The 56,931-nt window shown below is 73.7% G+C and carries 50 protein-coding genes, 1 pseudogene and 1 riboswitch (2 of these 52 running past the window's edge); of the genes and pseudogenes, 24 read left to right on the top strand and 27 right to left on the bottom strand.

Features of this window, described 5'->3' with window-relative positions:
- The 3 genes from ABZ807_RS03385 to ABZ807_RS03375 form a co-directional block, all read right to left on the bottom strand.
- Positions 1 to 33, bottom strand: partial view of a hypothetical protein gene (locus tag ABZ807_RS03385; protein WP_357152148.1) — the start only. Its footprint begins 606 nt before the window's first position; the window shows 33 of its 639 coding nt (coding positions 1-33); it begins with the start codon at positions 31 to 33; the stop codon falls past the left edge of the window.
- A gap of 160 nt (positions 34 to 193) precedes the next feature.
- Positions 194 to 871 (bottom strand): alpha/beta hydrolase, encoded by a 678-nt coding sequence (locus tag ABZ807_RS03380; RefSeq protein ID WP_357152146.1) that lies wholly within the window; start codon positions 869 to 871, stop codon positions 194 to 196.
- 117 nt (positions 872 to 988) lie between these two features.
- Positions 989 to 2,263: a globin domain-containing protein gene (locus ABZ807_RS03375; RefSeq protein WP_357152256.1), complete on the bottom strand. Its 1,275-nt coding sequence runs from the start codon at positions 2,261 to 2,263 to the stop codon at positions 989 to 991.
- A gap of 94 nt (positions 2,264 to 2,357) precedes the next feature.
- Here ABZ807_RS03375 and ABZ807_RS03370 point away from each other — a divergent pair, with 94 nt between their 5' ends.
- From ABZ807_RS03370 to ABZ807_RS03355, 4 genes are all read left to right on the top strand, one after another.
- Positions 2,358 to 2,795, top strand: a complete 438-nt coding sequence (locus tag ABZ807_RS03370) for an Rrf2 family transcriptional regulator (RefSeq protein WP_357152143.1) — start codon at positions 2,358 to 2,360, stop codon at positions 2,793 to 2,795.
- Positions 2,796 to 3,002: 207 nt separating this feature from the next.
- Positions 3,003 to 3,644, top strand: a complete 642-nt coding sequence (locus ABZ807_RS03365; RefSeq protein WP_357152140.1) for a methyltransferase domain-containing protein — start codon at positions 3,003 to 3,005, stop codon at positions 3,642 to 3,644.
- 270 nt (positions 3,645 to 3,914) lie between these two features.
- Positions 3,915 to 5,972 (top strand): DNA topoisomerase IV subunit B, encoded by a 2,058-nt coding sequence (locus tag ABZ807_RS03360; protein ID WP_357152254.1) that lies wholly within the window; start codon positions 3,915 to 3,917, stop codon positions 5,970 to 5,972.
- 35 nt (positions 5,973 to 6,007) lie between these two features.
- Positions 6,008 to 8,497: a DNA topoisomerase IV subunit A gene (locus ABZ807_RS03355; protein ID WP_357152137.1), complete on the top strand. Its 2,490-nt coding sequence runs from the start codon at positions 6,008 to 6,010 to the stop codon at positions 8,495 to 8,497.
- Positions 8,498 to 8,635: 138 nt separating this feature from the next.
- Here the strand turns inward: ABZ807_RS03355 and ABZ807_RS03350 are convergent, their stop codons facing one another.
- The 8 genes from ABZ807_RS03350 to pseB all read right to left on the bottom strand — a co-directional run bounded on the left by ABZ807_RS03350 (position 8,636) and on the right by pseB (position 17,382).
- Positions 8,636 to 9,973 carry a solute carrier family 23 protein gene (locus tag ABZ807_RS03350; protein ID WP_357152134.1) on the bottom strand — a complete coding sequence of 446 codons (1,338 nt, stop codon included), beginning with the start codon at positions 9,971 to 9,973 and terminating at the stop codon, positions 8,636 to 8,638.
- 92 nt (positions 9,974 to 10,065) lie between these two features.
- Entirely contained in the window at positions 10,066 to 10,701 is a 636-nt protein-coding gene (locus ABZ807_RS03345) for an alpha-ketoglutarate-dependent dioxygenase AlkB (protein ID WP_357152132.1), read from the bottom strand.
- Between the two features lie 12 nt (positions 10,702 to 10,713).
- A complete protein-coding gene (locus tag ABZ807_RS03340) occupies positions 10,714 to 11,784 on the bottom strand; it encodes a spore coat protein (RefSeq protein ID WP_357152129.1) in 1,071 nt (356 codons plus the stop codon).
- Entirely contained in the window at positions 11,781 to 12,509 is a 729-nt protein-coding gene (locus ABZ807_RS03335; RefSeq protein ID WP_357152252.1) for an NTP transferase domain-containing protein, read from the bottom strand. Before ABZ807_RS03335 ends, ABZ807_RS03340 begins: the two co-directional genes overlap by 4 nt.
- 35 nt (positions 12,510 to 12,544) lie before the next feature.
- Positions 12,545 to 14,401, bottom strand: a complete 1,857-nt coding sequence (locus tag ABZ807_RS03330; protein ID WP_357152127.1) for a class I SAM-dependent methyltransferase — start codon at positions 14,399 to 14,401, stop codon at positions 12,545 to 12,547.
- Positions 14,391 to 15,233, bottom strand: coding sequence for a hypothetical protein (locus ABZ807_RS03325; RefSeq protein ID WP_357152124.1), 843 nt, complete (start codon positions 15,231 to 15,233; stop codon positions 14,391 to 14,393). The genes ABZ807_RS03330 and ABZ807_RS03325 overlap by 11 nt, the downstream gene beginning before the upstream one ends.
- Positions 15,234 to 15,244: 11 nt before the next feature.
- Positions 15,245 to 16,402: a DegT/DnrJ/EryC1/StrS family aminotransferase gene (locus ABZ807_RS03320; RefSeq protein WP_357152121.1), complete on the bottom strand. Its 1,158-nt coding sequence runs from the start codon at positions 16,400 to 16,402 to the stop codon at positions 15,245 to 15,247.
- Positions 16,399 to 17,382 carry a UDP-N-acetylglucosamine 4,6-dehydratase (inverting) gene (pseB, locus tag ABZ807_RS03315; RefSeq protein ID WP_357152118.1) on the bottom strand — a complete coding sequence of 328 codons (984 nt, stop codon included), beginning with the start codon at positions 17,380 to 17,382 and terminating at the stop codon, positions 16,399 to 16,401. Before pseB ends, ABZ807_RS03320 begins: the two co-directional genes overlap by 4 nt.
- A 348-nt stretch (positions 17,383 to 17,730) precedes the next feature.
- On the opposite strand from pseB, the gene ABZ807_RS03310 reads away from it, so the two are divergent.
- Complete coding sequence (locus ABZ807_RS03310; RefSeq protein WP_357152115.1) at positions 17,731 to 19,458, top strand: hypothetical protein; 1,728 nt, start codon at positions 17,731 to 17,733, stop codon at positions 19,456 to 19,458.
- Positions 19,459 to 19,529: 71 nt separating this feature from the next.
- Here the strand turns inward: ABZ807_RS03310 and ABZ807_RS03305 are convergent, their stop codons facing one another.
- Positions 19,530 to 20,039 (bottom strand): GNAT family N-acetyltransferase, encoded by a 510-nt coding sequence (locus ABZ807_RS03305; protein WP_357152113.1) that lies wholly within the window; start codon positions 20,037 to 20,039, stop codon positions 19,530 to 19,532.
- A gap of 90 nt (positions 20,040 to 20,129) precedes the next feature.
- Between ABZ807_RS03305 and ABZ807_RS03300 the strand changes: the two genes are divergently transcribed.
- From ABZ807_RS03300 to ABZ807_RS03285, 4 genes are read left to right on the top strand one after another with little or no spacing between them, the layout of a single operon-like run.
- Entirely contained in the window at positions 20,130 to 20,381 is a 252-nt protein-coding gene (locus ABZ807_RS03300; protein ID WP_357152111.1) for an acyl carrier protein, read from the top strand.
- On the top strand, positions 20,378 to 21,616 hold the full coding sequence (locus tag ABZ807_RS03295) for an AMP-binding protein (RefSeq protein ID WP_357152108.1): 1,239 nt from the start codon (positions 20,378 to 20,380) through the stop codon (positions 21,614 to 21,616). The genes ABZ807_RS03300 and ABZ807_RS03295 overlap by 4 nt, the downstream gene beginning before the upstream one ends.
- Positions 21,609 to 22,355: an SDR family NAD(P)-dependent oxidoreductase gene (locus tag ABZ807_RS03290; protein ID WP_357152106.1), complete on the top strand. Its 747-nt coding sequence runs from the start codon at positions 21,609 to 21,611 to the stop codon at positions 22,353 to 22,355. Before ABZ807_RS03295 ends, ABZ807_RS03290 begins: the two co-directional genes overlap by 8 nt.
- Positions 22,339 to 22,773: a hypothetical protein gene (locus ABZ807_RS03285; protein ID WP_357152104.1), complete on the top strand. Its 435-nt coding sequence runs from the start codon at positions 22,339 to 22,341 to the stop codon at positions 22,771 to 22,773. The genes ABZ807_RS03290 and ABZ807_RS03285 overlap by 17 nt, the downstream gene beginning before the upstream one ends.
- 143 nt (positions 22,774 to 22,916) lie before the next feature.
- On the opposite strand, the gene pseI is transcribed toward ABZ807_RS03285, so the two are convergent.
- The 3 genes from pseI to ABZ807_RS03270 form a co-directional block, all read right to left on the bottom strand.
- Positions 22,917 to 23,969, bottom strand: coding sequence for a pseudaminic acid synthase (gene pseI / locus ABZ807_RS03280; protein ID WP_357152101.1), 1,053 nt, complete (start codon positions 23,967 to 23,969; stop codon positions 22,917 to 22,919).
- A gap of 142 nt (positions 23,970 to 24,111) precedes the next feature.
- Entirely contained in the window at positions 24,112 to 25,254 is a 1,143-nt protein-coding gene (locus ABZ807_RS03275; RefSeq protein WP_357152098.1) for a glycosyltransferase, read from the bottom strand.
- An 89-nt stretch (positions 25,255 to 25,343) separates the two neighbouring features.
- Positions 25,344 to 26,669, bottom strand: coding sequence for a polysaccharide pyruvyl transferase family protein (locus ABZ807_RS03270; RefSeq protein ID WP_357152096.1), 1,326 nt, complete (start codon positions 26,667 to 26,669; stop codon positions 25,344 to 25,346).
- A gap of 470 nt (positions 26,670 to 27,139) precedes the next feature.
- Here ABZ807_RS03270 and ABZ807_RS03265 point away from each other — a divergent pair, with 470 nt between their 5' ends.
- From ABZ807_RS03265 to ABZ807_RS03245, 5 genes are all read left to right on the top strand, one after another.
- Positions 27,140 to 27,337, top strand: coding sequence for a hypothetical protein (locus ABZ807_RS03265; RefSeq protein WP_357152093.1), 198 nt, complete (start codon positions 27,140 to 27,142; stop codon positions 27,335 to 27,337).
- 269 nt (positions 27,338 to 27,606) lie between these two features.
- Positions 27,607 to 28,080, top strand: a complete 474-nt coding sequence (locus ABZ807_RS03260) for a hypothetical protein (protein ID WP_357152091.1) — start codon at positions 27,607 to 27,609, stop codon at positions 28,078 to 28,080.
- A gap of 154 nt (positions 28,081 to 28,234) precedes the next feature.
- Positions 28,235 to 28,996 (top strand): hypothetical protein, encoded by a 762-nt coding sequence (locus ABZ807_RS03255; protein ID WP_357152088.1) that lies wholly within the window; start codon positions 28,235 to 28,237, stop codon positions 28,994 to 28,996.
- Between the two features lie 310 nt (positions 28,997 to 29,306).
- Positions 29,307 to 29,449: riboswitch (cyclic di-AMP (ydaO/yuaA leader) on the top strand.
- Between the two features lie 237 nt (positions 29,450 to 29,686).
- Positions 29,687 to 30,532 carry a C39 family peptidase gene (locus ABZ807_RS03250; protein ID WP_357152086.1) on the top strand — a complete coding sequence of 282 codons (846 nt, stop codon included), beginning with the start codon at positions 29,687 to 29,689 and terminating at the stop codon, positions 30,530 to 30,532.
- A gap of 106 nt (positions 30,533 to 30,638) precedes the next feature.
- The gene (locus ABZ807_RS03245; RefSeq protein WP_357152083.1) at positions 30,639 to 31,394 is read left to right on the top strand and encodes an alpha/beta fold hydrolase; all 756 of its coding nucleotides are present in this window, start codon (positions 30,639 to 30,641) and stop codon (positions 31,392 to 31,394) included.
- Between the two features lie 159 nt (positions 31,395 to 31,553).
- On the opposite strand, the gene ABZ807_RS03240 is transcribed toward ABZ807_RS03245, so the two are convergent.
- The 4 genes from ABZ807_RS03240 to ABZ807_RS03225 all read right to left on the bottom strand — a co-directional run bounded on the left by ABZ807_RS03240 (position 31,554) and on the right by ABZ807_RS03225 (position 36,660).
- Positions 31,554 to 33,269, bottom strand: a complete 1,716-nt coding sequence (locus tag ABZ807_RS03240) for a CDP-glycerol glycerophosphotransferase family protein (RefSeq protein WP_357152080.1) — start codon at positions 33,267 to 33,269, stop codon at positions 31,554 to 31,556.
- A 27-nt stretch (positions 33,270 to 33,296) separates the two neighbouring features.
- Positions 33,297 to 34,808 (bottom strand): bifunctional cytidylyltransferase/SDR family oxidoreductase, encoded by a 1,512-nt coding sequence (locus ABZ807_RS03235; RefSeq protein ID WP_357152078.1) that lies wholly within the window; start codon positions 34,806 to 34,808, stop codon positions 33,297 to 33,299.
- 147 nt (positions 34,809 to 34,955) lie between these two features.
- Complete coding sequence (locus ABZ807_RS03230; RefSeq protein WP_357152075.1) at positions 34,956 to 35,774, bottom strand: ABC transporter ATP-binding protein; 819 nt, start codon at positions 35,772 to 35,774, stop codon at positions 34,956 to 34,958.
- Positions 35,767 to 36,660, bottom strand: a complete 894-nt coding sequence (locus tag ABZ807_RS03225; protein ID WP_357152073.1) for an ABC transporter permease — start codon at positions 36,658 to 36,660, stop codon at positions 35,767 to 35,769. Before ABZ807_RS03225 ends, ABZ807_RS03230 begins: the two co-directional genes overlap by 8 nt.
- 177 nt (positions 36,661 to 36,837) lie before the next feature.
- Here ABZ807_RS03225 and ABZ807_RS03220 point away from each other — a divergent pair, with 177 nt between their 5' ends.
- The 3 genes from ABZ807_RS03220 (at position 36,838) to ABZ807_RS03210 (ending at position 41,718) form a co-directional block, all read left to right on the top strand.
- On the top strand, positions 36,838 to 37,476 hold the full coding sequence (locus ABZ807_RS03220) for a TetR/AcrR family transcriptional regulator (protein ID WP_357152071.1): 639 nt from the start codon (positions 36,838 to 36,840) through the stop codon (positions 37,474 to 37,476).
- Between the two features lie 173 nt (positions 37,477 to 37,649).
- On the top strand, positions 37,650 to 39,734 hold the full coding sequence (locus tag ABZ807_RS03215) for a DUF6077 domain-containing protein (RefSeq protein ID WP_357152069.1): 2,085 nt from the start codon (positions 37,650 to 37,652) through the stop codon (positions 39,732 to 39,734).
- Positions 39,735 to 39,960: 226 nt separating this feature from the next.
- The gene (locus tag ABZ807_RS03210) at positions 39,961 to 41,718 is read left to right on the top strand and encodes a CDP-glycerol glycerophosphotransferase family protein (protein WP_357152066.1); all 1,758 of its coding nucleotides are present in this window, start codon (positions 39,961 to 39,963) and stop codon (positions 41,716 to 41,718) included.
- A 58-nt stretch (positions 41,719 to 41,776) separates the two neighbouring features.
- Here ABZ807_RS03210 and ABZ807_RS03205 read toward each other — a convergent pair whose 3' ends face one another.
- Positions 41,777 to 42,115, bottom strand: a complete 339-nt coding sequence (locus tag ABZ807_RS03205) for a DUF952 domain-containing protein (protein WP_357152064.1) — start codon at positions 42,113 to 42,115, stop codon at positions 41,777 to 41,779.
- A gap of 133 nt (positions 42,116 to 42,248) precedes the next feature.
- On the opposite strand from ABZ807_RS03205, the gene ABZ807_RS03200 reads away from it, so the two are divergent.
- Complete coding sequence (locus tag ABZ807_RS03200; RefSeq protein WP_357152062.1) at positions 42,249 to 42,905, top strand: response regulator transcription factor; 657 nt, start codon at positions 42,249 to 42,251, stop codon at positions 42,903 to 42,905.
- A 10-nt stretch (positions 42,906 to 42,915) separates the two neighbouring features.
- Positions 42,916 to 44,274: pseudogene (locus ABZ807_RS03195) on the top strand (HAMP domain-containing sensor histidine kinase); the annotation flags it as partial.
- Positions 44,275 to 44,483: 209 nt separating this feature from the next.
- Here the strand turns inward: ABZ807_RS03195 and ABZ807_RS03190 are convergent.
- The 4 genes from ABZ807_RS03190 to ABZ807_RS03175 all read right to left on the bottom strand — a co-directional run bounded on the left by ABZ807_RS03190 (position 44,484) and on the right by ABZ807_RS03175 (position 48,702).
- Entirely contained in the window at positions 44,484 to 45,398 is a 915-nt protein-coding gene (locus ABZ807_RS03190; protein ID WP_357152250.1) for a TAXI family TRAP transporter solute-binding subunit, read from the bottom strand.
- 108 nt (positions 45,399 to 45,506) lie between these two features.
- A complete protein-coding gene (locus tag ABZ807_RS03185) occupies positions 45,507 to 46,160 on the bottom strand; it encodes a hypothetical protein (RefSeq protein WP_357152059.1) in 654 nt (217 codons plus the stop codon).
- A 99-nt stretch (positions 46,161 to 46,259) separates the two neighbouring features.
- Positions 46,260 to 47,057, bottom strand: a complete 798-nt coding sequence (gene yaaA / locus ABZ807_RS03180) for a peroxide stress protein YaaA (RefSeq protein WP_357152056.1) — start codon at positions 47,055 to 47,057, stop codon at positions 46,260 to 46,262.
- Positions 47,058 to 47,079: 22 nt separating this feature from the next.
- Positions 47,080 to 48,702, bottom strand: coding sequence for a hypothetical protein (locus ABZ807_RS03175; protein ID WP_357152053.1), 1,623 nt, complete (start codon positions 48,700 to 48,702; stop codon positions 47,080 to 47,082).
- Between the two features lie 119 nt (positions 48,703 to 48,821).
- Here ABZ807_RS03175 and ABZ807_RS03170 point away from each other — a divergent pair, with 119 nt between their 5' ends.
- The 3 genes from ABZ807_RS03170 to ABZ807_RS03160 all read left to right on the top strand — a co-directional run bounded on the left by ABZ807_RS03170 (position 48,822) and on the right by ABZ807_RS03160 (position 51,226).
- Positions 48,822 to 49,862, top strand: coding sequence for a phosphatase domain-containing protein (locus tag ABZ807_RS03170; protein WP_357152050.1), 1,041 nt, complete (start codon positions 48,822 to 48,824; stop codon positions 49,860 to 49,862).
- Between the two features lie 219 nt (positions 49,863 to 50,081).
- Positions 50,082 to 50,654 (top strand): DUF6346 domain-containing protein, encoded by a 573-nt coding sequence (locus ABZ807_RS03165; protein ID WP_357152048.1) that lies wholly within the window; start codon positions 50,082 to 50,084, stop codon positions 50,652 to 50,654.
- A gap of 344 nt (positions 50,655 to 50,998) precedes the next feature.
- Positions 50,999 to 51,226, top strand: a complete 228-nt coding sequence (locus tag ABZ807_RS03160) for a hypothetical protein (RefSeq protein WP_357152046.1) — start codon at positions 50,999 to 51,001, stop codon at positions 51,224 to 51,226.
- 12 nt (positions 51,227 to 51,238) lie between these two features.
- Here ABZ807_RS03160 and glgB read toward each other — a convergent pair whose 3' ends face one another.
- Positions 51,239 to 53,341, bottom strand: a complete 2,103-nt coding sequence (gene glgB, locus ABZ807_RS03155) for a 1,4-alpha-glucan branching protein GlgB (RefSeq protein ID WP_357152044.1) — start codon at positions 53,339 to 53,341, stop codon at positions 51,239 to 51,241.
- Positions 53,329 to 55,362: a maltotransferase domain-containing protein gene (locus ABZ807_RS03150; protein ID WP_357152042.1), complete on the bottom strand. Its 2,034-nt coding sequence runs from the start codon at positions 55,360 to 55,362 to the stop codon at positions 53,329 to 53,331. The genes glgB and ABZ807_RS03150 overlap by 13 nt, the downstream gene beginning before the upstream one ends.
- 157 nt (positions 55,363 to 55,519) lie before the next feature.
- On the opposite strand from ABZ807_RS03150, the gene ABZ807_RS03145 reads away from it, so the two are divergent.
- Together ABZ807_RS03145 and ABZ807_RS03140 are read left to right on the top strand one after the other, a co-directional pair.
- Positions 55,520 to 55,759, top strand: a complete 240-nt coding sequence (locus ABZ807_RS03145; RefSeq protein ID WP_357152040.1) for an AbrB/MazE/SpoVT family DNA-binding domain-containing protein — start codon at positions 55,520 to 55,522, stop codon at positions 55,757 to 55,759.
- Positions 55,749 to 56,204 carry a type II toxin-antitoxin system VapC family toxin gene (locus ABZ807_RS03140; RefSeq protein ID WP_357152038.1) on the top strand — a complete coding sequence of 152 codons (456 nt, stop codon included), beginning with the start codon at positions 55,749 to 55,751 and terminating at the stop codon, positions 56,202 to 56,204. Before ABZ807_RS03145 ends, ABZ807_RS03140 begins: the two co-directional genes overlap by 11 nt.
- Before the next feature lie 42 nt (positions 56,205 to 56,246).
- On the opposite strand, the gene glgA is transcribed toward ABZ807_RS03140, so the two are convergent.
- On the bottom strand, positions 56,247 to 56,931 hold the 3' portion of the coding sequence (glgA, locus tag ABZ807_RS03135) for a glycogen synthase (protein ID WP_357152036.1). Its footprint extends 518 nt past the window's final position; 685 of the gene's 1,203 nt are visible here — the last part of the coding sequence; its start codon lies off the right edge, out of view — the gene reads right to left on this strand; the stop codon is at positions 56,247 to 56,249.

Genomic DNA, 56,931 nt, shown 5'->3' with positions numbered 1-56,931 from the left:
CATCGAGCGCAGCGCGGTGTGCCGTTCGGACATCTGATCCCCCTCCACCGTATTCGGGCGCAGCGGAATACCCACCCATCGCGCGACTACGCACCCCGATCTCACGGGCGGCGGGGACGTCCCCTCCCGCGACGTTCGTCCCGGCGGAGACCGCCGCCACCAGGGGCGGGCGGTGGGGTGGACGGTCGGTCGCTCAGCGTCGCGGCAGGCCCGCCGCGAAGGCCGCCACCCGCGCGGCCAGCGGCCGCCCGGCGCGGACCCAGGTGAAGTGGTCCAGCGGGGCGCCGGCCTCGGCGACGGTGTACCGGTCGCGGGTGACCGGCGCCGCGGTGAGCTTGGCGCAGAGGTGATCCAGCGTGCCGTGCGGGGTGTACTGGTCGTCGTCGACGCTGACCGCCAGCACCGGCGTGCCGACCCGCCCCACCGCCGCCTCGGCGTCCACCCCGTCCAGCACCGGGAAGCGCCCGGTCCGCGCGGTGTACGCCCAGTCCCGGATCACCCCGCGCGCCTGCCGCCCGCCGAAGCCCCACCCCGGCCAGACCCCCAGCGCTGCCGCCGTCGCCGCGATGCCCTGGGTGTACGGCAGCACGCCGTACCGCCGGGCGCCGGGGTAGCTGCGCCAGTACGGCACGCCGACGGCGAGCAGGGCCAGCCCGTCGACCGCGTCGGCACCGTGCAGGGCGAGGTGCAGCAGGGCGGCCTGCCCGCCGAGGGAGTGCCCGAGCAGCAGCCGGGTGCGGCCGTCCAGCCGGGGCTTCAACGCGTCGAGGACCGCGCCGACGTCACCGGCCAGCTCGGGGTACACCTGCACCCCGTTGCGCGCCCCGTCGAGGTCGACGAACTCCTGGCTGTACTCGCTGTCCCCGCTCACGGTGCCAGCGTACGGCGGCAGGCTACCGGCGGGTAGCAACGGGTGCGCCCCTTTTCGGCGACGGCCGCGAACCCCCATCCTGGAGGTTCGCGGCCGGTCCGGGTCGCTGTGCCGCGGTCAGACGCCGCCGCGCAGCATCCCCGGCCCGAACACCTCGTACGCGATCTGCTCCACCGGCACGCCCCGGCGCAGCAGACCGCCCCGGATCTGGTTCATGAACGGCAGCGGCCCGCAGAGGTGCACGTGCGCGTCGGGGGAGAGCGGGATCAGTTCCGGGTCGATCCGGCCACTGGTCACCTCGGCGGTCAGCGCCTCCGGGTCGTCGCGGTCGCTGGTCTGCTCGTACCAGAGCTTGAGCCGCAGGTTGGGCAGCCGGGCGTGCAGCCGGGGCAGTTCGTCGCGGTGCGCGTGCGCGGCCCCGTCCCGGTCGGCGTGCACCAGCACCACCGGCCGCTCGGGCGCGGTGGCCGCCAGGTGCTCCAGCGCGGACATCGCCGGGGTGAGCCCGATGCCGGCGCTGACCAGCAGCAGCGGCCCGTCGCCGGCCACCGCGCTGACCTCGCCGAAGGGCGGGCTGAGCCGCAGCGTGTCGCCGGCTGCGGCCCGCTCGTGCAGGACGGTGGAGACCAGCCCGTCCGGCGCGCCGTTGACGCCGCGGACCCGCTTGACGGTGATCCGCCAGTGGTCGGCGCCGGGACGGCCGGAGAGGCTGTACTGCCGGATCTGCTGGCCGAGCCCGGCGTCGAGGTCGACGGCGACCGAGACGTACTGGCCGGGGACGAAGTCGGGGACCGGTCCGCCGTCGGCCGGTACGAGGGTCAGGGAGACGACGTCGGTGGCCTCCGCCGTCACGCCGGTGACCCGCCAGTCGCGCCAGACCGACCCGCCCTCGGCCACTCCGGCCGTCGTGTACAGGCGGGCCTCCCGGGCAATGAGTTCGCAGGCCATCAGCCAGTAGACCTCGTCCCAGGCGGCGGCGATCTCCGGGGTGACGGCCTCGCCCAGCACCTCGCCGATGGCGGCCATCAGGTGCCGGCCGACGACGGTGTACTGGGTGGCGGTGATGCCGAGCGAGGCGTGCTTGTGCGCGATCCGGTCCAGGATGGCACCCCACGCCGAGCTGTCGGCACCCGTCAGGTGTTCGGCGTACGCGACGACGGAGGCGGCCAGCGCGGCCTTCTGCTGACCGGTGGCCTGGTTGCCCCGGTTGAACAGGTTGAGCAGCTCGGGGTGCGCGGCGAACATCCGCGGGTAGAACCGGCCGGTGATCTCCTCCCCGTGCGCCTTTACGACGGGCAGGGTCGCGATCACCACGGCCTTGGACGATTCCGAGAGCACGGTGCTCCTCCTTCTGCGTTGCCTACGGGAGCCACTTAAACAGGAATTTGAGATGCCTCTTCAGGGCCGAAAGTCCCGGGTGGGGTGTTGCCGGCGTCACGGACTCCCGGCCCCGGTCCCGGCCGGGCGCGCTGGCTAGGGTCGGTACGTGAAGCTCAACCGGTCCACCGACATGGCGCTGCGGATCGCCATGCTGACCGCGCCGGCGTCGACCCGGACCACCGTCGACGAGCTGGCCGAGCGGCTGGACCTGCCCCGCAGTCACGTCGCCAAGGTGGTGCAGCGGCTGCAACGGCTCGGCGTGCTGGTCACCATCCGGGGGCGCTCCGGCGGCGTGGCCTTCGCCGCGGGCGCGGAGGAGCTCACCGTGGGCCAGGTCGTCCGGGCCTTCGAGGGCGAGGGTGAGGTCGTCGCCTGCGAGGAGTCGGGCTGCACGCTGCGCGCCGGCTGCCGGCTGCGCGTCCAACTCCGCCGCGCCCAGGCCGCCTTCCTCGCCGTCCTCGACGACGTACGCCTCGGCGACCTCGTCGACGCCCCCGCCGCCCCCCTCCTGCTCACCCTCACCACGCCCCCACCCAGCCCCTGACCCCGGCCCGCCTGCCCGCCTAACTTCGAGGGGCCGGGCCCGCAGGAACTTCTTGCTCAGCGCGGCGGGCCAGCGCCCCACGTGATCACCGAGGCGAGCGGTCGCGGGAGGCAGGCGGCGTTGTCTGCCTCGGTGGTTCCGGTGCGGGGTGGCGTTGCGGGTGGGCGGTAGCCTGCGGGAGCCGATCCACGTCGATGCGGAGCGCCGATGTCCTCTTCCCGGGTGTCCCACCCGCTGTTCGCCCGGGTGTTCGCGCGGGCGAGCGTGGCGATGGACCGGGCCGGTGCGGCCGAGCACCGGCGTCGGCTGGTCGCCGGCCTGCGCGGGCGGGTGGTCGAGGTGGGCGCCGGCAACGGCCGGATGTTCCCGCACTACCCGCCCGAGGTGGATGCGGTGCTCGCGATGGAGCCCGAGCCCTGGCTGCGTGCCGCCGCCCGCGCGGCCGCCGAGCGGGCGCAGGTGCCGGTCACGGTCACCGCCGGGCTGGCCGAGGCGCTGCCGGTCGCCGACGCCACCGTCGACGCCGTGGTGCTGTCGCTGGTGCTCTGTTCGGTCCCCGACCAGGCGGTCGCGCTGCGGGAGGCGTACCGGGTGCTGCGCCCCGGCGGGTCGCTGCGGTTCTACGAGCACGTCGCGGCGGGTACTCCCGGGCTGCGCCGGGCGCAGCGGGTGGCCGACGCGACCTGCTGGCCGCTGCTCTGCGGCGGCTGCCACACCGGCAGGGACACGGTGTCGGCGATCGTCGCCGCCGGGTTCAGCGTGGTCCGGCTGGACCGGTTCCGCTTCCCGCCCGGGCGGCTTTCGGGGCCGGCCTCGCCGCACGTGCTCGGCGCCGCGATCCGGCCCTGAGATCCGTCGCCGCCGACCGGGCGCACGACGGGGGCCGCCCGTGCGGGCCACCCGGGGCCCGGCGGCACCGGCCGGAGCGGCCCGGGGAACACCGCGGCGGGGGGCGGCGTTGCTGCCTGGTGGCTCACGACCGGCGGCCCCGGACGCGGCGGGTCCAGCGGGGCTGCGCGATTGTGTCGGGGCGTGCGGCTAGGCTCGCTGCGGCGCGCCGCGCGTGGAGATCGAGACGGTGAGCGGCACCACACCGCCAAGACCTGGGAGTACGACCAGTTGACCGCACAGCCTGAGACCCTCTACGGGGCCGACGACCTCACGCATCTCGAGGGCCTGGACGCCGTCCGCAAGCGTCCCGGTATGTACATCGGCTCCACCGACAGCCGTGGCGTGGGTCACCTCGTCAACGAGATCCTCGACAACTCCACCGACGAGGGTGTTGGTGGTCACGCCACCAAGGTCGAGGTGACGCTGCACGCCGACGGGTCGGTGCGGGTCGACGACGACGGTCGCGGCATCCCCACCGACGTGCACGCCAAGTCCGGCATCTCCGGGGTCGAGCTGGTGCTCACCCGGCTGCACGCCGGCGGCAAGTTCGGCGGCTCCGGCTACAAGACCTCCGGCGGGCTGCACGGCGTCGGCGCCTCGGCCGTCAACGCGCTCTCCCGCCGTTTCGACGTCACCGTGCGGCGCGGCGGCAAGGTGCACGCCATGTCGTTCCGGCACGGCGTACCGGGAATCTTCGACGGCGACGGCCCGGACGCCCCCTTCACCGCCGGCCCCGGGCTTCAGATCGTCGGCGCGATGAAGCGCGGCCAGCGCGCCGGCACCTTGATCCGTTACTGGCACGACGCCCGCTACTTCGAGACCGGCGCGGCGCTCGACGTCGACGCCGTCCGGATGAAGCTGCGCAACACCGCCTTCCTGGTGCCGGGGGTCGACTACCGGCTGCGCGACGAGACCGGTGAGCAGCCCACCGAGGAGCGCTTCCACTTCCCCAACGGCCTCACCGACATGGTCGAGTTCCTGGCCCCGGCCGGTGACCGGCCGGTCTCCGGCACCCTGCTGGTCACCGGCGAGGGGACCTACCGGGAGAACGCCGCCGACGCCAACGGCGTGATGCAGTCCAACGTGCAGCGCCGCGCCGAGGTCGAGGTGGCCTTCCGCTGGGGCACCGGCTACGAGCGCACCGTGGAGTGCTTCACCAACACCATCCGCAACGCCCACGGCGGCACCCACCGTAAGGGCTTCGAGCGGGCGTTGGCGCGGACCCTCGCCGACGCCGTCCGCAACACCCGTGGCCTGCTCAAGGCCAAGGAGGAACCACCCACCCTGGACGACGTCCTGGAGGGGATGACGGCCGTGGTGCACATGCGCATCCCGGAGCCGCAGTTCACCTCCCAGACCAAGGACGAGCTCTCCACGGCCGGCATCACCAAGGTGATCCAGTCCCTGGTCGAGCAGCACCTGAAGGCGTGGCTGGACGACCGGAAGACCAAGGCCGAGGCCCGCACAGTCCTGCAGAAGATCGTCGACGCGGCCCGGGTCCGGTTGACCCAGAAGCAGCAGAAGGACGCGGCTCGGCGCAAGACCGCCCTGGAGGGCGCGTCGATGCCGGCCAAGCTGGTCGACTGCCGCGCCGGAGGCATCGACCGGAGTGAGTTGTTCATTGTCGAGGGCGACAGCGCATTGGGGACGGGCCGACTTGCCCGATCTGCCGAATATCAGGCACTTCTCCCGATCCGCGGCAAGATCCTCAACGTGCAGAAGGCGAACCTCCAGCAGGTGCTGGACAACGCCGAGTGCGCGGCGATCGTGCAGGTACTCGGCGCCGGCTCGGGGCGTACCTTCGACCTGTCCGCGCTGCGGTACGGCCGGGTTCTGATCATGGCGGACGCCGACGTGGACGGCGCGCACATCCGTACCCTGCTGATCACGCTCTTCGCCCGGTACATGCGGCCGCTGATCGAGGCCGGCCGGCTCTTCGCCGCGATGCCGCCGCTGCACAAGATCACCACCAAGGGGCGCAACCCGCAGACCATTTACACCTACACCCAGGCCGAGATGGAGGCGACGGTCCGCAAGCTGGAGAAGGCCGGCAAGCAGATCGTCACCCCGATCCCGCGCTTCAAGGGCCTCGGCGAGATGGACGCCGACGAGCTGTGGGAGACCACGATGAACCCGGCCACCCGGGCGGTCCGCCGGATCACCCTCGACGACGTCGACGCCGCCGAGCGGATCCTCGAACTGCTGATGGGGGAGAAGGTCGAGCCGCGCCGCAACTGGCTCATCGACTCCTCCAGCCGGGTCGACCGCGAAGCGATCGATGCATGAGCACGCTGGCCGCCCGCCGAGAAGGAAGCTGAACGATGGCACGCCGTAGGGAAGACCGCGCCAAGGCGGACCTGTCCGCCTTCGACCAGGCCGGCGCGCGGGTCTTCGACAACCCGCTGGTCACCGAGGTCTCCGACTCCTACCTGGAGTACGCCTTCTCGGTCATTCACTCCCGCGCCCTGCCCGACGCCCGGGACGGCCTCAAGCCGGTGCACCGGCGCATCCTCTACGCGATGAATGAAGCGGGCTTCCGCCCCGACCGGGCGCACGTGAAGTCCGCTCGCGTGGTCGGCGACGTGATGGGCCGCTACCACCCGCACGGTGACACTGCCATCTACGACGCGATGGTCCGGATGGCCCAGGACTTCTCGCTCAACGTGCCACTCATCGACGGGCATGGAAATTTTGGAAGCCCGGACGATGGACCGGCCGCGGCGCGCTACACCGAAGCACGCATGTCCCGTGAGGCGATGCTGCTGGTCGGCGAGCTGGGCGAGGACACCGTCGACGTCGAGCCCAACTACGACGGCTCGCTGACCCAGCCCACCGTGCTGCCGGCCGCCTTCCCCAACCTGCTGGTCAACGGCGCGTCCGGGATCGCGGTCGGGATGGCGACCAACATGATCCCGCACAACCTCGGCGAGGTGGTCTCCGCCGCCCGGTGGCTGATCAACCACCCGGACGCCGACCTGGACAAGCTGATGGAGTTCGTTTCCGGCCCGGACCTGCCCACCGGCGGTCTGCTGCTCGGCCTGGACGAGGTGCGCCGGGCGTACGAGACCGGGCGCGGCGTGGTCCGGATGCGCGGCCGGGTCGAGATCGGCCCTCTCGAAGGCAGTCGGGGCCGGCAGGCGATCACCGTCGTCGAGTTGCCGTACGGTGTCGGCGCGGAGAAGGTCATCGCGGCGATCACCAACGAGGTCACCAAGACCAAGCGGCTGACCGGCATCGCCGACGTCAAGGACCTCACCGACCGCGAGAGCGGCACCCGCCTGGTCATCGAGTGCAAGGTCGGGGTCAACCCGCAGGCGCTGCTGGCCGACCTCTACCGGCTCACCCCGCTGGAGCAGTCGTTCGGCGTCAACAACCTGGTGCTGGTCGACGGCCAGCCGCGCACCCTCGGGCTGAAGGCGCTGCTGGAGGTCTTCCTGGGCCACCGGTACGAGGTGGTCACCCGGCGCAGCGCGTACCGCAGGCGCAAGCGCGAGGAACGGCTGCACCTGGTCGACGGTCTGCTGATCGCCCTGCTCGACATCGACAAGGTGGTCAAGCTGATCCGGGCCAGCGAGGACGCCCAGGCCGCCAAGGACGGGCTGATGCAGAAGTTCAAGCTCTCCGAGATCCAGGCCACCTACATCCTGGACACTCCGCTGCGCCGGCTGACGAAGTACGACCGGATCGAGCTGGAGGCGGAGCAGGAGAAGCTCCGCGGGGAGATCGCCGAGCTGTCGAAGATCCTCGACGACCCCAAGGTGCTCAAGAAGGTCGTCTCCGACGAGCTGGCCTCGGTGGTGAAGCAGTTCGCCGCGCCGCGCCGCACCACCCTGGTCGACGGCGACCTCAAGGAGGTGCTGGCGGCCTCGGTGCCGGCCGGTCCCCTGGAGGTGGCCGACGATCCCTGCCAGGTGATCCTCTCCGCGACCGGGCTGGTCGCCAGGACCGCGGCCGAGTCGGAGGAGGCCGCCGAGGGGCGCCGGCGCAACGGCCGGGTCAAGCACGACACCGTACGCGCCGTCGTGCACACCACGGCCCGGGGCCGGGTGCTCCTGGTGACCAGCGCCGGCCGGGCGTTCAAGATCGACGTGCTGCCGCTGCCCGTGCTGCCGGAGCAGGCCGGCACGGTCTCGCTGCGCGGGGGCATGTCCGCCGCCGAGCTGGTGCCGCTGGAGGCCGGCGAGATGGTGGTCGGCCTGGCCCCGCTCGGGGCGACCGCGCAGGGCTCGCCGGGCCTGGCACTCGGTACGCGGCAGGGCGTGGTCAAGGTCTGCGCGCCGGAGTGGCCGGTCCGCTCGGACGAGTTCGAGGTGATCGGCCTGCGCGAGGGCGACGAGGTGGTGGGGGCGACCTGGCTCACCGACGGCCAGGAGGCCCTGACCTTCATCACCTCGGAAGCGTCCCTGCTGCGCTTCGCCGTGACGCTGGTCCGCCCGCAGGGGCTCAAGGGCGGCGGCATGGCCGGCGTCAACCTGCCCGACGGGGCGCGGGTGGTCTACTTCGGCGCGGTTCGCACCGATGACCCGGGGCATGGCGATCCGATGGTGGTCACCTCGACGGGCGCGACGGTCAAGGTGACGCCGTTCGGGGCGTACCCGGCGAAGGGGAGGGCGACCGGCGGCGTGCGCGCGCAGCGGTTCCTCAAGGGCGAGACGGATCTGGTGGCCGCCTGGGTCGGCGCCCGCCCGGTCGGTGCGACCGCGACCGGCGACCCGGTGGAGCTGCCCCCGGCGGACCCCCGCCGCGACGGTTCTGGCTTCGCCGTCATGCTCGGCCCGACCGTCCTCGGCCACCTCATCGAACGCGACTGACCCACCCGCGGGGGAGGGGCCCGGGGGCTGACGCCCCCGGGCCCCTCCCCGTCTCATCCCCGGCCGGCCCCGCGTCGATCATGAGGTTGTTGCCCTGTTGGCCGGGTCGCGGCAACAACACCAGGCGGGAGAGGGGGGTCAGAGTTCGGGTTCGGGGCCTCGGCGGGAATCCGGGGTGGTGCCGCGGAGGCGGGCGACCAGGCGCATGCCGTGGTGGATGAGCAGCGCGGCGGCGGTGCCGAGGGCGATGCCGTTGAAGGAGAGGTCGCCGGCGGTGAGGGTGTAGTTGGCGGCGCCGACGATCACCGCGACGGCGGCGGTCATCAGGTTGACCGGGTCGTGGAAGTCGACCCGGTTCTCGATCCAGATCCGCGCGCCGAGGATGGCGATCAGGCCGTACAGCGCGGTGGTCGCGCCGCCCAGCACCCCGGCCGGCACGGTCAGGATCAGCGCGCCGAACTTCGGGCTGAGCCCGAGCAGCACCGCCGCCAGCCCGGCCACCCAGTACGCGGCGGTGGAGTAGACCCGGGTCGCCGCCATCACGCCGATGTTCTCCGCGTACGTGGTGGTGCCGGAGCCGCCGCCGGAGCCGGCGAGCACGGTGGCCAGGCCGTCGCCGAGGAATGCCCGGCCCATGTCCCGGTCCAGGTTGCGGCCGGTCATCGTGGCGACCGCCTTGACGTGCCCGGCGTTCTCGGCGACCAGCACCAGGATCACCGGGATCACCAGCACCACCGCGCGGAGGCTGAAGCTCGGCGCGTGGAACTGCGGCAGCCCCACCCAGGCGGCCTCGCGCAGCCCGTCGACCGCCTTTGGGTCCAGGTCGCCGAGGACGGCGGCGAGCGCCCACCCGACCACCACGCCGAGCAGGATGGACAGCCGGGCCAGGAAGCCCCGGAAGGCGACCGTCGCCAGCAGGATCGCGGCCAGGGTCACCACCGCGATCAACGGCTGCGCCTTGACGCCGGTGCCGCTGCCGCCGCCGTCCCAGGCCACCGGCGCCAGGTTCAGGCCGATCAGCGCGACGATCGCGCCGGTGACCACCGGCGGCATCAGCGCGTCGATCCACCGGGCCCCGGCGAGCTGCACCACCACCCCCACCAGCGCCAACGCGACGCCGGCGACGACGATCCCGCCGAGCGCCGGGCCGATGTCGCCGCCCGCCTTCGCCGCCAGCACCGGGGCGATGAAGGCGAAGGACGAGCCGAGGTACGACGGCAGCCGGTTGCCGGTGATCAGCAGGAACAGCAGGGTGCCGATCCCGGAGAAGAACAGCGTGGTGGCCGGCGGGAAACCGGTGATCAGCGGGACGGTGAAGGTGGCGCCGAACATGGCCACCACGTGCTGCACGCCGATCCCCAGCGTGCGGGGCCAGGAGAGCCGTTCGCCGGGGTGCACCACGTCCCCGGGGGTGACGGACCGGCCGTCGCCGTGCACGGTCCAGGGAGACCAGCGGGAGGTGGGGGACTGGGTCATGAAGCGCCCTTCGCGTCGTCAGGTGACGGGGGCGTGATCGACCCTGAGAGTTGTTTCTAGCACGAGATCCGGCCGCGCCCGGGGGCGGCCGGTCAGGCTACGCCGGTGGGGCGGAACTGGACGCTGACGCGGGGGCCGACCGGGCGGCTGGTCTTGGGGATGGCGTGTTCCCAGGTGCGCTGGCAGGAGCCGCCCATCACGACCAGGTCCCCGTGCCCGAGCGGGAAGCGCAGGCTGGCGCCGCCCCCGCGCGGCCGCAGCAGCAGCGGCCGGGGTGAGCCGAACGAGACGATGGCGACCATGGTGTCGGTGTGCGCCGACCGGCCCCGGGTGTCGCCGTGCCAGGCGACGCTGTCCCGGCCGTCGCGGTAGAGGCACATGCCGGCGGTGACGAACGGCTCGCCCAGCTCGGCGGCGTAGTGCCAGGTCAGCGCCGCGCGGGCTGCGGTCAGCACCGGGTGCGGCAGCGGACGGCCGCCGGCGTACCAGCAGAGCAGGCGGGGGACGTCGACCTCGGCGTCGTACATGGTGCGGCGCTCAGCGCGCCACGGCACCTCGGTCAGCAGGGTGTCGAGGACCGCGTCGGAGCCGCGCACCCAGCCGGGAAGGTGGTCGACCCAGGCGCCCCGGGTGAGCACGTGCCGGCGCAGCCCGCCCGGCAGCGGCCCCAGTGACGGCCCGGCGTCGGCGAGGTCGAGCATCGACGGCTGGTAGGCGGCCTGCGTCATGCCGCCACCCTATCAGCGGTTTAGTACAGGCGTACGATCGCCGCCCTGGACCAGGTCGAGCACCGCGTCGGCGACCCGGGCCCGGCCGCGGCCGTCGACGGTGGCCCAGGCCCGCGCGGAGAGCGCGGCCCGCCGTCGGGGCGAGGTGAGCAGGCCGGTCAACGTCCGCGCGGCCGCCGCCCGGGCCGCCCGCCCGGCCACCCCGGCCCCGGCCAGCTCCGGCAGCTCGCCGAGGCCGGCGGCCAGCCCGTGCTCCACCACCCGGTGGTACGACTCGCGCTGGTTGTCGACCACGCAGACCAGCGCCGACGGCGCGCCGAGGCAGCACAGTTCCCAGGTGGAGGTGCCGGCCGCGCTGACCACCAGGTCCGCCGCGCCGATCAGGGCGGGCAACTCGTCGGTGGGCGGGACCGGACGCAGCGACTGACCCCGACGGGGGGTCACCGCGGCCAGTTCCGCCTCGACCTCGGGGCGTCCCACCACCACGGTCAGCTCCATCGGGTGCCCGGTGGCGAGCAGCACCCGGGTCAGCACCGGGGCGGCGCCGAGCGCGTCCGTGCCGCCGAAGAAGGCGAGCACCCGGGGCCGGCCCACCGGCGTGGGTTCCCTCGGGGCGGCCGGCCGGGTGGTGACCACCGAGTCGCGCAGCAGCGCGTACCGGCTGCCGGCGAGCAGCCGCCCAACGGGCGCGGCGGTCCGGGCGCCGAAGTTCTGGTCCAGGTAGAGGTCGGCGTCCTGCCCCCGGGTGTCGCCGTCGACGATCGCCAGGGTGACCACGCCGGCCGCGCGCAGCGCCCCCGCCCCGGCCGGGTCGAGCTCGTACGAGTCGAGCACCATCGCGTCCAGCCCGTGCCGGTGGGCCGCCTCGACCAGCCCGGCCGGGGAGTCCGGGCCCGGATGCGCCGGGATGCCCCGGGTCGCCAGCTGCGCCTGCGCCCAGCCGACCCGCTCGACGGTGCCGAACAGCTCGACCCGGGCCCCCCGGGCCAGGAACTCCTCGCCGAGAGCCAGGCAGCGGACCAGGTGGCCGACGCCGCGCCGGGGCCCGGCGTCGCAGCGCAACCCGATCCGTGGCGTGTTCACGACTCCTCCAGGCGCTTCTGGCGTACGCCGGCGTTGAGGGCGCGCAGGCCGGGTTGGCCGTCCAGCCAGTCGGCGAGCGTGGCCAGCGGCACGCTGACGTCGCCGAAGTGGTCGGTGACCGCGCGCACCAGCGCCCAGTCCTGCTCGGTGTCGAGGGTGAGCCGCAGCGCCGACCGGTCCGGGGTGAGGGTCACCCCGAGCACCCGGAACAGCTCCGGGTGGGTGTACGCGTACGAGGTGACGTGCACCCGGTGGTGGTCGGTGGCGAGCCGGTCCAGGGTACGCAGCGCGTCCGCCCGGATGATCTCGGCGTCCAGCCCCCGGGGCAGCGTACGGGCGATCGAGGTGCTGGCGTAGTCCAGGCCGGGGACCGCCCGGTACACCGACGCCACCAGCGCGATGATCTCCGGGTCGAGCAGCGGGCAGTCGGCGGTGAACCGCATGACCGCGTCACCGGGGTGGGCGTCCAGGGCGCCGACGAAGCGGCCCAGCACGTCGTCGACCGGGCCCCGGTGGCACGGCACGCCCCACCGGTCGCACTCGGCCACCACCGCGTCGTCGACGGCGTCGGCGCTGGTCGCCACGACCAGGTCGGCGAGCACGCCGCTGTCCCGGGCGGCCCGGACCACCCGGCCGAGCACGCTGCGCCCGGCCAGCGGGCGCAGCACCTTGCCGGGCAGCCGGGACGAGCCCATCCGCGCCTGCACGATCCCCACGATCCGCAGGTCACCCGGCCGCTCGGCCGATCCGGTCCCGCCGCTCACTGCTGCTCCTCCCGTGTGGCGCGCTGGTCCAACGCCTGCCGCGCGCGGCGCTTCGCCGCGCGGGCGCCCCGCTTCGCCAGCCGGGCCGGGGTGATCGCGAGCCGACCCACCCGGTAGCTGAGCGAACCGCTGAGCAGGTTGATCGTCGCGTCGGCCCGGCGCAGCGCCCGCTCCCGCGAGTTCAGCAGCTCCTCGGTCCACTTCAGCAGCGCGGCGAGCCGGGTCAGCTCCTCCCGCTGCCGTTTCCAGGCCTCGCGCAGCTGCTGGTAGCTGCGCGGCCCGGCCGGCGGGTCGGTCGGCTCGACCGCGCGCAGTTCGGTGGCGAGGCGGACCCGCCCGTCGGCGTCGAGGCCGCGCAGCGCGGCGGAGACCGCCGCCTCCGCCTCGATCGCCGCGTCGACGGTGGCCCGGTCCAGCTCCCGCCCGGCGAGGCCGCCGAGCACCACGGTCAGGCCGGCCACGTCCAGGGTGGACGGCCACGGGTGGGCGTACCCACCGGTGAGCAGCGCGGCGGCGAACCGCCACAGGCCCCGGGCCAGCGCCACGTCGACGTCCAGCGGCGCGGCGGCCCGCCAGCTCGGATCGAGCACCGCGTGGTCGTCGCCGGCCACCACCACGTTGTCCGTGCCGGCGAGGGCCATCGCGCCGCCCAGCCGGCCGTCCCGGTCGGCTCCGGCGGCGAGCCAGGACGCGTACCCGCGCAGCAGCCGGCGCAGGGCGTCCAGGTCGCGGCGCAGGCAGGCGTCGAGCAGCAGGGTGCGCAGCAGCCGCCCCTCGGGCACCGGCCCGTCGAGCGCGCCCGGGTCCCGGTAGGCCACCTCGCGGGTGGCGAAGGGCGCTGGCTCACCCGGCCGGCTCATCCGGCCGGTCACCCGCCACCGCCAGCCGTCCGGCCCGTCGACCACCTCGACCACGCCGATCCCCGGCGGCCCGGTCTGCGCCAGCGCCACCGGCAGTGTCGGGCGGCCGGTCGAGGGCTCGCCCGTCAGCGGCGACCCGCCGGCCGGCGCGGATCCGGCGTCCGGGTCGGCGGGCCGGTGGGCGAGCAGCAGCCAGCCCGGCGCCAGCGCCGAGCCGAGCCCCGCGTGCAGCGCGTCGACCGCCAGCCGGGCCGGGTCCTGGAGCACGGGGGCCTCGCCGGCGCCGTCCGCGCAGGCGCCGTGCAGCACCGCGTCGAACAGCCCCGAGGTGGGCCGCCGGTCCAGCTCGTCGGCGGCCACCAGCGCGGTCGCCGCATCCGGATCGGGGTACGCCGCGAAGCAGGCCTCCGGCCGCAGCCCCTCCCCGGCCAGCCGGGCCCGCAGCTGCTCCGGGTTGGCCGGGCGGCCGGTGTCGAGCACCCCGCCGACCGTCCAGGCCGAGTCGGCCCGGGCGGCGTACCAGGGGGCGGTGGCGACCAGCCGGTGCACGCCGAGCGGGTTGTCCAGCCGCAGCAGCAGCGTCCCGCCCGGCCGCAGCGCCCGCACCAGGCGGTCCAGCACGGCGTCCCAGCCCAGCCGGGGGCCCTCCACCGACTCCACCGCGTCCAGGCCGGCGGCGGCGACCACCACGTCGAAGGTCTCGCCGGCGGGCAGGCCCGCCGGGCCGCCGACCACCACCCGGGCGCCCCGCTCGGCCAGCGCCACCCCGTCCGTGTGGCTGCGCAGCAGGCAGGTCACCTCGGCGTGCGTCAGCCGGGTCAGCAGCACCGGGTCGTGCGGCCCGGCCAGCAGGACCCGCGCCCCCGCCGGTACGACCCGCGCCGCCAGCGCGGCCAGCGGCCCGCCGTCGGGCAGCTGCTCCTCCGGCAGGTCGGACCAGGCCAGCATCTCCCCGCCGGGGAGCGCTATCCGGGCCGCCGTCTCAGTCGTCAACTCGTTCCTCCTGGAGATTCGCCCACCCGAGCAGCTCGCGCAGCTCGGCCGGCGTACAGCGGTGGTCGGTGCCCAGTTCGGCGCGGGCGATCTCGACGGCGGTCGGCAGGTCGACGGACTCGCCGTGCAGCTCCGGCCACTGCCGCCGGATCCGGGCGGTGCCACCGAAGGTGGGGTCCTCGGCGGAGAGGATCATCGGGTCGCCGTAGACGGCGGGTTCGCAGCCGGCGGCGATGCCGTAGAAGATCGCGCTGGTCAGCCGGTTGGAGGCGACCCGCTTGTGCCGGCGCAGCTCGGTGAGCTGCTTGTCGAGGAAGAGCGGGTCGGTGTCCTTCCACCAGTGGCCGCGGTAGCCGTGGCAGATCACCCGGAAGCCGGCGTTCTCGTAGAGCCGGCGCACCCGGCGCATGCCGTACTCGTGCCAGTAGAGGCAGACCGTGACGGGGCCGGGTTCGGTGGCCCGGATCCGGGCGATCAGGTCCTTGTGGTCGCCCTTGACGTGCTGGCCCTCCCAGCCGTGGAACGGGTACCAGATGGTGCCCTCCCGCGCCGACTCCGGCGGGTCCTCCGGCCGCAACGACAGCAGGTAGCTGAACGGCGCGCCGACGGTGACCACGTTGCGCCGCCCCACCGACCAGGCCCGCCGCCGGGTCTGCTCGGACCAGAGCAGGCTGGGGGTGAACTCGGCGTACGGGTGGCCGGGGGCCAGCCCGTCGCCGATGTTCCAGCCGTGCTGGACGTACCCGTTGATCCGCGGCGGGTGCCCGTCGCCCAGCCCGCAGTAGCGGGCCAGCACGTGCGCGTGGCCGTAGAAGTGGTTCGCGTGATGCATCGGTTCCCCCGTCAGGCGGCGGGACGCGCCGTGACGCCGCGCAGCGCCGCCCGGAGCGCGTCGATCACGCGATCCTGGTCGGCGTCGGTCAGGGTCGGGAAGAGCGGCAACGACAGCTGCTGGGTGTAGAACGACTCGGCCACCGGGCAGGATCCGCGCCGGTAGCCGAGGTCGGCGAAGGCCGGGTGCCAGTGCGCCGGGATGTAGTTGACCTGCACTCCGATGCCGGCGGCGCGCATCCGGTCGTACACCTCGCGGCGGCGGCCGTCGAGCACCCGGATGGGGTAGAGGTGCCAGGCCGGGACGGCCCACGAACGGCGGCCGGGCAGCAGCACCCCGTCCAGGTCGGCCAGCGCCTCGTCGTACCGGGCGACCAGCCGGGCCCGGGCGGCGAGGAAGTCGCCGAGCCGGCGCAGCTGGCTGCGGCCCAGCGCGCAGAGCACGTCCGGCAGCCGGTAGTTCAGCCCGAACTCGTGCACCTCCTGGTGCCAGCCGCCCTCGTCCGGCCAGCGCAGCGCGTCCCGCTCGCGGACCAGCCCGATGTTGCGGAACCGGCGGGCCCGGGTCAGCAGCTCCTCGTCTCCGGCGGCGACCGCGCCGCCCTCCGCGGTGGTCAGGTTCTTGGTGGGAAAGAACGAGAACGTGGTGAGGTCGGCCAGCGAGCCGACCGGCCGGCCCCGGTAGGTGGCGCCGATGGAGTGCGCCGCGTCGGCCAGCAGCAGGGCGTCGCTGCCGGCGAGGGCCTGCCGCAGGGCGTCGTAGTCGGCCGGGTGGCCGGCGTAGTCGACGGCGGAGACCACCCGGGTACGCGAGGTCGTCGCGGCGGCCGCCGCGGCCGGGTCGAGGGTGAAGGTCTCCTCCTCGACGTCGGCGAAGACGACCTTCGCGCCGAGCGCCACCGCGCTGCTGGCGGTGGCGACGAACGTCATCGGCGGCACCACCACCTCGTCGCCTGGGCCCACCCCGGCCGCCGCGTACGCGACGTGCAGCGCGGCGGTGCCGTTGGAGACGGCCGCGCAGCCGGCCCCGCCGGTCCACCCAGCGAGGTCGGCCTCGAACCCGTCGACCTGTGGGCCGGTGGTGAGCCAGTCGCTGTGCAGCGCGGCCACCACAGCGGCGACGTCGTCGTCGGTGACCGACTGCCGCCCGTACGGGAGCATCGCCGTCATGCGCCGATGCCGAGCATGTCGCGCAGCTGCTGGACGCTCAGCCACTCGTCGTTGGTGTCCGACTGGTACGCGAACCCGTCCGGCACCGGCTCGCAGCCGACCGGCGGCTGGTAGCCCCAGGTGGCGATGGTGGGCTGGACGATGAACCGGTCCTTGGCGCGCAGCGTCCGACGGCTGTCGTCCGGGGCGATCATCTCCTCGTGCAGCTTCTCGCCCGGCCGGATGCCGATCTCGTGGGTGGTGGCGTCCGGGGCGACCGCCTCGACCAGGTCGAGGATGCGCATGCTGGGGATGCGCGGCACGAACAGCTCGCCGCCCTGCATCTGGTCGAAGCTGTCCATGACGAACTGGACGGCCTGGTCGAGGGTGATCCAGAACCGGGTCATCCGCTTGTCGGTGATCGGCAGGCTCTTGCCCTCGGCGGCCAGCCGGCGGAACAGCGGCACCACCGAGCCGCGGCTGCCCACCACGTTGCCGTAGCGGACCACCGCGAAGCGGGTGGGGTGCTGGGCGGCGTAGTGGTTGGCGGAGACGAAGAGCTTGTCACCGACCAGCTTGGTGGCGCCGTACAGGTTGATCGGGCTGGACGCCTTGTCGGTGGAGAGCGCGATGACCTTCTTGACGCCGGCCTCGATCGCCGCGTCCACCACGTGCTGGGAGCCGGTGATGTTGGTGGCGATGAACTCCGAGGGGTTGTACTCGGCGGTGTCCACCTGCTTCAGCGCCGCCGCGTGCACCACGTGGTCGACGCCGTGCATCGCCCGGGTGAGCCGGTGCCGGTCCCGGACGTCGCCGATGAACCAGCGCAGCCGCGGGTCGTCGCCGAGCTGCTGGCGCAGCTCGTACTGCTTCAGCTCGTCGCGGGAGAACACCACCACCCGGGCCGGGTCGGCCTCGGCCAGGAGGTGCCGGAGGAAGGTCCTACCGAAGGAACCGGTGCCGCCGGTGACCAGGATGGAGGAACCCGTCAGCTCGCTCAATGTGGTGCTCCCATGATCGCAGGTTGTGCGCCGGCGGCCCGGGGCCACGCGACCGGACGGACGCTAGCCACGGCGGGTTAACACCCCGACGCGCCCGGGTGAACCGACCGCGCTGGTCCAGTGAATGCCGGACACCGGGCAGGCGAACTCTCGCGCCGCCCCCGCGGCGCGGCTGACCGGCGGGAACGGTCCTGGCTACAGTGACCCCGCGTACGCGACGACGGGCTCGCCCCCGCCTCGCCCCGGGTATCGGCGGCCCCCGCCGCCGGCCCGGCCACCGCACCCTCCGCCCCGACCCGCCGGCGCCGCCGGGCGGACGGCGCGGCTCACCAGCGACCAGGAGACGAGATGACCTCCGACGTACGGCAACGGGTCGCCGATTCGGCCGAGGCGCCGGCGGCCCCGGCCCGGCGGCGCTGGCTGGTGCCGGCGCTGCTGGTGCTGGGCTGGCTCGCCGGGGTGGCCTGGCGGATGTGGCTGGCCCGGCACGTCGCGCTGCCGATCGCGCACACCGACGAGGACAGCTACCTCAACACCGCGCGGGCGCTCGCCGGCGGACCGGGCGGCTTCAGCAGCGAGAACGGCCCGCTGCGCCGGGTCGGCTACCCGATGCTGATCTCCCCGGCGTTCCTCGGCGAGCGGGACTTCACCACCAGCTACCGCCTGGTGCAACTGATCAACGCGGCGGTCAACGCCACCGTGCTGCCGCTGGCGTACCTGCTGGCCCGCCGGCTGCTCACGCTGCGCCGGTCGTACGCGCTGGTCGCCGCCGCGGTGGCCGCGACCCTGCCGGCCACCGCCTTCTACGCCCAGGTGGCGATGATCGACGCGGTGCTGGCGCCGCTGGTGCTGGCCTGGCTGCTGGCCGTGCACCGGTGGGTCGCCCGCCCGGGGGCGCTGGCCGCCGCGACGGTCGGCACCCTGGTCGGCGCGTTCCACCTGCTGCACTCCCGGGGCCTGGTGATCGTCGCGGTGCACGCCGGACTGGTCCTGCTGCTGCTCGCCCGCCGCCGAGCCACCCCCGGGCAGGTCCTCGCCGCGACGCTGCCGGTGCTGGCCCTGGCCCTGGTCAACGAGGCCGGCATCCGGCTGCTCGGCGACCGGGTCTACCTGCTGGGCGACCCGCCCGACGGTGGCACCGTCCGGGCCGTCGCCTCCGGCCAGGGGCTGCTGCGGCTCGGGGCGGCCGTCGTCACCCAGCTCTGGTACCTGGTGGTGATCACCTTCGGGCTGGCCGGGATCGCCTGGGCCGCCGCCCTGCGCGAGCTGCGCCGGCCCGGGCGGGACGCCGCCGCCCGCTGGACGCTCGGCGTCGCGCTGGTGACCAGCGTCGGCGTGGCCGGCGGCGCGTCGGTGATCCTGGCCGGCATCACGACCAAACCCCTGGACGCCATCTACGGCCGGTATGTGCAGATGCTGGCCCCGTTCTGGCTGCTGGTCGGGGTGGGGGTGCTGCTCACCGTGGCGTACCGGGTGCTGCTGACCCGGGCGGCCGTTGCGGTGGCGCTGCTGGCGGCGGGCGCGGCGCTGATCACCGCCCGGCTCGCCTACGTGGCGAGCCGGGGCCACGAGCTGCGCTACGGCGGTTTCGGCGCGCCCGACCTGATGGCGCTGACCGGCGGCTGGCACGAGTTCCGACCGTTCACCGGCGCGGCGGTGGGCGGGCTGGCCTGCCTCCTGCTGGTCGCCGCCGTGCGCGCGCCGAGGCTGCGGGTGCCGGTGCTCGCCGCGCTGCTCGTCGTCAACCTCGGCACCATGCAGGTGATCACCGACCGGCTGGTCCGCCCGATGGCGGCGGCGACCGCGCCGGCCCCGCGCGTGGCCGACCTCGGGGTACGCCCCGGCGAGCGGGTCTACGCCTCGCTCGGGGTGCACTACATCCTGCGGTTCAACCTGAGCCACCAGGTGACCTGGACGGACGTGCGGTGGTTCGCCGAGCAGCCGCCGGCCGCCGCCGACGTGGTCTTCGTCCGCTGGGCGCCCGGCGAGCCGGACGACTGGGACGGCGCCCGGTACGGCTTCGTCCGCCTCGGCGGCAATCCAGACCAGCACTGGGCGGCCTGGCGGCGCGGCTGACACCATTTCCGCTGCCGCGTGATGAACGGCGGATGTCGCGCCGGTTAATGGGCGACGGACAGTTACCCAAATCAGCGCCGGCGACGATTCGCCCGGTCCAGCGAAACGGGGACGACGGTGATTTCCCGGCCGTCTTGCACCTGTCGCTCGGGGGTGCCTTCGACGAATCGGAACCGGCGGTTCATCTGGCGCACGACGGTGTTCTGCGCGAGCACCTCGCCGTCGAGCCGGTCGAGGCGCAACTCGTCGAAGGCGTGGTCCACCGCCGCCCGCATCACCGCCAGCCAGGCGGGCAGCGTCTCGCCCCGGCCGGCCAGCCCGTCGGCGTCCAGGTAGAAGCCCCACGAGCCGGTACGCGGACCGTCCAGGCACAGGTCGAAGAAGGTCACCACGCCGCAGGGCACCTCGTCGCGGACGTACACCAGCACCCGGCGGGTGGGATCCTCGCGGACCCGCGACCACCAGGCCGCGTGCTCCGCGGCGGTGATCTCGTGACTGTTCTTGCTGACCTGCCGGTTGGTTTCCTGATTACGCCAGGACAACATCAGGTTAACGTCGTCCTCGGTCGCCCCACGCAGCACGCCGACCTCTTTTCCGTTCGATTCCTCCGGGCCCCGGGAACCCTACCCGGGAAATGGCGAGACCAATTCCTGGGCTGTACACTCCGCCGCATGAACGAATTGAGTCGCGCGCAGATCCGCGACCTCATGGCGCAGGTGCTCGACAACCAGGGCAAGGTGCTCCCGGACGACGACGCCGCCGACCTGCGGGAGATCGGCTTCCGGTCGCTGGACTTCTCGGAGCTGGCCCTGCGGGTCGAGGACTCCACCGGGGAGGAGCTCAACTTCGACGCCCCCGGCCTGCGCCGGATCGCCACCGTCGGCGACGTCCTCGACTTCCTCGTCACGCTCCAGCGGCAGTGACCGTCGCGACCTCGACCCCGGCCGGCCTGGACAACCGGGTCGTCGTCGGGGGCGCCGCGCGCACCTGGCGCGTGCTGCCCGCGCCGGCGCTGCCGTCGCCCGCCGCCGTCCTCGCCGCCGGGTCCGCCGACGCCCTGGCCGCCGCCCGGCAGCACGCCGTGCACGGCACCGAGCTGCTGCTGAGCGCCGCGAACCGGGTCGACCCGGCGATGCGGGACGAACTGCGCGAGGCCGGCTTCGCGCTGACCGTGCTCGACGCCGACGGACCCTCGACCGTCCCGCCGGCCCGGCCCCGTCCGGCCGAGCCCGGCCGGCTGTGGCTGCTCACCTCCGGGTCCACCGGGCGGCCCAAGCGGGTCGGGCACACCCTGGACTCGCTGACCACCGTCCGGGGCGCCCAGCCCGCCCGGACCTGGCTCTGCCCGTACGCCCCCGGCACGTACGCCTGGTGGCAGGTGGTGACGCTGTCGCTGACCCAGCCCGGGCAGCACCTCGTGGTGATCGACCCGGACGAGCTGGACGAGTGGCCGGCCATCGCCGCCGCGCACGGCGTGGACGCCGCCTCGGGCACCCCGACCTTCTGGCGACGCGCCCTGCACCGCGACGGCGCGGCGCTGGCCCGGGTGCCGCTGCGCCAGCTCACCCTGGGCGGTGAACCGGTCGACCAGGCCGTCCTCGACCAGCTCCGCGAGGTGTTTCCGTCCGCCCGGATCTCCTGGATCTACGCCTCCTCCGAGGTCGGCGCGTCCATCGTGGTGCACGACGGCCGCGCCGGGTTCCCGGTCGACTGGCTCGACCGGGCGGTGCCCGGCCGGCCCCGGCTCTCGGTCGACGGCGAGGAGCTGGTGATCACCTCGCCGTTCCACGGGGCCGGGCTGGACGGGCCGGTGCGCACCGGGGACCGGGTGCAGGTCGTCGACGACCGGGTGCTGATCACCGGCCGGCTCGACTCCGACGAGATCAACGTCGGCGGCAGCAAGGTCTCCGCCGGCCTGGTCCGGGGTGTGCTGACCGCCCATCCCCGGGTGGCCTGGGCAAGGGTCACCGGCCGGCGGGCCCCGGTGCTCGGCCGGATGGTCGTCGCCGAGGTGGTGCCGACGCCGTCCGGCGACCCGCTGGACGAGGCCACGCTGGTGCGCTGGTGCGCCGGTCGGCTCCCCGAGTACGCGGTGCCGCGCCGCATCCGCATGTTCACCGAGATCCCCGTCAAGGAGACGTTGAAGAGCGATGTCTGACTTTCCGCTCGTCCCGCCCAGCACCGTGGTCCTCGTTTCCGGCGGCTCCCGGGGGCTGGGCCTGGCCATCGTCACCGACCTGCTCGACGCCGGCGTACGGGTGGCCGCGTTCGCCCGTACCGTCACGCCGGAGCTGGAGAAGCTGGCCGCCGCGCACCCCGACCGGGTGCACGTCGGCGCGGTCGACGTCACCGACCCGGCCGCCGCCCAGGCCTTCGTCCGGGAGGTGGAGCAGCGCCTCGGCCCGATCGACGGCGTCGTCAACAACGCCGCCGTCGGGCAGGACTCCCTGCACGTGCACACCTCCACCGGCGACATCGCCCGGATCATCGAGACCAACCTGACCGCGCCGTTGCAGCTCACCCGCCTGGTGATCCGGCGGATGCTGGGCAAGGGGCTGCGCGGGCGCATCGTCAACATCACCTCGATCTGCGCGCAGCGTGGCTTCCCGGGGTTGGTGGCGTACTCGGCCACCAAGGGCGGCATGGACGCCGCCACCCGCTCGCTCGCCCGCGAGCTGGGCGGCCGGATGCTGGTCAACGCGGTGGCGCCCGGCTTCTTCGCCTCGGAGATGTCCGCCGTGCTGGGCAGCACCCAGCTCGACCAGATCGTCCGGCGGACCCCGACCGGCCACCTCACCGAGCCGGAGGAGGTCGTGCCGGTGGTGCGGATGCTGCTGTGCGAGCAGACCAACATCAACGGCCAGGTCATCGTGGTGGACGGTGCGGCCTCCGTCTGAGCCGGAGTTCGTCGGCCGCCGGCCGGGGCCCGGGCCACGCCCGGTGCCCGCGCTGCTCGCCGCCGCGGAACGCTTCCTGCGGGTGGGCACGCCCGCCGACCTGACGTACGCCGTCACCCGCAGCCACCTCGACGACGGGCGCTGCGTCGGCTGGTACGGCCCGTCGGCGCCCGGCTGGCGGGTCGCGGTGGACGCGGAGCGCGCCGACGCCGAGGTGCCCGCGGCCCTGGCCCGGCGCTTCGGGCCCGCCGACTTCTGGACCCGGTGGACCCGGGCGGAGAGCCTGTGCAAGCTGGCCGACGTCCCGGTGGCCGCCTGGTGGCGTCGGCACGGGCTGGCCGTACCCCCGGGCAGCCGGGCGGTGTGGCGGACGCTGCGGGTGGACGACCTGGTGGTGACGGTGGCCTTCGCGCCCTGACCCGCCGCCGTGCGCCCCATGACGCTTGCCGCCTCGCGGCATGTCGCGGTGTCGATCGGTCTGGAGACCGCGACATGCCGCAAACCGGAGTCGACCAATCCGTCCGGTCCGTCCCAGGGCACGGACCGGACGGATTGGTCAGGTCAGACGAGGTCCCAGCTCAGCGGGGTGCCGCGCGGGACGTCGACGGCGAACGTACGGCCCAGCACCTTGTCGATATCCACCGGAGGCAGCCCGCCCGCGGGCCGGATGGACCGCACGTTGTCAGCGGTCACCGGGTCACCGGCGCGCACGTCCGCCACCACGTAGAGCGAGCGGCGGAAGCGCAGGCCCTCCCGCTCGGCCGGGGTGGGGCCGATCGCGGTGCCACCCAGCGCCGCGTACGCCCGCCCCGACTCGACCACCAGCGCGGCCAGCTCGTCCGGGTTGAGGGAGAAGTCCGAGTCCACCCCTCCGTCGGCGCGGTCCAGCGTCACGTGCTTCTCGATGAAGCAGGCGCCCAGCGCCACCGAGGCGACCGGTACGCCGATGCCGGGGGTGTGGTCGGAGAGCCCCACCGGCACGCCGAACGCGTCGGCGAGCACCGGGATGCGGCGCAGGTTGCTGTCCGCCGGCGGGGCCGGGTAGGAGGCGGTGCAGGCCAGCAGCACGATGCCGCCGGCCCCGCCGTCCCGGGCGGTCCGCACCGCCGCATCGATCTCGGCCACCGTCGCCATCCCGGTCGAGATGACCAGCGGCTTGCCGGTGCCGGCGACCAGCCGGATCAGCGGCAGGTCGACCAGCTCCGACGAGGCGATCTTGTACGCCGGCGCGTCCAGCTCCTCCAGCAGCTCCACGGCGGTGGCGTCGAACGGCGATGAGAAGACGGTCAGCCCCTGCTCGCGGGCGCGGGCGAAGATCGGCGCGTGCCACTCGTACGGCGTGTGCGCCCGCTCGTAGAGCCGGTACAGGTTCTGCCCGCCCCACAGCTCGTGGCCGCCGGAGATCCGGAAGGCCGGGGTGTCGACGTCGATGGTGATCGTGTCCGGCCGGTACGTCTGGAGCTTGAGCGCCTGCGCCCCGCTGGCCGCGACCGCGTCCACGATTGCCAGCGCCCGGTCCAGGTCACCGTTGTGGTTGCCGGACATCTCGGCGACCACGAAGGGCCGCTGTCCGGTCCCGACCACGTGCGGTCCGATCTTCACTGTCGCCGTCATTCCCGACCTCTGTCTGCTGTGCGTCCGCGCGCGGGCGCGGTCCCTGCCTCGTCGTCCGGGGACGACCTGGAAAACTGCCCTGCCGTGGGCTGTCCGACTCGGGGCCGTCCGGTGCGGCGACGCGATGCTGCGCCGATTCTCGTCACGGGGCGCCGCGACCGGCCAGCGCGTCGGTCGCCCCGGCCCGCTCCGGCCCACCCGCGGCGGGGCCCCCGCCGGCCCGCTCGGCATCGGGGGAGTCGGCCGGGGGCGCGGCGGGCCGGCGCAGCCGACCGGCGAGCCGGTGGGCCTGGCGCAGCGCCGCGTACGCGAGGTAGTTGTCCCGGCCCACCAGCCGGTGCTTGAGCCCGGCCACCCCGCCGGGACGGGGGTAGCCGCCCGCCGGCAGGTGGCGACGGTACTGCGCGGCCACCCGCCGGAAGAAGTCCCGGCGCAGGTGCGGGTGCAGCCGGTCGTCGTTGCCGACCACCACCAGCATGTGGTTCACCATCAGCCCGAACAGCTCGGCCCGCAGCCGCTCGTCTGGGAACCGCCGGCGGACCCAGTCCAGCAGCCGGTCGTACTGGTCGAAGGCGTCGAAGTGCCGCCCGCTGCGGGTCGAGGTGATCGCCCCCTGCCGGCCCTGCCGGTAGAGGTAGCAGACCCGGTCCAGCACCGAGATCTTCTCCGCGCCGATCAGCAGCGGGTGGCTGAACGGGATGTCCTCGTACCAGCCGGGGTGGAAGCGCAGCTCCAGCTCGTCCATGAACGCGCGGCGGACCACCTTGTTCCAGGCGGTGTGCTGCACCCGCAGCAGCTGCGGCCGGTCGGCCAGGCGCACCACGTCCGGCACCCCGCGCAGCAGGGGGCTGCTGGCGTCGACCTCGCGGCGGCCGCCCTCGTGCACCCGCAGGTGGTCCAGGAGCAGCACGTCGGGGCGGTGCGCGCGCAGCCGTTCCAGCACGGCGGGGATCGTGCCCGGCGGCAGCCAGTCGTCGCTGTCGACGAACCAGACGTACTCGCCGGTCGCCACCTCCAGGCCGGCGTTGCGGGCCAGGCCCAGGCCGACGTTGCTGCTCAGGTGCACCGTACGCACCTCGGACCGGCCAGCGCCGTACGAGCGCAGCATCTCCCCGCACCGGTCCGGGGAGGCGTCGTCGACGGCGACCAGCTCGACCGTGCCCTGCTCGCCGGCCGGGACGTCCGCCCGGACCGACTCGAGGCACTGGTACAGGTACGCCTCCACCCCGTGGACCGGCACGACGATGCTCAGCAGGGGGGTGGCGGGCGTCGGCTCGTTGACCACCCCGCCACCCTGGTGCACCTGGGTGGACGGGCCCGGAACCTGGCGTATCCGGCGGAGATGGAGTTACTGAACAGCGGCCGGACGGCGGGTTAACGGCTCAGGATGCGGCGTACCGGCCCGCCGACCGCCCGCTTGACCCGGGCCCGCAGCCGCTGCTCCTCCAGCGCCTGCACCTGGCCGCCCAGCGCGGTGGTGCGGTCCCGCAGCCACTGGATCCGCTCCAGCAGTTCCTCGGGGGAGGTCGCCGTGGCCGGGCGGACGGCGGGCGGGAAGGTGGTGGCACGTACCCGCTCGTCGAAGCGGGCGGCGGCGTCCCCGTCGTCGAACGCGTTGCCGAGCCGGTGCCTGGCGAGGAAGGCCGTCATCCGCTCGTAGCGGGCCCGATGACCGGCGTGCAGGGCGGTGTAGTCCGCCTCGGCGTAGAGCTGTGCGGCGTCCACGTCGGCGGGCACCTCCTTCATCGTCCGGTGCGGGATGTCGAAGTACCGGGCCAGTTCCAGGGTGCGCGAGTCGTGCGCGAAGAGGTAGCCGGGGGTGCCGGCGACCAGCGCGGTGATGGTGCCGTGGATCCGGGTGCCGAAGGCGAAGTCGAACCCGGAGAGGTAGTCCATCCAGGTCCACGGGTCCAGGAACATCCGCACCTTGTCCTCGACGAACAGCGGGTGGGAGGTGTGCACCGGGATCGGGCTGGTCTTACCCCGGTCCTCGGGGGCGTCCCCGTGCAGCAGCGTGCCGAGGGTGGTCAGGTCCTGCGGCAGGTAGCGCAGGTTCGGGTAGCGCCGGTGGTGCGAGGCGATGATCTTCGCCATCGACTTCACGTACGGGGAGACGGTCAGCGCGACCCGGTCCTGGAGCTCCAGCGTCGGCTTGGCCTTCCGCACCGTCAGTCGGTCGCCGTGCAGGAACATCGACGGACAGCCGATCACCTCGACCGCCGAGAAGCCGAGGGTGCGCAGGTAGCTCTCGGTGATCTCGCCGCGTACGCCGATGCTGGGCGAGCGGTCGAGCACCGCGCGGACGAACCGGCTGACCACGTCGTCGATCGGGCGCAGGTACTCCCGGTCGCCGGTCATGTCGGTCTGCACCCCGACGCCGAGCACGACCACCGGGATCTTCAGCCGCTCGACCAGCCGGGTCATCAGCTCGATGCGGTGGGCGTAGCTGCGCCGGAAGGCGTTGGCCAGCGGTACGACGTAGACGTCGTAACGGTCGTTGATCTCGTCGGCGTCCCGGGGGTTCACCTTGAACTCGGTCGGCGTGATCTCGGCGGTCGTCGTGCTGAGTAGCTTGTGCGCGGCGTGGCTGAAGACGAGGTTGCCGTTGTTGACCCCGATCCAGTCTCCCTCGAAGGCCTCCTCCGCAGAGCGGACGTCGAACGGGCCCTTCTTCGCCCGCATCAGGATCCGCTGGTGCATCGCCACTCCATTCGTGGTCCACCCGTGCCGGGGCGGCCCGGAGGGAGGATGCCGGCCGACCCGCCGCCGGGCACGACGTCGGCTGCGGGTCCCGGAATATTAGGGCAATCGGCAGCTGCCGTACATCTGCCGCTGCTCCCGCGTCCCCGGGCCGGATGGCGGCGGCCCCACCAGCCGGTAGGGTGCCCGGACGGTGGGACCGGTGCCGGGCCGCGGTCGCGGCGCCGAGCGGCCGGGGGAGGAGAGCGTGCGGGTGAGCGTGGCGACGGTGGGGTGCCCGGCATGACGAGTGCGGTGAGCGCACCGACCGCTGCGGCGAGCCGGCTGCCCTCGCTGACCGGGCTGCGCTGGGTGGCCGCGATGCTGGTCTTCGGATACCACGCCGGTGCACGTGCTGGTGATGGTCACCGTGCTGCGGGCAACCGGCCACCTCGGCGTCGGGCTGCCCGGCTGGTGGGGGGCCGCAGGCGGTGTTCGGCTTCCTGGCGGTGAACCTGGTGCTGGCCGCCCTGCTGCACCGCTGGGTGGAGACGCCGATGATGCGCCGCCTGGCCCCCCGACGCCGGCCCGGTCCCGCCCCGGCGGCTGGTCCGTCCACGCTGGACCCCGACGTCGCGCCGCACCGGCGCCGCGACCGGCCGCCGACGCGACGGCCGGCCGACCGGTAGAGTACGCGGGCCCGCGCGACCTGCACTGAGCCGTGTCCACGCGGTGCGGTGCGGTGCGGCGGGCTCACGCGGCGACGCCCGCGCCCGTCCACCTCACGCGGATTGCGGCATGTCGCGGTGACATTTTCGCTGGATTGCGCGACTCGCCGCAAACCGCAGGCGTTCGTCGGCATCACGCGGACTGCGGGCCGGCACGGCGCGACACGCCCGGCGGCGCTGCGATCACCCGGCATCGGCGGTAGCGTGGGATTGTGCTTCCGGTCGCGCTCATGAGTCCTCTGTGGTGGGTGGCGCGCTGGAGTTCCCGGCTGCTGACCAGCCTTGCTGTGGCGGTCGCGCTCTCCCTCGGCGGTCCGGCCCTGCCGGACGGCGGCGCGCTGTCCGCCGCCGCGAGCCCGGACGGGGCCCCGGCCCTCGCCGGCCTGGCGGTGCCCGAGGCCGTCCGCGCGGCCGGCGTCGCGACCGTGACGCTCCCTGCCGGGGACGCTGCGACCGTGACGCTCCCTGCCGGGGACGCTGCGTCCGTGACGCTCCCTGCCGGGGACGCTGCGACCGTGACGCTCCCCGCCGGGGACGCTCCGATCGCCGGCCGCGCCTTCGCCGGCCCGCACGCCGCCCCGCTCGACCCGGCCGCCTCGCTCGACCCGGCCGGCCGCCCGGCTCGCCCGGTCACCGCGCCGCCGCTGCCGCTGACCGGGCTCTCCGCCGGCGCCACCGGCCCCCGCGCTCCGCCGGTCGGCTGACCGCCACGCGGGGGCGACCCGCGACCGCGTCTTCGAGAACCTCACCACCGCACCCGCCCGCCGGCACGCGCCGCCGCCCCCCGGCGTCGCCACGTCGCCCGCAGGTCGGCGTACGGACCCCTCTGCCGCATCCCGCTCCCGGGAGGTCCCGACCGTGAACACCGTCCTCTACCAGTTCCTCGTCGAGGTCCCGACCGCCGCCGCCATCTGGTCGGTCCTGCTCGTGCTCGCTTTGACCGGGCTCACCGTGCTGGCCGCCCGCTCCGAACGGGACGGCGCCCTCGCCGAGCCGGCCGCCGACCCGTCCCTGACCGCCGACCCGGCGACCGAGCTGGCGGACCTGCGCCGGTACGCCGAGGAGGTCGTCGTCGCCGCCGCCGGCGCGGCCCAGACCGCGCGTCGGCGGCGGGAGGCCTGGCTGGCCGCCCAGGAGGAGGTGGACCGGGCCTGGACGGCGTACGACGAGGCGGAGAGCGCCGCCCGCCGGTTCGCCGGCGCCGGCGCCCTGCCCGCCCCGTACACCCCCCGCACGCCGGCCGAGTACGCCGGCCGGGAGCGCTGGCTGCACCAGGCGGCGGTGGCGGCCCACTGGCGGGGCGAGCTGCCGGTGGAGCGGCTGCGGGACATCTTCGCGCACCGGGACGGCTGGGACCCCCGGCGGCACCCGGTCGAGCAGGAGGTGCTGCTGGCCCGGGCGGTACGCGGCGGCCGGCGGGACGCGTACCGGGCGGCGGCCGGGCGGGAGTGGTCGGCGTGGCGGGACGCCGAACTGGCCGCCGAGGCGGCCCGTGCACTGGCCGTCGAGGCGTACGCGGCGGCGGGGCGGCTGCGCCCGGTGCGGGTGCCCGCCCAGCGGGCGACGGCGGCGGCGCGTACGGCGCCCGCGGCGCGCTGGCGGCCCGCCCGGGTGGGATGACGGCGCGACCGGGTCCAGATCGTTACCCGAATTGGCGTGAACCACGTCACGGTGCTGGGGAAACCGGCCATCCGGGCACAGTCGGTGACATCGATTGCGGCAATCCGGAGCGGTTACCGCCGCCTCGTCCGGTTGTCGCCCGGAGGTCCCTCGAAAACCGCCTGTCCCATTGAATAGCGTCAGTGCCGGACTGTACGGCAAATTCGTCGCCCTGATCATGTTTAAGCAGCTGGCAGCCCTTTGCGGGCGCGCCGACCGGCCAGTAGTGTCGCCCCGGTCCGGTGCGGTTTCCGATCGCAAGAGGCGACGCCGCGCTGACCCGCTCAATCGTGGATTTCCACGAACCGGGGACCCATGCACGTCCGGGGTGAATCCGCAGGCCACGGCCCGTGGTAGGGCGCTCTTCCCGCCCGAATCCGTCAGCTAACCCGGTAGGCGGCGTCGGAAGGAGTTTCCTCCTCGTGCAGCACGCTCGCATCCCTCGGTTTTCTCCCCACCTCGGTACCGGGGTGCTTCCGCCGGTCCGCCGCGCCCTCGCGAGCTGATTCCGGAACCCATCCCGCCGCCCGGCCACTGACCGGGCGCACCCCCGCCGAGCGGCCCCCACGCCGGTTCCTACCCCGCGGGTGACGTCCCGTCACGCGCCGGTCCGGCACGCCGCTCCCGCCCTCGTACCGTGGAGGAAAACACGTGAAGCACACCCTGAAGCGGCAGCTGCGCCGGCTGGCCACCGAGCGGCCGTACCAGCTCGTCGCCGGTTCGGCCGCCGCGCTGGTGCTGGTCTCGGGCGCCGCCACCCTGTCCCCCGGCGAGCCGCCCGCCCGCCAGCAGGCCTCGGCCGCCGTCGCCGAGGTGGCACCCCGGCTGGACGACGTCGCCACCCGCAGCCAGGCCCGCGTCGCCACCACCCCGTCCGCCGACCAGTCGCCCTCAGCCAGCGCCTCGCCCTCGGCCAGTTCCTCGCCGTCGTCCAGCGCCGCCAAGGCCACGGCGGACCCGGACGTGACCAGCGAGGCGACCCCGAAGCCGCCGTCGACCAAGGTCCTGACGTACGACTACCAGGCGCAGACCGCCTACTACAACTGCGGTCCGGCGGCGGTGCGCAACGCGCTCAGCGCGGCCGGCATCGAGCGGACCCAGTACGAGCTGGAGGCACCCCTCGGCACCACCGAGATGGGCACCAACTCCGCGCTGGACACCACCCGGGGCCTGAACCAGTTCGTCAAGGGCGACCCGTACCGGACCCGGATGTTCGCGGGCACCCCGAGCTCGGCGCAGATCGACCAGCTTCAGGCCGACGTGGTCGCGACGATCACCGACCGGCGGGGCGTGGTGGCGAACATCGCCGGCACCGCCACCGACACCGACGGCGGCTGGCACTCCTTCCCGGGCGGCCACTACATCGCCGTGGTCGGCTACAAGAACGACGGCCGGACGGTCCGGATCGCCGACTCGGCGGACCCGAACCTGCCGTCGTACTGGATGAGCACCATCGACCTGGCCAACTGGATCGCCACCCGGGGCTACTCCGCCTGATCGACACCACTGCGCGTACGGGCACCGGCTCCCCGAGGGGGCCGGTGCCCGTCGCCGTCGAAGCGGGTCTCGCGCGGCGGAACCGGGCGGTGGCACACTGCGGCCCATGACCGACGACTCGGGTACCCGCCGGCTGATGTTGGTGCTGCACGGGATGGGCGCCACCGGCGACGTCTGGCTGCCCTGGGCGCCGCTGCTGGAGCACCGCTGGCCGGGCCGCTGGCTGGCGCCGGACCTGGCCGGGCACGGCTTCTCGCCGCCGCTGCCCGGGTACTCCTTCGCCGGGTTCGCCGGTCAGGTCGCGACGGGGCTCGGTCCGGTGGCCGAGGGCGGGCGGCCGGGTGAGCGGCTGGTGGTCCTCGGCCATTCTCTCGGCGGCGTGGTCGCGCTGGCGCTCGCCGCCCGCGACGGCGGGCTCCCGGTCGACGCGGTGGTCGGGCTGGGCATCAAGACGGTCTGGTCGCCGGGCGAGTTGGCCAGGGCGCGCGAGTTGGCGGAGCGCCCGATGACCTGGTTCGCCAGCCGGGACGACGCGGCCCGCCGCTACCTGAAGGTGGCCGGCCTCGGTGGGCTGTTCGCGCCGGACCACCCGGTGGTCGACGCCGGCCTGCGCGCCGAGGACGGCCGCTGGCGGCTCGCCATGGACCCGGCCGCCTTCGCGGTCGGCGCGCCGGACCTGCCGGCCCTGCTGGCCGCCACCGACGTCCCGGTGCTGCTGGCCCGGGGCGAGCACGACCCGATGGTCAGCGACGCGCAGCTGACCGAGCTGGGCGTGCCCGTCGTGACGCTGCCCGGCCTCGGGCACAACGCCCACATCGAGGACCCGATGGCGGTGCTGGCCCTGCTCGACCCGTACCTGTGAGCGTGGCGGACGGGCGGGCCGCGGCTGGCGTGGGCAGGTCGACCGCGAGGTGGTCGTGACGCCGCTCGCCGCGCGGCCCCGTCCCGGTGCCCGTGAGCAGCCCGGACAGCCCGACGTCCCGTGCCCGCCGGGGCGGCGCGGGGCGTCGGATACGGGGGTTCAGGCGGTGCGGGAGACGGCGGTGCCGTCGCGCGTCAGGGCCTCCGACGCGCGCGGCGCCGGCGGCTCCCAGCCCGGCGCCAGCTCGCGCCGGGCCGCGTCGAGGAACCCGTCGGCGTACGAGTCGGCGGGGAAGTCGCCCAGGTAGCGGCGGCGGGTCTCCCAGCGGGCGGACGCCAGCGGATCGGTGTCCAGCAGCCGGGTCAGCACCTCGTCGACGTTGGACATGTCCCGCCGCAGCGTGTAGCCCGAGCCGGCGAGGGGGAACCGCGCCACGAAGTCGTCGCCGTCCACGCCCATGTCGGTCACCGCGTACGGCTTGCCCGAGTAGAGGAAGTCGGAGATCACCCCGGAGACGTCGGAGACCAGCGCGTCGGCCCGGTTGACGCAGTCGACCAGGGAGAGCTCGCGGCTCGCGGCGGCGCCCCAGAGGTGCTGCCGGCCGGTGCTGGCCCGGTCGGCCGCCAGCAGTTCGGTCAGCCGGGCCAGCTGTCGGGCCGAGGCCGGGTTCTGCGCGGTGTACGGGTGGGCCCGCAGGATAACCGTCGCCCCCCGGTCCAGCAGCCGGCGCACCAGCGTCTCGGCCACCGGCAGCGAGCAGTAGTTGGCGTCGGCGTGGTGCCCCGTCCAGGTCGGGGTGTAGAGCACGGTCGGGTTCGGCAGGCCGGTGGCCGGCTCGGTGCGTACGTCGATGGCCTCGACCTGCGGGCGGCCCACCACGACGAACTTCTCCGCCGGGATCTCCACCCCGGCGCGGGCGTACCGTTCGACGGCGGCGGGTCCGGCCACGAAGATCCGGTCGAAGATCGCCGAGACCGGGTTGGCGCTCGGCGCCTTGTCGCTGTCGCCGTGGTGCAGCTGCACGTGGGTGAGCTGGGAGAACCGGATGCAGTGGCTGTTCTTCGCGCCGTGGTTGACGTAGAACGCCACCCGCAGGCTCGGCACCAGCGCCTCGTCCAGCGCCTTGAGCGTCGGGCAGTAGACCACCGGGGCGCTCGTGGCGGCGGCGACCGTCGGCAGGAGCTCCGGCTCCCGCAGCAGCACCAGGAACGGCCGACCGAGCCGCTCCAGGTATGGCAGCCACATGGTGACCTGGTACTCCGAGCCGGGGGGAGCGGAGAAGTAGAGCAGGAACTCCGGTTGGTGCGCCCGCAGCGCCCGGGCCACCGGCCCGCCCCCGGCCGCCGGCCGGAACCGTCGGCGGGCCAGGTCCAGCCCGACCGCCGCGCAGGCGCCGGCCACCAGCAGGCCGGCGGCCAGCGCGACGAGCGCGGGCAGGGTGAGCGCGGCGGCCACCGCCACCACCCCGAGCAGTGCCAGCAGCGCGCCGCCGAGCCGGGCGGCCACCAGCGGGGTCCAGGTGCGCACCGGCAGGTTCGCCGCCCGGATCTCCAGGTTGCCGGCGTCGCGCAGCGGCCTGACGAGCAGCACCAGGCCGAGCAGCACCAGCGCGGTGAGCGCCAGCGCCGGGTCGAAGCCGTCGTCGAGGCGGCGGGCGTACCCGACCAGGATCCCGGCGGCGAGCAGCACCGACTCGGCGCCGATGTCGGCGCCCGGGCGGACCCGGCGCTCCGCCGCGGCCGCGACCAGCGCGGCCGCCGCCAGCGCCAGGCCCCAGCCGGTGGCGCCGGTCAGCGCCACCACCAGGAACGCGACCACGGCCAGGCCGATGGTCAGGCCCCGCGCGATCAGTTTCCTGACCAGGTCACCACGCATGTCGCCCCCTCGTCTCCGGGTCGAGGGTCAGCCGGCGTCGACGCCGCTGGCCAGCCGGTCCTGGTCGGCGGCCGTGGGCTGCGCCGGCACCGGGGCCGGCTCGCCCGGCGCCCGGCGTACGTCGATCACCTGGCCGGTCAGGTCGGAGATCAGCACGTCGAGCGATGACTGGGCCACCGTCTCGGCGGCGAGCAGGGTGTGCTCCGGCTCCTCACCGAAGGCCTTGGTGCGCATCGGGGTCGCGGTGCGCTCCGGGTTGATGCAGTTGACCCGTACGCCGAACTCGGCCCACTCGTCGGCCAGGGCCTGGGTCAGATTGACCAGGGCGGCCTTGGTGGAGGAGTAGAGGGCGTACTGGGCCCGGCCCCGGGTGTAGGAGCTGGAGGTGTAGAGCAGCAGCTGGCCCTTGGTCTGCTGGAGGTACGGCAGCGACTGCCTGGCGGCGATGACCGGGCCGACGAAGTTCACCTGGAGCACCCGGTCCATGGCCTCCTGGTCCATCTCGGCCAGCGAGCCCTTCTCCAGGATGCCGGCGGTGACCACCACGTGGTCGATCCGGCCGGTGGCCTCGAAGGCGGTCTTCAGCGCGGCCTCGACGTCCTCGGCGCGCTCGACGTGCGTGCCGGTGGAGGACCGGCTGAACGGGAAGACCTGGGCGCCGTAGCGGCGGCCCAGCTCGGCCAGGTCGTGGCCAATGCCGTAGCTGCCGCCGAAGATGACGATCGTGCGACCCGTCAGCTCCTCGGTGTAGCTGCGGTGGTCGGTCAGCCGGGGCGCCTGGGCGGCGGCGAGCTGGAAGAGTTTGTCCGCCAGGTGCACGTCGACCGGGTGGGTGACCTTGATGTTCTCGTCCGAACCGTCGATCACCTTGATCGGGGTGCCGGGCAGGTAGCGCAGCACCACACCGCAGTCGTCGGTGGCGGCGAAGTCGGGGTCGCCCGCGGCCCGCCGGTACGCCTCGCGGATGGTGCCGGAGCGGAACGCCTGCGGGGTCTGGCCGCGGCGCAGCGTGGCGCGGACCGGGATGTCGGTGATGCACTCGTTCTCGTCGACCTGGATGATCGTGTCGGCCGAGGGGATCGCCACGTCGACCGCGGAGTAGGTCCAGAGCGCGTTGACGCACTCCCGCACGATGCGGGCGCTGACCAGGGGCCGGACGGCGTCGTGGAAGAGGATGTTGACGTCGCCCTCGCCGACCGCGTCCAGCGCGATCCGGGTGGTGGCGTTGCGGGTGTCGCCGCCCTCGATCACCTTGCTGACCTTGCGGAAGCCGGCCTTGTCGACGATCTGCTGGGCATCGGCGACGTGACCGGTGGCCATCAACACGATGATCTCGTCGATCTCCGGCGCGGCCTCGAAGACGGCCAGGGTGTGCTCGATGATCGGCTTACCGGCGATCTTCAGCAGCTGCTTCGGGATGCCCAGGCCGAGCCGGGTCCCGGTGCCACCGGCCAGCACCACCGCCACCGTCCGCGAGGGCCGCCACGGCGCCGGAGTCTCCGGTGTGGCGTCCGGGCCAGTGGTGTGGTCCTGCGTCATTGCCGATCCTCACTTCCAAGGGATGCCTGAACGAAAGATTGCGCCCGAGTGGCGACGGGTTGAACCTTAACGCGCGGACCGCGCCGCCCCAACGGGGCGACGCGGTCCGTGGGCGTCGTGTCGCTGTCGTGGCTTTCGCCGGGAATTCTACTTCCCGTTCGAGAATGCCTCGTATGCCCGGATGACCTCGTCCGTCGGTCCGTCCATCCGCAGCACGCCCGATTCCAGCCAGATCGTCCGTTCGCAGGTGTCCCGGATCGAGGAGAGCTGGTGGCTCACCAGGAACACCGTGCCGGCGCCCTCCCGCAACTCCCGGACCCGCTGCTCGCTGCGCTTGCGGAAGCCCTTGTCGCCGGTGGCGAGCGCCTCGTCGATCAGCAGCACGTCGTGCTTCTTGGCGGCGGCGATGGAGAACCGCAGTCGGGCCGCCATGCCCGAGGAGTACGTCCGCATCGGCAGGCTGGCGAAGTCGCCCCGCTGGTTGATCCCGGAGAATTCGATGATTTCCGGGGCCAGCCGGGCCACGTCGTCCGGGGTCATGCCCATGGCCAGACAGCCGAGCGTGACGTTGCGCTCACCCGACAGGTCGTTGAGCAGGGCGGCGTTCACGCCGAGCAGCGAGGGCTGGCCCTGCGTGTAGACCGCGCCCCGGTTCACCGGCAGCAGGCCGGCGATGGTGCGCAGCAGGGTGGATTTGCCGGAGCCGTTGCTGCCGATCAGCCCGATCGCCTCGCCCCGGTACGCGGTGAAGGAGACCCCCTTGACCGCGTGCACCTCCTGGATGTTCGGCGCGGAGGAGCGCTTGACCAGCCGCCGCAGCGCGGCCACCGGCGTGGTGCCCCCACCGGCGCCCTTGTGTACCCGGTAGATCACGTGCGCGTCGTCCACCACCACGGTGGGGATCCGCTCCGTCAGCTGGGGCAGCGTGACGGTGGCGTCGTTGGACGCCTCGAACTGGTCAACCACGGCCGTACTCCTGTTCGCCGCGCCAGAAGTAGATGAAGCCCCCGACACCGGCCAGCACCGCCCACGCCGCGCCGACCAGCCAGAGCTGGGCGAGCGACTCGTTGAGCAGGGGCGGCTGTTCGAGCAGGGAGTAGCGGGCCAGCTCGATGTAGACCAGCATCGGGTTGAACTGGACCACCGTTGTCGCCCAGCCCGGCAGCCGCTCGAAGAGGCTGACGCTGTAGAGGACACCGGAACCGTACATCCAGGTGCGCAGGATGAAGGGCATGACCTGCTTCAGGTCGCTGGCCTTGGCGCCCATCCGGGCGACCAGCAGCACGATGCCGGCGTTGAAGACCGCCTGGAACAGCAGCGCCGGCACCACCATCAGCCACTTGAGGGTGATCGGCTCGCCGGTCACCAGCACGATGCCGACCAGCACGATCATCGAGGCCAGCAGCTGCTGGAACTGGGTGAGCGTGGCGGCCAGCGGCAGGCTGGCCCGGGGGAAGTGCAGCGCCCGGATCAGCCCGAGGTTGCCGCTGATCGACTGGGTGCCGGCCAGCACGGCACTCTGCGTGAAGTTGAAGATGAACAGTCCGGTGGTCAGGTACGCGATGAAGTTCGGGATGCTGTTCTGCGCCAGCACCACGCCGAAGATCAGGTAGTAGACCGCGGCGTTGGTCAGTGGGGTCAGCACCTGCCAGATCTGACCCAGCTTGGCGTTGCTGTACGAGGCGACGAGCTTGGCGTTGGCGTACGCGGCGATGAAGTGCCGGTAGGACAACAGCCGGCGGCTGTATTCGGCGAGGGTGGGGCGCTCACCGGCGACCCGTAGTCCGTGCCGGGCGGCCAGCTGCGCCTGGGTCAGGCCCGTTTCGGGGTCGACCAGCGCGGTGTCGGCCATGGAAGGGCGCTCCGATCTTTCGTGCCAACGGGATGCGCGCGACGATGGAATCTTGCGGGGGAGCTGTGTGCGGAGGCCGCCTCGTCGCTGCGTGGACGGTAGTCCAAAACACGTCGGGACGCAACCGTACCGTCGTTGCGCTACATTGGCCCACGTGACAGGTGCGGAGAGTCCCCGATGACCAGCGAGAAGAGGCGTACGCCGGCCGGCGCCGCAGTGCTCCGGGGCGACATCACCAGGGCCATCCGGCGCGCGCTGATGCAGGAACTCGCCGCGGTGGGCTACGGCCGGCTCTCCATCGAGGCGGTCGCCCGCCGGGCCGGGGTCAGCAAGACGGCGATCTACCGGCGGTGGAGTTCGAAGCTCGACCTGGTGCTGGAGACCGTGGTCGCCGCGGCCGGCCGCAAGCTGCCGGCGCTGGACACCGGCACCCTCCGCGGCGACCTGGCGCTGCTGTTCCAGGTGGTGGCGCACGCGCTGAGCCACCCGCTGGCCTCGCAGATCATCCCCGACCTGCTCGCCGAGGCGGCCCGCAACCCGACCATCGACCAGACCCTGCAGCAGGTGCTGCGGAGCAAGCAGCAGGAGATCGGCGGCCAGCTCATCGGCAGGGCGGTCGAGCGCGGCGAACTGCCGGCCGACACCGACCCGGACGCCGCGGTCGACCTGATCGTGGGGCCGCTCTACTGGCGGCTCGCCATCGCCCGCACCCCGCTCACCGACACCTATCTCGACACCCTCGCCGAGGCCGTCGCGGCCGGCCTCGGTGCCGCCGGCGCGCTGCCCCGCCAACGCGAGGCGCCGGTGTCCCGCTGACCCGCGGCGCTCGGGTGGCCACCGACACGTCACCGCGACGCCACCTGCCGGTCATCACGAAAGGGTGGTTCCGGCTACTCTGCAACCCGGACCGGAGCAGGACAGCCCCCGTGGCGCCGCCGCCCGCCGCACGTCTTTCGCGCACATCGCCCCCACAACGACAAGGACGACCCGTGTCGAACGCCGACCACGTTGCCGTCGCGGAGCGGCCCGCCTCCGCGGACGCGTCTCCCGAGAGCCCGCGGGCGCCCGGTCGGCGCCGGCTGTCCGCCCTGATCGCCGCGGCGCCCGCCGCGATCACCGACGCGGGCGTGCTGGGCTTCGCCCTCTGGACCGTGCTCTACCACGCCGCGTTCCTGTTCCACCTGCGCCCGTCGGTGACCTTCCTGATCTGGGTGGCGTGCGGTGTCGTACTCGCGGGCTGGGCGTCGGTGCGCGCCTGGCGCCGCAGCGGCGCGGCCACCGCGTCGGCGCACGGGGAGCAGGCCCCGGCCCCCGCCGGTCACCCGCGCCGCTGGGTGCTGCCGGTCGTGGCGGCCGCGGCCGTGGCGGCGATCACCGCCGGCCTGGCCGGCACCCCGGCCGGGGACGGCATCTCCTGGTGGGTGCCGGCCGTGGCCGGGATCGTCGCGGCCGTGGGCGTGATGCTGCTGACCCGGCGGGCCTGGCTGGCCGGGTCGGCACCGGTGCCGGCGGCGCCCGCGCCGACCGCGCTCCAGTCGGCGTACGCGCTGCTCGTTTCGGTCGGGGTGGCGATCTCCTCGCTGTTCATCGCCCGCAACACCCCCGACGACGTCTACTACGTCGGCAAGTCGACCTGGGTCGCCGAGCGGGACATCGTGCCGCTCAACGACTTCCTGTTCAGCGAGAACGTCCTCCCGGCGATGGGCTCCCAGCCGCCGACCCCCTCGATCGAGGTCTTCGCCGGCGCGCTCGGCCGGGTCCTCGGCATCCACGGCGCCTCGGCCACCTGGTACGTGCTGCTGCCGGCGCTGGCGGTGCTGGCCATTCTGGCGCTCTGGCGGCTGGTCCACCGGTGGGCGCCCCGCCGGCCGGTGCTCGCCTTCAGCGTCGCCGTCGCCTACCTCTACCTGGTGGCCGGCGCGGACGCCGCGCTGGGCACCTTCCACCTGCCCCGGCTCTACGAGGGCAAGGGCATGTTCGTCTCGGCGGTCATCCCGCTGATGTGGCTTTACCTGACCGAGTGGTTCGACACCCGCTCCCGACGGTCGCTGCTGCTGGTCTTCGCGCTGTCGGTCACCGCCAGCGGCCTGACCACCACCTCGGCGATCATCCTGCCGATGCTGGTCGGCGCGGCGGGGCTGGCCATGCTGCTGGTCGGCCGCTGGAAGGACGCCCTGATCGGCGGGGTGGCCGCCGTCGCGTACCCGATCGGCGCGATCGTGGTGTCCCGGCTCGTGCTCGGTGGGATGGACGCGACCGGCGCGGACGCCACCTTCTTCGACGCCGAGTACACCTACCGGCGGACGCTGCTGGTGGGGATCGTCGGTGTGATCAGCGGCCTGGCGCTCTGGTGTGGCCCTCTGCTTGCCCGGCGCCGCACCCCGGCGCTGCTCGCCGCGGGCGCCACCCTGACGATGAGCGTGCTGTTCGTCCCCGGCGTGCTGGAGGTGCTGGGGGACCTCAGCGGCATCTCCGTCGTGCTCTGGCGGGTGCCCTGGCTGCTGGCCCTGCCGACGCTGATCGGTCTGCTCTGCACGGTCGACGTGCCCTCACCTGCGCCGCTGCTGCGCGGGGCGGTCGGAGCAGTGGTCGCGGCGGCGATGGTCGCCTGCTTCGCGGTGTGGGCCACTCCGATGTGGTCGCCGGTGAGCTGGGTCGAGACGCACGAGCGGCCCACCTGGAAGCTGCCCCAGCAGCGGCAGAAGATCGCCTTCTGGATCTCCGAGCAGGACCGGCCGGCCGGCCTGCTGCTCGCCCCCTCGGTGATCATGCGGACGTCGCTGATCGTCACGAGCGAGGTCCGGGTGGTCCTGCCGCGGGACTTCTACCTGGTCGAGTACGACCTCACCTCGGACTTCGCCAAGGACCGGCTCCTGCTCGCGAAGTTCGCCGACGGCAAGATCCAGCCCTCCCCGGACCAGGTGGCCACGGCGGTGCGGCGGGTTGGGGTGGGCGCCATCTGCGTCTACAACGGCAACCGGTACGCCCGCGACACCGTTGTCGACCTCGGCTACCAGGAGTTCGCCGCGCGCAAGGGACCGGGAGCGATGACCTGCTACCGGCAGGCCGGCTGAGCGTCCTGAGGGCCTACGTCCCCGGCGTCGCGCGAGTCGGTGTCGCGGAACCGACCACCATGGTCTCCGACACCCGAGCGACGCCGGGACATCCACCCGCGTTAAGGTCGCAGTCACCCACAGCCCCGTCGAGCCGGCCACGGCGCGGCGGAGGCACCCCACGTCGCGGCGTGACGTCGGCGACCACGGGCATCGCCCGTCATCGATCTCATAGGGAGCGTACTCTTTGTTCGGCACGTTACTGGAACGCATCGGCGTCGCCGCCCGTGGCGCGCTGCTGGTGCTTTCCTACCTGGTCATGCTCGTCGCGGGCGCCCTCGGCTGGGTGCCCGTCTTCGCTGTGGCCGGGCTGGCCGCCGTCGTCGGTGAGTTCGCCCTCTCCCGATGGTCGCCGCCGTCGGACATCCTGCTGGAGAAGGTCGGCCTCAACCGGGGCTACCGCCAGCTCAGCCGTGACCTCGCCACCGTGCTGCTGGTCGCCGCGACGGTCCGGCTGACCACGACCGAGGTGACCTGGCTGCTGCTCCTGCCGGCCGCGGTGTGGGTGATCGCGGTCTTCTCCGGCGCGCTCAACACGATGATCGACCGCCGGAACCCGATCTCCGCGCTGGTCCGCAACATCGAACTGGGCCCGATCCGGTCCGCGCCGCGCGCGCCGCAGTGGGCCTCCGACCTTGCCGGCGTGCCGCTGGCCGGGATCAACGTGCTGCTGATCCCGGCCGCCGCGGTGAGCGCGGTCCGGGACGACGTCGCCCCGGTCCTTTTCGCCGGCGCGGTGGCGGCCGTCATCGCCGCGGCGGTCGGCGGGCTCATCGCGCTGACCTGGCTGAGCGGCCGGGGCACCGGCAAGAGCCCGGTGCTGCCCGTGCTCCAGCGCTGGCTGGACAGCTACCGGCCCGAGGTGGCGCTCTACTTCGCCGGCCCGGCCAAGGACGTCTACCAGGCCAACATGTGGCTGGCCCCGACCGAGGCGCTGGACCAGCGCGGCATCGTGCTGATGCGCAGCAAGGAGGCTTTTCTCGAGCTGGCCGACACCCGGCTGCCGGTGGTCTGCGTACCGGCCGGGGTCGACTTCATGAACCTCGAACTGGGCACGGTCCGCGCCACGCTCTACGCCGCGAACGTCGGCGCGAACATCCACATGCTCCGCGAGCCGGGCATGAAGCACCTCTTCGTCGGTCACGGCGACAGCGACAAGCAGGCCAGCGTCAACCCCTACAGCAAGGTGTACGACGAGGTGTGGGTCGCCGGCCTCGCCGGCCGGGAGCGCTACGCCCGGGCCGGCGTCGGCGTACGCGACGAGGACATCGTCGAGATCGGACGCCCGCAGCTCGCCGGCGTGCACACCTTCGGCGCGCAGGCCGAGGCCCGGCCGTTCACCGTCCTCTACGCCCCCACCTGGGAGGGCTGGCTGGACGACGACCCGTACCACACCTCGCTGGTGCTGATGGGGGAGCGGATCGTCAAGGCGCTGCTGGCCACCTCGCCCGCGGTCCGCCTGATCTACAAGCCGCACCCGCTGACCGGCTCCCGGTCCAACGAGGCCAAGGCCGCGCACGAGCGGATCGTGGCGCGGGTCCGGGCGGCCGGCGGCGACGTCGACGCGACCTCGCTGGACGGCCCCGGCCACCGGGTGGTCACCGGCCGCGTCCCGGCGCTGTTCGACTGTTTCAACCAGACCGACCTGCTGATCAGCGACGTCTCCAGCGTGGTCTCCGACTTCGTGCAGAGCCAGCGGCCGTACGTGGTGGCCAACCCGAGCGGGCTGCCCGAGGACGAGTTCCGGCGGGAATTTCCGACCTCCCGCGCGGCGTACCTGCTCTCGGTCGACTGCGGCGAGCTGGAGAAGATCCTCGCGCTCACCCGGGCCGGCGACGACCCGATGACCGAGGCCCGGCGCGAGCTGAAGACCTACCTGCTCGGCCCGGCCGAGGCCAACCCGATGGAGCGGTTCCAGGAGGAGATCGGCCGGCTCTGCCGCTGACCCACCGTCGCCAGGGGCCCGGGACGACACGGTCGCCCGGGCCCCTTCGTCTGCGCGTTCAGCCCAGCAGCGCGGCCACCGCCTCGGCGGCGGGCACATCCGCAGGCAGCTCCGCGACGCCGGTGACCGCCTCCAGCGGCAGCTGTCCGTACAGGTGCGGGAACCAGGCACCGTCCCGGGACGGCTCCCAGCGCAGGTCGTCGCCGAGCCGCTGCGGGTCGACGCTGAGCAGGGCCAGCCCGGTCGCGCCGGCGTAGTGCCGGCGGGCGGTCTCCACGATCTGGTCCGCCGCCGAGAGGTGCAGGAACCCGTCCTGGCGGTCCAGGGCCGAGGCGGGGACACACCCGTCGACGCCGGCTCGTTCCCAGTCGCCGATCGTCACCAGTTTGTAGATCATGACGGCAGCGTACGGCCCGTTCCAGCCGCCCCGGGGCCGGTCGACCGCATCGGATGGCCGGGTCGGGCCTCCCGCCGGTCGCGTACTTCTGCCACCATTCGCACGTCATCCGTACGACGAATGGGGGTAACCGGTGCGCATCCTGCTGGTCGAGGACGACCGACGGGTGGCCGCCGCCCTCTCCTCGGCGCTGACCCGGCGCGGGTACGAGGTCGAGCACGCCGCCACCGTCGCCGCGGCGCTCTCCGCCGCCCCCTGCGACCTGGTGCTGCTGGACCTGACCCTGCCCGACGGGGACGGCACCGAGGTCTGCCGGGAACTGCGCCGGCGCAGCAGCCAGCTGGGCATCATCGCGGTGACCGCCCGGGGCGAGGAGCGGGACCGGGTGCTCGGCCTGCGCCTGGGGGCCGACGACTACGTGGTGAAGCCGTTCTCGATGGTGGAGCTCCAGGCGCGGATCGAGGCGGTGCTGCGCCGCGCGTCGCACACCGTGCCGGAGCGGGACCTGATCGAGGCCGGGGCGGTGCGCATCGACGTCCCCGCCCGTACGGTCACCGTCGACGGCCGGCCGGTGGCGCTGACCCGCAAGGAGTTCGACATCCTGCTCTCGCTGGCCCGCCAGCCCGGCGTCGCGGTGCCCCGGGACCGGATCCTGCTGGACGTCTGGGGCACGACCTGGGCCGACCGGCACACCGTCGAGGTGCACGTGGGCTCGCTGCGGGGCAAGCTCGGCGAGCCCCGCCTGGTGGAGACCGTGCGCGGGGTCGGCTACCGGCTCCGCGGCGAGTGAGGGGCGGCAGGTGCGTCGTCGACTGGTCATCAGCTATCTGCTGCTGATGGTGCTGGTGCTGCTGGCGTTGGAGACCCCGCTGGCGGCCACCCTCGCCTCCCGGGAGACCGACCGGGTGCGGGCCGACCGGCTCGCCGACGCGACCCGGTTCGCCTCGCTGGCCGGGCCGGCGCTGCGCGGCGGCATGCCCGGGCCGCTCAGCGGCGAACTGGCCGCCTACGAGGAGCTGTACGGCATCGGCGCGGCGGTGGTCGACCGGGACGGTCGTACCGTGGTGGTGTCGCCGGGCTGGCGGGTCGGCCCGGACGCCAGGACGGCGCGCGACACGGCGCTCGCGGGCCAGCAGTTCAGCGAGCCGGAGGCGGTCTGGCCGTGGGTGGACGGCCCGCTGGTGATCGCGGTGCCGATCAACGACGGCGGCGAGGTGCTCGGCGCGGTGGTCACCGCCACCCCGGCCGGCAAGGTCCGCCGGACGGTGACCGTCTGGTGGCTGCTGCTGGCCGGGATCGGCCTGCTCGCCGTGCTGGCCTGCGTCTCCACCGCGTTCGGGCTGGCCGGCTGGGTGCTGCGGCCGGTGACCGAGCTGGACGCGGTGACCCACGAGATCGCCGAGGGCGACCGGGGAGCGCGGGTGCAGCACCGGCTGGGGCCGCCCGAGTTGCGCCGCCTCGCGGCCAGCTTCAACAACATGGCCGACGCGGTCTCCGACGTGATGGACCGGCAGCGCGCCTTCGTGGCCCACGCCAGCCACCAGCTGCGTAACCCGCTGACCGCGCTGCGGCTGCGGGTGGAGGAGCTGGGGCCGAGCCTGACCGACCCGGAGGGTCGGGCCGAGCACCAGCTCGCGCTGGAGGAGACCGACCGGCTGGCACTGGTGCTCGACGCCCTGCTCACCCTGGCCCGCGCGGAGCGGGAGGAGAACCAGCGGGTGACGGTGGACGCGGCGGAGGTCGCGGCCTCCCGGGTCGCCGCGTGGGACCCGCTGGCCCGGCACCGGTCGGTCACCCTCCGGCTGCGCACCAGCGGCCCGGCGTACGCCTGGACCGTGCCCACCGCCGTCGACCAGGCTCTGGACGCGCTGATCGACAACTCGGTGAAGTTCAGCGGGGCGCAGGGAGAGGTCACCGTGACCGTCCGGTACGCCGACGGCGGCACCGCCCTGGAGGTGCGCGACACCGGGCCGGGCATGACCCCGGGCCAGCTGGATCAGGCCACCGAGCGGTTCTGGCGGGCACCGGACGCGCAGAACATCGAGGGTGCCGGGCTCGGGCTGACCATCGTCGCGGTGCTGGTGGACGCCTCTGACGGGCGGCTCACCATGCGGGCGGGCGACCCGTGCGGCCTGGTCGCGGAGCTGTGGTTCCCGGCGCCGTGGGGCGGCACGGCGACCGGTGCGCTGGCCGGGCCGCCGCCTCCCGACGGCCGCGCCCCCGCCGGCGACCGGCCGGCGGGCCCGGCCGACCAGCCGGCACCGCCGGCGCCGGCCCCGGCGGGCGCCACGGTGCCCGGGCCGGCGGGTCCCGACCGGACCAGCGGACCGGTCGGCGTCGACGGGCCGCCGGCCGGGGCCTGATCCGGTCAGGGTTTGACGGAGCGGTACCAGTCGGCCGCCCCCGGGTGCAGCGGTAGCGGCGCGGTGGCGATCGCCGAGCGGGGGCTCATCCGGCCGGCCGCCGGATGGGCCGCGGCCAGTTCCGCCCGGCGTTCCATCAGCAGCCGGGTCACCTCCCGGACCAGCGGCTCCGGCAGGTCCGCCCGGACGATCAGGTAGTTCGGGTTGGCCACCGTGGTGACCGGGTCGAGGTGGTACACCGAGCGCGGGATGTCCCGCGACACGTACACCTCGCGGTAGCTGCGGCGCAGCGGCTCGGTCCACTCGCCGAGGTCGATGATCCGGGTGGCCGAGTCGGCCGTCAGCTGGCGCACCGCGCGCACCGGCAGCCCGCCGGAGAAGAAGAACGCGTCGATCTCGCCGGCCCGCAGCGCGGCCACCGAGTCATCCAGGTTGAGGTGTTCCTGGCGGACCCGGTCGCCGCCGAGCCGGGCGACCTCCAGCAGCCGGGTCGCGGTGACCTCGGTGCCGGAGCCGGCCGCGCCCACCGACACCCGCCGGCCGTACAGGTCGGCGACGGTCCGGACCGGGCCGCCGGCGGTGGTGACCAGGTGCAGGAGGTCGTCGTAGACCCGGGCCACCGCGAGCACTGTCGGCCGCGACGCCGGCCCGGTGGGCAGCACGTCGGCCTGGGTGAACCCGAGTTCGGCCGCACCCGCGCCGACCAGCCGCACGTTCTCCGCGGAGGCGGCGGTGACCACCACGCTGGCCCGCACGCCGGGCAGTTCGCGGTTGAGGATGGTGGCCAGCGACTGCCCGAAGGCGTGGTACACGGCGGTCGGGCTGCCGGTGGCGATCCGGATCAGCATCGGCTCGGCCGGGGAGTCCCGGCAGGCGCCGAGCCCGGCCGCCGACACGACGAGCAGCATCAGCAGCGCCATCGGGGCGGCGGCACGCCGCCGGCCGGGGACAGACCAGCAACGGCTCACGCGCAGCACTGTGCGCCGCGCACCGCCCCGGGCGCAAGCCCGGCGGGTGGGGTACCCGGCTCAGCGGGCCGGGGTCAGCGCCGCGCGGTCCATGATCCTGAGCTGGTCCGGGCCGCCGGCCACGCTGACCACGAAGCAGCCGGAGCCCGGCCGGAGCAGGGCCGGGACCTCCAGCAGGGCCGCACCACGGATCAGCACGGCGGCCAGCTCCCGGTCGGTCAACCGGATCCCCAGGATGTGTCGGCGCACGTGTCGCCCGCCGGCCAGCAGGGCCGACCGCCAGGCCGCCGCGGCCAGCCGGGACCGCCAGGCTGCCCGGGCCGTCGACGCGCCGGCGGCCGCCCCGCCCAGCAGCTCCTGGCGGCCCCGCCGCCAGCCCGACTCGCGCAGCTCCGCGTACGCCGCCCGGTGTTTCAGGGGCATGTGCAGGCGGTGCAGCTCGAACCGGCGGCGCAGGCCGCCGCTGACCACCTCGTGCTCCACCGGCACGTCCAGCCGGTCGAGCAGTTGCCGCATCCGCAGCGCGGCGTCCTCCCGGTTGAACTCCGCCACCGGCCGGTACGGTTCGACCGGGCCGCCGCGCCCCGCGGCTGGCGGGGGCGTGCAGCGGACCAGGCAGGCCACCTCGAACGCGTCGGCCAGGGTCAGCCAGTCCATCGGCGGCGGGGACGACGGAACGCGGGGCCGGTCGAGCAGGGTGGGTTGCGGGGCCATCGGACCGCTCCTTGTCGGCGTCGGGTTCCCCATACCGTCACCCGCCGGCCGGCCTGGCTCCACCGATCCGGCCGAGCCTTGAGGAAATCTTGCGGCTCGTCAGAGTTCGGTGACCACGATGTCGAGCTGCCGGGGGCGCCCGGCCGGCGTCGGCTGCTCCTCGACCGTGTACTTGAGGTCACGCAGCGCGGTGACCAGCCCGGCGGCGGTGCGCGGCCGGGCGGCGGCCACCAGCAGGTCACGGACCAGGCGACCCTTGGTGGCCTTGTTGAAGTGGCTGACCACGCTCCGGGTCGGCCCGGCGGCCGTCTCCCGCTCGTGCAGCACCCGCACCGTCACCGTCCGGCCGGCCAGCTCGCCGCGCGGCGTCCAGGTGGCGGCGTACGCGCCGGAGCGCAGGTCCAGCACCGGGCCGTCGCCGGCCGCCGCCGCCATCGCCGGGGGCAGCGCCTGCCGCCAGTACGCCGACAGCGCCCCCACCCCCGGCAGCTTCGCCCCGATCGGGCAGCGGTACGGCGGGATCCGGTCGGTGAGGCGTACCGCGCCCCAGAGGCCGGAGCTGATCAGCACCGTCCGGCGCGCCGCCCGCTGTGCCGGGGCCGGGAGCGAGGCCAGGTCGAGCGCCTCGTAGAGCACCCCGGTGTAGACCTGCCCCGCCGGTGCGGTGGCCACCCGGTCCAGCCGCGCGTTGCGGGCCAGCTCGCCCCGCTGGCCGGCGCTGAGCCCGAGCGCGGCCAGCGCCGCCGCCTCGTCGCCGCCGCTGCCGAGCGCCATCAGCGCGGCCAGCACCCCCTGCCGGGCGGGCGTCAGCTCGGGCAGGGAGAGCCGGTTCAGGTCGAGCCGCCGGCCCGTGCCGGCGTCGGCCTTCCCCTCGGAGGGCGGCAGCAGGATCAGCACGCCGCCAGCGTACGGGCCGGGCTCAGCGCCACGGCCGCACGGCGGTCGCCGGGTGGTACACGCGATAGCCGGCGACCTCGACCAGGGTGGCGGCGTCGGCCCGCTCACCGAGCAGGCGGCGCAGCCGACTTTCCGCCGGGGAGCCGACCTGCAGCACGTACCCGGGGCGCTCGGCCAGGCCCACCTGCCGCCAGTATGGCTGGTAGCGGTTCTGCCCGGGGGCGAGCGCGCCGTCGAGCACCGCGCAGACCACCCGCTCGCCGGTGGCGAAGGTGAGCCGGTTGCAGGTCCAGTAGTCGCCGTACACCTCGCGCAGCCCGGTGCGGCGGACCGCGTCGGCCAGCTCGCGCGCCCGCCGCTCCTCGGCCCGGGGCGTGTCCACCGCCGCGATGAACAGTCCGGTGGCCACCACGGCGGCGGCGGTCAGCCCGGCCAGCACGGCGGTCGCGGTCGCCCCGACCAGCCGGCCGGCCGCGCCGACCGTGCCCCGCCAGCAGGCCACCGCCGCCGCCCAGAGCGGCCAGAGCACCGCCGGCAGGGAGATCTGGAGCACCGACAGGTAGCGGGCGTTGCCCAGCGGGTCGGTCGCGGCGGGCGGACTGCGGACGTACGCGAGCAGGGTCAGCGCCGCGCCGACGACCAGGGTGAGCTGCGCGACCGGCCGGACCCGCCGGGCGGTGGGCGTGCCGGCGGTCCGGCGGTACGCGACCAGCGCGAGCAGCCCGGCGACCGCCAGCAGCACCGGGTAGAGCAGGCCGAACCACTCCTGCCAGCGGGCGCACCCGGTGACCGGGCAGAGCCCGGTGGCCAGCGGCACCCCCTCCAGCAGACCGCCGCGCAGCCGCGCTGACCAGGGCGGCGTCGGGCCGTCGCCGGCGCTGATCTGGCGCAGCACCGACAGCGAGTCCATCCCGGGCGGGGCGACCAGGTTGTCCCAGACCATCGGCGCCACCCCGACGGCGAACCCGGCCAGCAGCAGCAGTCCCGGCCAGCCGAGCAGCTCCCGGCGGGTCGCGTAGAGCAGCAGCAGCCCGGCCACCGCCAGGTACGGCACGATCAGCCAGTCCGACCAGAGGGCCAGCCCGGCCAGCAGTCCGGCCAGGCCGAATGCGGCCCACCGGTGCCGCACCCGATCCTGGGCCAGCGCCACGGCGATCAGCAGCAGCGCCAGCACCGCCGGTTTCACCTCGGGCCGGCCGCCCACCACGGTCAACTGGTCGCGCACCACCCGTTCCGTGCCGAGTGCCAGCAGACCCACCACGAAGGTGGCGAACCAGGGCGAGTAGAGCCGACGGGTCAGCCGGTACGACAGCCACAGGAAGAGCGCGTAGAGCCCCAGCAGCGGCAGCCGCAGCACCGGCCAGCTCGGCCCGGCCACCGCCACCAGGGGTGCCGCCAGGTACGCCTCGACCATGCCCATGTAGTGCTGCCCGTACAGGAAAACCGGGCGCTCCCGGCCGGCGGCGATGTGCACGGCGGCGAGGCCGAAGGTGGCTTCGTCGCTGTTGGAGCCGGGCACGGTCAGCAGGGTCAGCACCAGGCGGTAACCCACCCCGGCCACCCCGAGCAGCAGCGCGACGAGCGCCGGCCGGTCGAGCCGCGGACGCCCCGCGCCGTGCTGCGGTCCTGGTGTCGACACGACCAACGCCCCCGTCGCCGTCCCCGATTGGAGTGTTTCACGCCGTACCGGACGCCCGGGGCGGATCTGCGGAGCCGGGCACATCTCGCGTGGCCGCCTCGGGCGAGGTGTGGCAGGGTTGCAGCGTGCCACCCACTCCCGCGGGCCAGCTGGCCGTACCGAACCTGCACCGGGCCGCACGGATCGAGGACGCCGTGCACCAGCTGGTGGAGCGTCGGCTGCGCCGCACCGGCTGGCAGGTCAACATCGTCGCGTACGCGGGCTACGGCGCGCCGGGCTGGGCGCGGGTGCTCTGCCGGGTGCTGCTCGGCCGCCCGGACACCCGGCAGCGGGGGCGGCTGGAGAAGGTCCGCGGCTGGCGCAGCTTCACCACCCTGCCGGCGAAGCATGTCAAGGTGACCATCGAGGCGGGTGGGGCGACCCACGAGACGTACGCCGACCGGAGCGGATTCGTCGACACCCTCGTCGAGGGCGACTTCACCCCCGGCTGGTCCTCGGTACGCCTCAGCGTCGCCGACGCGGAGCCGGCCGAGGCCCTGGTCCGGGTGCTCGACCCGGAGGTCCGGTTCGGCATCCTCTCCGACATCGACGACACGGTCATGGTGACCGCGCTGCCCCGGCCGCTGCTGGCCGCCTGGAACACCTTCGTCCTGGACGAGCACGCCCGGGCCGCGGTGCCCGGCATGGCGGTGCTCTACGAGCGGCTGGCCACCGCGCACCCGGGCGCGCCGGTCTTCTACCTCTCCACCGGCGCGTGGAACGTCGCGCCGACGCTGACCCGGTTTCTGTCCCGGCACCTCTACCCGGCCGGTCCGCTGCTGCTCACCGGCTGGGGCCCGACCGCCGACCGGTGGTTCCGCAGCGGCCGGGAGCACAAGCGGGCCACCCTGGCCCGGCTGGCCCGGGAGTTCCCCGACGTGCGGTGGCTGCTGATCGGCGACGACGGGCAGCACGACCAGGAGATCTACCGCGAATTCGCCGCCGCCCACCCGGACAGCGTGGCCGGGGTGGCGATCCGCCGGCTGTCCCCGACCCAGTCGGTCCTCGCCGGCAGCCTGCCCGTCCCGCACGACCGCCCCTCGGCCGGGCCGGTGGGGCAGAAGTGGCTCTCCGCCCCGGACGGCGCCGGGCTCTGGCAGCTGCTGCGGGAAGCGGGCCTGGTCTGACGGTACCGGCGGCCGGCCGCGCCGCCGGTCGGCCGTCGAGCCGGGCCATGCCGGTCGCCCGGCGTTCCGTCGACCGCACGCGGGAGGGGCCGATCGCGGCTCGCGCCACGACCGGCCCATCCACCGGTACGTGCAGAAGGGCTGGCAGTTCAAACCGGAGAATACGATCGGTCCGATGCTGGGAGGTGGGTTCAGCTGAACGACACGGGTCCGGACCGGATGGCGGAGATTCAACGCGAGCAGATCGCTGCATACGAGCGGCGCGGGCCTTTCTGGGGCCGCGTCACACAGTTCGCGACGGCGGTCGCACTCATCGCCGGCATCGTCGTCTCGCTCCTGGTCTTCGACACACTGGCGAGCTTCTACCGAGGCACCGGTGCGGTGAAGCCCACTCCTGCCGAGCAGCCGGCCGAGGCGGAGGTTCGGGAGTGTCAGCGGGTCGGGCCAGTGAGCGGTGATGGCCTCGGCTACTGGTGGCACTGCGCGGTGACGGTCCGGACCCACGATGGCCGCGAGGTCGACACCGTGGTCGAGCACTCGGTTGTCACCCCAGATGATCGGGGTAACTCGATCGAGTTCCGTGAAGTGTGCTACGAGGAGAACCACTCCGATTGCCGATACGGGCGCCCGGTGCCGCGTATCTGGGCCCTTGCCCTGTCGATCTTGGGCATCCTCAGGGTCACCACGGTCCTGATCCTGATCGTCGGAAGTGGGTTCGCCCTGTTGCGGGGAGTGATCGGAGTCCCGGCGTACTACGCCTGGCACAACCGCAACAAAAAGGGGAAGACCTGACACTGCACTGCAATTGACCGGTGGAGGAGGGCCGCGGAGCGGCCCTCCTCCACCGGTGCTCGCCGGGGATGTTCCTGACGAAGTGCTTGCGCTACGGTCGCAGTCCGGGCACGGGACTGGTGGTCCCGACATGGTGCCGTCGAAAACGTGGGGTTCTGGGTGGGCAATGCAGGCCGGTCCGATCGGCGAACGACTCTGACTCTCACGCTGCGCCACCCCGCGGCTACTTTTCTCTACGGCGCCACCACGCCTCGTGTGAGGCTGGACGGCGTCGACATCGGGGTTGCCGGCTGGGGCCGGCACAGTATTGCTGTCGACCGGGACAGCACCGGCTCGAGGTGTGGGTGCCGTACGTCCTGCCGAGGAGGGCGGGACGAGCCACCCGCGAGATCAGCGTCGACCAAGGGGGCGAGGTCGCCCTGGAGTACATGGCCCCCACGATCACTCTCGCCCGCGGTGCGCTCGGTGCTCCCGGTGAGCAGAAATCCGCCGGCTACTCCGCGGTGATGATCCTCAACGTCGTCGCCGTGCTCGTCGTCCTGGGAATCTGTGCAGCGCTCGCCTTCGCCTGACCCTGGGTCGGCTCAGTCTCGGCGGAGCCAGAGCACGCCCAGCGGCGGCACCCGCAGCGCCACCGACGCCGCCATCCCGTGCCACGGCACGTCCTGGGCGCGCACCGCGCCCAGGTTCCCCACCCCCGACCCGCCGTAGTGGTGCGCGTCGGTGTTGATCACCTCGGTCCAGGTGCCGCCGGCCGGCAGACCGACCCGGTAGTCCTCGAGCGGCAGGGCGGAGAAGTTCGCCACGCAGACCAGGGTCGCGCCGTCGGGGGCGATCCGGACGAACGAGACGGTGTTGTGGGCGACGTCGTCCCCGGCGATCCAGCGGAAGCCGGCCGGATCGGTGTCCTGCGCCCAGAGCGCGGGCGTGGCCTGGTAGACCGCGTTGAGGTCCCCGACGAGGCGCTGCACGCCGGCCCGGGCCGGGTCGTGCGTCAGGTGCCAGTCGAGGCCGCGTTCCTCGCTCCACTCCCGGTCGTCGGCCAGCTCGCAGCCCATGAAGAGCAGCTGCTTGCCCGGGTGCGCCCACATGTACGCCAGCAGCGCCCGCACGTTGGCCAGCCGCTGCCAGGTGTCGCCGGGCATCTTGCCGGCGAGCGAACCCTTGCCGTGCACCACCTCGTCGTGGCTGATCGGCAGCACGAAGTTCTCGCTCCAGGCGTACGCCAGGGAGAAGGTGAGCTGATGGTGGTGGTGCTGCCGGTAGATCGGGTCCTTGGAGGTGTAGAGCAGGGTGTCGTGCATCCAGCCCATGTTCCACTTGAACCCGAAGCCGAGCCCGCCGTCGGCGGTCGGCCGGGTCACCCCGGGCCAGGCGGTGGACTCCTCGGCGACCATCACCACCCCGGCGTGGTGCTTGTAGACGGTGGCGTTGACCTCCTGCATGAAAGCGATCGCCTCCAGGTTCTCCCGGCCGCCGCGCACGTTCGGGGCCCACTGCCCCTCCTCGCGCGAGTAGTCCAGGTAGAGCATCGACGCGACCGCGTCCACCCGCAGGCCGTCGACGTGGAACTCCTCGCACCAGTAGAGCGCGTTGGCGACCAGGAAGTTGCGCACCTCGCGGCGGCCGAAGTCGAAGACGTACGTGCCCCAGTCGGGGTGCTCGCCGCGCCGCGGGTCCGGGTGCTCGTACAGCGGGGTGCCGTCGAACCGCGCGAGGGCCCACTCGTCCTTGGGGAAGTGCGCCGGCACCCAGTCCAGGATCACCCCGATGCCGGCGCCGTGGAGCCGGTCGACCAGGTGGCGGAAGTCGTCCGGGTTGCCGAAGCGGGAGGTCGGCGCGTAGTAGCCGGTGACCTGGTAACCCCAGGAACCGCCGAACGGGTGCTCCATCACCGGCAGGAACTCCACGTGGGTGAAGCCCATCTCGGTGACGTACGCGGTCAGCTGCTCGGCCAGCTCCCGGTAGCCCAGGCCGGGCCGCCAGGAGCCGAGGTGCACCTCGTACACGCTCATCGGCTCCTGGTGCGGCTGTCGCCGCGCCCGCCGCTCCAGCCAGGCGGCGTCCGACCACTCGTACGTCGAGTGGTGCACCACCGAGGCCGTGGCCGGCGGCACCTCCGCGTACGCGGCGAGCGGGTCGGCCTTGTCCCGCCACTGCCCGTCGGCGCCGAGGACGCGGTACTTGTAGCGGGCGCCGGCCCGCGCCTCCGGCACGAAGATCTCCCACACGCCGCTGGAGCCGAGCGAGCGCATCGGCCAGCCGTCGTCCGGGCCCCAGCCGGTGAAGTCGCCGATCACCCGCACCCCACGGGCGTTGGGCGCCCACACCGAGAACGCCACGCCCTCGTCGAGGACCCGGGCGCCGAGCGCCTCCCAGAGCCGCTCGTGGCGTCCCTCGCCGATCAGGTGCAGGTCCAGCTCGCCGACGGTCGGCGGGTAGCGGTACGGGTCGTCCGTGGTGCGCCCGTCGGCCTCGATCCGGTAGTCGAGCACGGTGCCCTCGACGCGGGTCTCGAAGACCCCGACGTCGTGCACCCGCTGCATCGGGTGCCGCTCGTCGCCCACCAGCAGCAGCACGTCGCCGGCGCCCCGGCGCATCGCGCGGATCGTGGTCCAGCCGTCGGCCGGGTGCGCGCCGAGCAGGGCGTGCGGGTCGTGCGTCGCGCCGGCGATCAGCTGGTCCATCGCGCGTCCTCCGGAACGGGAGCGGTCGGGGCGGGCGGTGGTTCGGTGGGGGCGGCCGGGCGTCGCCGCACCGACAACACGTGCGCGGGCTGAAGGTACGGGTCGAGGCGGACGGCGTTGTGCTGGCCCCACTCGTAGCTGGCGCCGGTCAGCTCGTCGTGCGCGGTGAACCGCTCGTTCCAGTCGAAGCCGAGGGCCGGCATGTCCAGCGTCGTGTTGCCCCACTGCACCGTGCGGGAGTCGAACGAGCAGACCACGATGACGGTGTTGCCGCTGCCCGGGTCGTGTTTGGACCAGCAGAGCAGGGCCGGGTTGTCGATGTCATGGAAGCGCAGGTTGCGCAACCGGTGCAGGGCCGGGTTGTCGCGGCGTACCCGGTTGAGGGTGGCGAGGAACGGCGCCAGCGAGCGGCCCTGCGCCTGCGCGCCGGCCCAGTCCCGGGGGCGCAGCTCGAACTTCTCGTTGTCCAGGTACTCCTCGGCGCCGGGGCGGGCGACGTGTTCGAAGAGCTCGAACCCGGCGTACACGCCCCAGGAGGGGGAGAGCAGCGCGGCCAGCACCGCGCGGATCTTGAACATCGGCGGCCCGCCGTGCTGCAACGACTCGTGCAGGATGTCCGGCGTGTTGGGCCAGAAGTTCGGCCGCATGTAGTCGGCCGCGGCGACCAGTTCCTCGCAGTACGCCCGCATCTCGGCCGCCGACGTGCGCCAGGTGAAGTACGTGTAGGACTGGGTGAAGCCGATCTTGCCGAGCCCGTGCATGATCGCCGGCCGGGTGAACGCCTCGGCGAGGAAGAGCACGTCCGGGTCGACCTCCTTGATCTCGGCGATCAGCCAGTGCCAGAAGTCGACCGGCTTGGTGTGCGGGTTGTCGACCCGGAAGATCCGGATCCCCTCGCCGACCCAGTGCAGCACCACCCGCAGCACCTCGGCCCGGATCCCCTCCGGGTCGTTGTCGAAGTTCAGCGGGTAGATGTCCTGGTACTTCTTCGGCGGGTTCTCCGCGTACGCGATGCTGCCGTCGGCCCGGGTGGTGAACCACTCCGGGTGCTCGGTCACCCAGGGGTGGTCCGGCGCGCACTGCAACGCCAGGTCCATCGCCACCTCCAGGCCCTGCTCGGCGGCGGCGGCGACGAAGTCGCGGAAGTCCTCCGGCGTACCCAGGTCGGGGTGGATGGCGTCGTGGCCGCCCTCGGCGGCGCCGATCGCCCACGGCGAGCCCACGTCGTCGGGCCCGGCGGTCAGCGAGTTGTTGCGGCCCTTGCGGTTGACCCGGCCGATCGGGTGGATCGGCGGCAGGTAGAGCACGTCGAAGCCCATCGCCGCGACGCCGGGGAGCCGGTCCGTCGCGGTGACGAAGGTGCCCGAGCGGGCCGGCGCGTCGGCGGTGGCCGGGATCGCGCCCTCGGACCGGGGGAAGAACTCGTACCAGGCGGAGAAGAGCGCGCGGGGGCGGTCCACCCAGAGCTGATGCTCCTCGCCGGTGGTGACCAGTTCCCGGACCGGGTGGTCCCAGAGCAGGTCGGCCAGCTCCAGTGCCGGGGCCACCCGCCGGGGCAGCGCCAGCTTCCCGTCGCGCAGCGCTTTCGCCGCCGCGCGGACCCGCTTGCGGTGACCGGCCGGGACCAGCTGCACGGCGGCGTCCAGCACCCGGGCCCCCTCGGCCAGGTCGTTGGCCAGCTCGGCCGGGCCCTGACCGGCGGCCACCTTCTTGGTCACCGCGTTCTGCCAGGTCAGGTACGGGTCCTGGAACGCCTCCACGGCGAACGCCCAGGCGCCGACGGCGTCCGGACGGATGATGGCGTGCCAGCGGTCCTGCCCCGGCTCGCCGGGGCGCATCCGGGTGAAGGGCCGCGCCGCGCCGTCCGGGCCGAGCCAGACCACGTTGCAGCCCAGCGCATCGTGCCCCTCCCGGTAGGCGCGGGCCGACACCGACACCAGTTCGTCGACCACCGCCTTGGCCGGGTAGCGACCGCAGGAGACGACGGGGGAGACGTCTTCGATCGGGAACCGTCCGCTCACTCCGCCAACCTACTGTGCGAGATCGCCTCGCGCGCGGTCGAGAGTCCCCTTCGCGGCCCGCTCTCCCGCTGAGGTCCTCCCGGAAGTGGTGGTATCGGAATGAGGCGTGACCGGAGGTGTCGCGTATCGTTTGTGTTACGTGACACGGAGGCGCGGCATGCGATTGAACAGCAAGGGTCAGGTCACCATCCCAGCGGCCCTGCGGGCCCGGTATGGCCTGCACGAGGGCGATGAGGTGGATGTGGTTGAGGAGGGTGGAGCCCTCCGCATCGTCCGAGTGCACGGTGCCGACACCCGGGGGCAGCGCCTCGTACGCCACATGCGGGGTCGGGGTGGCGCGAAGGAGACCGAGCACATGTCCACCGATGAGTTGATGGAGTTGCTGCGTGGGGAGTGAGCGGCTTCGCGCCCTACCGCCGCGCTCGCCGGACGCGGTCACGACCCTGGTCGACACCAATGTGCTGTTGGACATCCTGACCGAGGACCCGAAGTGGGCGGAGTGGTCCGAAACTGCCCTCGCTGAAGCCCGTGACGCGGGCAGCCTGGTGATCAATCCCATCGTCTACGCTGAAGTGTCGGTGCGTTTCGCCCGCATTGAGGAGTTGGACGAGGCGCTGCCCGCCGGGGACTTCCTCCGCGAGGAACTGCCCTATCCGGCAGGGTTCCTCGCCGGCAAGGCATCCGCGCGGTACCGCAGATTGGGCGGCGTGAAGCGATCACCCATCGCCGACTTCTACATCGGAGCGCACGCGGCGGTGTGTCGGTACAACCTTCTTACCCGCGACGGTGCGCGGTACCGCACGTACTTCCCAGCCTTGACCCTGATCACGCCAAGCGACTGACTGCCACACATCAGGTCCAGGCTCTGCAGGCGCGGCCCTTCCCTACCCCAGCAGGGAGCGGTAGATATCGAGGGTGCGGGCGGCGATGGCGTCCCAGGAGAAGTGTTCCACCGCCCGCCGCCGGCCGGCCTGACCGAGTTCGGTGGTGCGCGCCGGGTCGGCCAGCAGCTCGTTGATCGCCGCCGCCAGGTCGGCGACGAAACGCTCCGGGTCCAGCGGGCGTCCGCTGCCGTCGGTCGCCTGCTCGATCGGCACCAGCAGCCCGGTCTCGCCGTTGGCCACCACCTCGGGGATGCCGCCGGTGGCGGTGGCCACCACCGCCGTCTCGCAGGCCATCGCCTCCAGGTTGACGATCCCCATCGGCTCGTACACCGACGGGCAGACGAAGATCGTCGCGTGGGTGAGCACCTGGATCACCTCGTGCTTGGGCAGCATCTCGGCCACCCACACCACGCCCGAGCGGGTCGCCCGCAGCTCGGCGACCAGACCCTCCACCTCGGCGGCGATCTCCGGGGTGTCCGGCGCGCCGGCGAGCAGCACCAACTGGGTGTCCGCCGGCAGCGACCGGGCCGCCCGCAGCAGGTAGGGCAGTCCCTTCTGCTTCGTGATCCGGCCGACGTAGACCACGCTCGGCCGGTCAGGGTCCATGCCGAGCCGGTCCAGCACGTCGGTCGCGGGGTCCGGGGCGTACTGGGCGGTGTCGATGCCGTTGTAGACCACCCGGACC

It is taken from the genome of Micromonospora sp. NPDC047548 (assembly GCF_040642975.1).
Lineage (GTDB): Bacteria > Actinomycetota > Actinomycetes > Mycobacteriales > Micromonosporaceae > Micromonospora.
Note: the sequence above shows the minus strand (reverse complement) of the source record. Positions and strands in the feature narration are given on the sequence as shown.

Excerpts from the sequence above, each read along its gene's own strand:
- ABZ807_RS03365 (WP_357152140.1), top strand. The coding sequence starts at position 3,003 with ATGTCCTCTTCCCGGGTGTCCCACCCGCTGTTCGCCCGGGTGTTCGCG.
- ABZ807_RS03355 (WP_357152137.1), top strand. The coding sequence starts at position 6,008 with ATGGCACGCCGTAGGGAAGACCGCGCCAAGGCGGACCTGTCCGCCTTC.
- ABZ807_RS03350 (WP_357152134.1), bottom strand. The coding sequence starts at position 9,973 with ATGACCCAGTCCCCCACCTCCCGCTGGTCTCCCTGGACCGTGCACGGC.
- ABZ807_RS03345 (WP_357152132.1), bottom strand. The coding sequence starts at position 10,701 with ATGACGCAGGCCGCCTACCAGCCGTCGATGCTCGACCTCGCCGACGCC.
- ABZ807_RS03325 (WP_357152124.1), bottom strand. The coding sequence starts at position 15,233 with ATGCATCACGCGAACCACTTCTACGGCCACGCGCACGTGCTGGCCCGC.
- ABZ807_RS03320 (WP_357152121.1), bottom strand. The coding sequence starts at position 16,402 with ATGACGGCGATGCTCCCGTACGGGCGGCAGTCGGTCACCGACGACGAC.
- ABZ807_RS03310 (WP_357152115.1), top strand. The coding sequence starts at position 17,731 with ATGACCTCCGACGTACGGCAACGGGTCGCCGATTCGGCCGAGGCGCCG.
- ABZ807_RS03300 (WP_357152111.1), top strand. The coding sequence starts at position 20,130 with ATGAACGAATTGAGTCGCGCGCAGATCCGCGACCTCATGGCGCAGGTG.
- ABZ807_RS03290 (WP_357152106.1), top strand. The coding sequence starts at position 21,609 with ATGTCTGACTTTCCGCTCGTCCCGCCCAGCACCGTGGTCCTCGTTTCC.
- pseI (WP_357152101.1), bottom strand. The coding sequence starts at position 23,969 with ATGACGGCGACAGTGAAGATCGGACCGCACGTGGTCGGGACCGGACAG.
- ABZ807_RS03270 (WP_357152096.1), bottom strand. The coding sequence starts at position 26,669 with ATGCACCAGCGGATCCTGATGCGGGCGAAGAAGGGCCCGTTCGACGTC.
- ABZ807_RS03260 (WP_357152091.1), top strand. The coding sequence starts at position 27,607 with ATGAGTCCTCTGTGGTGGGTGGCGCGCTGGAGTTCCCGGCTGCTGACC.
- ABZ807_RS03245 (WP_357152083.1), top strand. The coding sequence starts at position 30,639 with ATGACCGACGACTCGGGTACCCGCCGGCTGATGTTGGTGCTGCACGGG.
- ABZ807_RS03240 (WP_357152080.1), bottom strand. The coding sequence starts at position 33,269 with ATGCGTGGTGACCTGGTCAGGAAACTGATCGCGCGGGGCCTGACCATC.
- ABZ807_RS03235 (WP_357152078.1), bottom strand. The coding sequence starts at position 34,808 with ATGACGCAGGACCACACCACTGGCCCGGACGCCACACCGGAGACTCCG.
- ABZ807_RS03225 (WP_357152073.1), bottom strand. The coding sequence starts at position 36,660 with ATGGCCGACACCGCGCTGGTCGACCCCGAAACGGGCCTGACCCAGGCG.
- ABZ807_RS03220 (WP_357152071.1), top strand. The coding sequence starts at position 36,838 with ATGACCAGCGAGAAGAGGCGTACGCCGGCCGGCGCCGCAGTGCTCCGG.
- ABZ807_RS03205 (WP_357152064.1), bottom strand. The coding sequence starts at position 42,115 with ATGATCTACAAACTGGTGACGATCGGCGACTGGGAACGAGCCGGCGTC.
- ABZ807_RS03190 (WP_357152250.1), bottom strand. The coding sequence starts at position 45,398 with ATGGCGCTGCTGATGCTGCTCGTCGTGTCGGCGGCCGGGCTCGGCGCC.
- ABZ807_RS03185 (WP_357152059.1), bottom strand. The coding sequence starts at position 46,160 with ATGGCCCCGCAACCCACCCTGCTCGACCGGCCCCGCGTTCCGTCGTCC.
- ABZ807_RS03165 (WP_357152048.1), top strand. The coding sequence starts at position 50,082 with ATGGCGGAGATTCAACGCGAGCAGATCGCTGCATACGAGCGGCGCGGG.
- glgB (WP_357152044.1), bottom strand. The coding sequence starts at position 53,341 with ATGGACCAGCTGATCGCCGGCGCGACGCACGACCCGCACGCCCTGCTC.
- ABZ807_RS03145 (WP_357152040.1), top strand. The coding sequence starts at position 55,520 with ATGCGATTGAACAGCAAGGGTCAGGTCACCATCCCAGCGGCCCTGCGG.